At 60.7% G+C, this 57,363-nt stretch carries 50 protein-coding genes (2 of these 50 running past the window's edge); 21 read left to right on the top strand and 29 right to left on the bottom strand.

What is annotated here, in order from left to right; translation table 11 throughout:
- Both J2X71_RS01830 and J2X71_RS01835 read left to right on the top strand, forming a co-directional pair.
- Positions 1-282, top strand: the 3' portion of a protein-coding gene (locus J2X71_RS01830) for a CbiQ family ECF transporter T component (protein ID WP_310378432.1). 327 nt of this gene lie to the left of the window's left edge; only the last 282 of its 609 coding nucleotides appear in the window; its start codon lies off the left edge, out of view; it ends in the stop codon at positions 280-282.
- A 23-nt stretch (positions 283-305) separates the two neighbouring features.
- Positions 306-869, top strand: a complete 564-nt coding sequence (locus J2X71_RS01835) for a biotin transporter BioY (RefSeq protein ID WP_310378434.1) — start codon at positions 306-308, stop codon at positions 867-869.
- On the opposite strand, the gene J2X71_RS01840 is transcribed toward J2X71_RS01835, so the two are convergent.
- Positions 866-1,267, bottom strand: a complete 402-nt coding sequence (locus J2X71_RS01840; RefSeq protein ID WP_310378435.1) for an acyl-CoA thioesterase — start codon at positions 1,265-1,267, stop codon at positions 866-868. The two genes, J2X71_RS01835 and J2X71_RS01840, sit on opposite strands and share 4 nt — an antisense overlap.
- A gap of 186 nt (positions 1,268-1,453) precedes the next feature.
- On the opposite strand from J2X71_RS01840, the gene J2X71_RS01845 reads away from it, so the two are divergent.
- The 5 genes from J2X71_RS01845 (at position 1,454) to dxs (ending at position 6,532) form a co-directional block, all read left to right on the top strand.
- Entirely contained in the window at positions 1,454-2,389 is a 936-nt protein-coding gene (locus J2X71_RS01845) for a histone deacetylase family protein (protein ID WP_007817938.1), read from the top strand.
- A gap of 2 nt (positions 2,390-2,391) precedes the next feature.
- Positions 2,392-2,643: an exodeoxyribonuclease VII small subunit gene (locus J2X71_RS01850; RefSeq protein ID WP_003545921.1), complete on the top strand. Its 252-nt coding sequence runs from the start codon at positions 2,392-2,394 to the stop codon at positions 2,641-2,643.
- Between the two features lie 89 nt (positions 2,644-2,732).
- Positions 2,733-3,500 (top strand): SDR family oxidoreductase, encoded by a 768-nt coding sequence (locus J2X71_RS01855; RefSeq protein ID WP_310378438.1) that lies wholly within the window; start codon positions 2,733-2,735, stop codon positions 3,498-3,500.
- A gap of 89 nt (positions 3,501-3,589) precedes the next feature.
- Positions 3,590-4,513 carry a pirin family protein gene (locus J2X71_RS01860; protein ID WP_310378441.1) on the top strand — a complete coding sequence of 308 codons (924 nt, stop codon included), beginning with the start codon at positions 3,590-3,592 and terminating at the stop codon, positions 4,511-4,513.
- A 102-nt stretch (positions 4,514-4,615) separates the two neighbouring features.
- Positions 4,616-6,532: a 1-deoxy-D-xylulose-5-phosphate synthase gene (dxs, locus tag J2X71_RS01865; protein WP_310378443.1), complete on the top strand. Its 1,917-nt coding sequence runs from the start codon at positions 4,616-4,618 to the stop codon at positions 6,530-6,532.
- 23 nt (positions 6,533-6,555) lie between these two features.
- On the opposite strand, the gene J2X71_RS01870 is transcribed toward dxs, so the two are convergent.
- Both J2X71_RS01870 and J2X71_RS01875 read right to left on the bottom strand, forming a co-directional pair.
- Positions 6,556-6,819, bottom strand: a complete 264-nt coding sequence (locus tag J2X71_RS01870; protein WP_405049676.1) for an Atu4866 domain-containing protein — start codon at positions 6,817-6,819, stop codon at positions 6,556-6,558.
- Between the two features lie 77 nt (positions 6,820-6,896).
- A complete protein-coding gene (locus J2X71_RS01875; protein WP_310378447.1) occupies positions 6,897-7,634 on the bottom strand; it encodes an SDR family oxidoreductase in 738 nt (245 codons plus the stop codon).
- A 174-nt stretch (positions 7,635-7,808) separates the two neighbouring features.
- Between J2X71_RS01875 and J2X71_RS01880 the strand changes: the two genes are divergently transcribed.
- Positions 7,809-8,684 carry an AraC family transcriptional regulator gene (locus J2X71_RS01880; RefSeq protein WP_310378449.1) on the top strand — a complete coding sequence of 292 codons (876 nt, stop codon included), beginning with the start codon at positions 7,809-7,811 and terminating at the stop codon, positions 8,682-8,684.
- Between the two features lie 63 nt (positions 8,685-8,747).
- Here the strand turns inward: J2X71_RS01880 and J2X71_RS01885 are convergent, their stop codons facing one another.
- Positions 8,748-10,694 (bottom strand): methyl-accepting chemotaxis protein, encoded by a 1,947-nt coding sequence (locus J2X71_RS01885; RefSeq protein ID WP_310378452.1) that lies wholly within the window; start codon positions 10,692-10,694, stop codon positions 8,748-8,750.
- 313 nt (positions 10,695-11,007) lie between these two features.
- Here J2X71_RS01885 and J2X71_RS01890 point away from each other — a divergent pair, with 313 nt between their 5' ends.
- Both J2X71_RS01890 and J2X71_RS01895 read left to right on the top strand, forming a co-directional pair.
- On the top strand, positions 11,008-11,754 hold the full coding sequence (locus tag J2X71_RS01890) for a TlyA family RNA methyltransferase (RefSeq protein ID WP_310378454.1): 747 nt from the start codon (positions 11,008-11,010) through the stop codon (positions 11,752-11,754).
- Positions 11,751-13,001 carry a class I SAM-dependent RNA methyltransferase gene (locus J2X71_RS01895; RefSeq protein WP_310378456.1) on the top strand — a complete coding sequence of 417 codons (1,251 nt, stop codon included), beginning with the start codon at positions 11,751-11,753 and terminating at the stop codon, positions 12,999-13,001. Before J2X71_RS01890 ends, J2X71_RS01895 begins: the two co-directional genes overlap by 4 nt.
- Positions 13,002-13,008: 7 nt before the next feature.
- Here J2X71_RS01895 and J2X71_RS01900 read toward each other — a convergent pair whose 3' ends face one another.
- The 4 genes from J2X71_RS01900 to J2X71_RS01915 all read right to left on the bottom strand — a co-directional run bounded on the left by J2X71_RS01900 (position 13,009) and on the right by J2X71_RS01915 (position 16,686).
- Positions 13,009-13,482, bottom strand: a complete 474-nt coding sequence (locus J2X71_RS01900) for an SRPBCC family protein (protein WP_310378458.1) — start codon at positions 13,480-13,482, stop codon at positions 13,009-13,011.
- Between the two features lie 4 nt (positions 13,483-13,486).
- A complete protein-coding gene (locus J2X71_RS01905) occupies positions 13,487-13,852 on the bottom strand; it encodes a helix-turn-helix transcriptional regulator (RefSeq protein WP_113323047.1) in 366 nt (121 codons plus the stop codon).
- 292 nt (positions 13,853-14,144) lie between these two features.
- Complete coding sequence (locus tag J2X71_RS01910) at positions 14,145-14,897, bottom strand: crotonase/enoyl-CoA hydratase family protein (protein WP_310378462.1); 753 nt, start codon at positions 14,895-14,897, stop codon at positions 14,145-14,147.
- A gap of 10 nt (positions 14,898-14,907) precedes the next feature.
- Positions 14,908-16,686, bottom strand: coding sequence for an acyl-CoA dehydrogenase (locus tag J2X71_RS01915; RefSeq protein WP_310378464.1), 1,779 nt, complete (start codon positions 16,684-16,686; stop codon positions 14,908-14,910).
- Positions 16,687-16,896: 210 nt separating this feature from the next.
- On the opposite strand from J2X71_RS01915, the gene J2X71_RS01920 reads away from it, so the two are divergent.
- Entirely contained in the window at positions 16,897-17,889 is a 993-nt protein-coding gene (locus tag J2X71_RS01920; protein ID WP_310378466.1) for a transporter, read from the top strand.
- Between the two features lie 54 nt (positions 17,890-17,943).
- On the opposite strand, the gene J2X71_RS01925 is transcribed toward J2X71_RS01920, so the two are convergent.
- Positions 17,944-18,429: a BA14K family protein gene (locus tag J2X71_RS01925; RefSeq protein ID WP_310378468.1), complete on the bottom strand. Its 486-nt coding sequence runs from the start codon at positions 18,427-18,429 to the stop codon at positions 17,944-17,946.
- Between the two features lie 144 nt (positions 18,430-18,573).
- Positions 18,574-19,818, bottom strand: coding sequence for an aromatic ring-hydroxylating dioxygenase subunit alpha (locus J2X71_RS01930; RefSeq protein WP_007817910.1), 1,245 nt, complete (start codon positions 19,816-19,818; stop codon positions 18,574-18,576).
- A 392-nt stretch (positions 19,819-20,210) separates the two neighbouring features.
- Between J2X71_RS01930 and J2X71_RS01935 the strand changes: the two genes are divergently transcribed.
- The 3 genes from J2X71_RS01935 (at position 20,211) to J2X71_RS01945 (ending at position 23,334) form a co-directional block, all read left to right on the top strand.
- Positions 20,211-20,819: a DUF6656 family protein gene (locus tag J2X71_RS01935; protein WP_310378471.1), complete on the top strand. Its 609-nt coding sequence runs from the start codon at positions 20,211-20,213 to the stop codon at positions 20,817-20,819.
- Positions 20,820-20,909: 90 nt separating this feature from the next.
- The gene (locus J2X71_RS01940; protein WP_310378472.1) at positions 20,910-21,884 is read left to right on the top strand and encodes an L-threonylcarbamoyladenylate synthase; all 975 of its coding nucleotides are present in this window, start codon (positions 20,910-20,912) and stop codon (positions 21,882-21,884) included.
- 19 nt (positions 21,885-21,903) lie between these two features.
- Positions 21,904-23,334 (top strand): FAD-binding oxidoreductase, encoded by a 1,431-nt coding sequence (locus J2X71_RS01945; RefSeq protein WP_310378474.1) that lies wholly within the window; start codon positions 21,904-21,906, stop codon positions 23,332-23,334.
- Between the two features lie 35 nt (positions 23,335-23,369).
- On the opposite strand, the gene J2X71_RS01950 is transcribed toward J2X71_RS01945, so the two are convergent.
- Positions 23,370-27,113 (bottom strand): DUF1217 domain-containing protein, encoded by a 3,744-nt coding sequence (locus J2X71_RS01950; RefSeq protein WP_310378476.1) that lies wholly within the window; start codon positions 27,111-27,113, stop codon positions 23,370-23,372.
- A gap of 300 nt (positions 27,114-27,413) precedes the next feature.
- Here J2X71_RS01950 and J2X71_RS01955 point away from each other — a divergent pair, with 300 nt between their 5' ends.
- A complete protein-coding gene (locus J2X71_RS01955) occupies positions 27,414-27,980 on the top strand; it encodes a DUF6101 family protein (protein WP_007817899.1) in 567 nt (188 codons plus the stop codon).
- A gap of 77 nt (positions 27,981-28,057) precedes the next feature.
- On the opposite strand, the gene ubiA is transcribed toward J2X71_RS01955, so the two are convergent.
- A complete protein-coding gene (gene ubiA, locus J2X71_RS01960) occupies positions 28,058-29,017 on the bottom strand; it encodes a 4-hydroxybenzoate octaprenyltransferase (RefSeq protein WP_310378478.1) in 960 nt (319 codons plus the stop codon).
- Between the two features lie 149 nt (positions 29,018-29,166).
- Positions 29,167-29,871, bottom strand: a complete 705-nt coding sequence (locus tag J2X71_RS01965) for a FadR/GntR family transcriptional regulator (RefSeq protein WP_310378480.1) — start codon at positions 29,869-29,871, stop codon at positions 29,167-29,169.
- Positions 29,872-30,401: 530 nt separating this feature from the next.
- Here J2X71_RS01965 and J2X71_RS01970 point away from each other — a divergent pair.
- Together J2X71_RS01970 and J2X71_RS01975 are read left to right on the top strand one after the other, a co-directional pair.
- Positions 30,402-32,303, top strand: a complete 1,902-nt coding sequence (locus J2X71_RS01970; protein ID WP_310378482.1) for an autotransporter domain-containing protein — start codon at positions 30,402-30,404, stop codon at positions 32,301-32,303.
- Between the two features lie 160 nt (positions 32,304-32,463).
- A complete protein-coding gene (locus tag J2X71_RS01975; protein ID WP_310378484.1) occupies positions 32,464-33,255 on the top strand; it encodes an SDR family NAD(P)-dependent oxidoreductase in 792 nt (263 codons plus the stop codon).
- A 24-nt stretch (positions 33,256-33,279) separates the two neighbouring features.
- Here the strand turns inward: J2X71_RS01975 and J2X71_RS01980 are convergent, their stop codons facing one another.
- The 4 genes from J2X71_RS01980 to J2X71_RS01995 all read right to left on the bottom strand — a co-directional run bounded on the left by J2X71_RS01980 (position 33,280) and on the right by J2X71_RS01995 (position 38,539).
- Entirely contained in the window at positions 33,280-34,089 is an 810-nt protein-coding gene (locus tag J2X71_RS01980; RefSeq protein WP_310378487.1) for a MipA/OmpV family protein, read from the bottom strand.
- Positions 34,090-34,206: 117 nt separating this feature from the next.
- Positions 34,207-34,785: a histidine phosphatase family protein gene (locus J2X71_RS01985; protein ID WP_310378489.1), complete on the bottom strand. Its 579-nt coding sequence runs from the start codon at positions 34,783-34,785 to the stop codon at positions 34,207-34,209.
- A gap of 51 nt (positions 34,786-34,836) precedes the next feature.
- The gene (locus tag J2X71_RS01990; protein WP_310378491.1) at positions 34,837-36,096 is read right to left on the bottom strand and encodes a cyclopropane-fatty-acyl-phospholipid synthase family protein; all 1,260 of its coding nucleotides are present in this window, start codon (positions 36,094-36,096) and stop codon (positions 34,837-34,839) included.
- Between the two features lie 133 nt (positions 36,097-36,229).
- Positions 36,230-38,539 (bottom strand): Tex family protein, encoded by a 2,310-nt coding sequence (locus J2X71_RS01995; RefSeq protein WP_310378494.1) that lies wholly within the window; start codon positions 38,537-38,539, stop codon positions 36,230-36,232.
- A 239-nt stretch (positions 38,540-38,778) separates the two neighbouring features.
- On the opposite strand from J2X71_RS01995, the gene glyS reads away from it, so the two are divergent.
- Positions 38,779-40,956 (top strand): glycine--tRNA ligase subunit beta, encoded by a 2,178-nt coding sequence (gene glyS, locus J2X71_RS02000; RefSeq protein WP_310378496.1) that lies wholly within the window; start codon positions 38,779-38,781, stop codon positions 40,954-40,956.
- Positions 40,957-41,315: 359 nt separating this feature from the next.
- Positions 41,316-41,810, top strand: coding sequence for a DUF523 domain-containing protein (locus J2X71_RS02005; protein ID WP_310378499.1), 495 nt, complete (start codon positions 41,316-41,318; stop codon positions 41,808-41,810).
- A 72-nt stretch (positions 41,811-41,882) separates the two neighbouring features.
- On the opposite strand, the gene J2X71_RS02010 is transcribed toward J2X71_RS02005, so the two are convergent.
- The 10 genes from J2X71_RS02010 to J2X71_RS02055 all read right to left on the bottom strand — a co-directional run bounded on the left by J2X71_RS02010 (position 41,883) and on the right by J2X71_RS02055 (position 54,267).
- A complete protein-coding gene (locus tag J2X71_RS02010; RefSeq protein WP_310378501.1) occupies positions 41,883-43,706 on the bottom strand; it encodes a methyl-accepting chemotaxis protein in 1,824 nt (607 codons plus the stop codon).
- Positions 43,707-43,986: 280 nt separating this feature from the next.
- Positions 43,987-45,810, bottom strand: a complete 1,824-nt coding sequence (locus tag J2X71_RS02015) for a methyl-accepting chemotaxis protein (RefSeq protein ID WP_310378503.1) — start codon at positions 45,808-45,810, stop codon at positions 43,987-43,989.
- 349 nt (positions 45,811-46,159) lie between these two features.
- Positions 46,160-46,612: a plant virulence effector HPE1-like domain-containing protein gene (locus J2X71_RS02020; RefSeq protein WP_310378505.1), complete on the bottom strand. Its 453-nt coding sequence runs from the start codon at positions 46,610-46,612 to the stop codon at positions 46,160-46,162.
- Between the two features lie 108 nt (positions 46,613-46,720).
- Positions 46,721-47,992: a phosphoribosylamine--glycine ligase gene (gene purD, locus J2X71_RS02025; protein WP_310378507.1), complete on the bottom strand. Its 1,272-nt coding sequence runs from the start codon at positions 47,990-47,992 to the stop codon at positions 46,721-46,723.
- Positions 47,993-48,083: 91 nt separating this feature from the next.
- Positions 48,084-50,021, bottom strand: coding sequence for a DUF2207 domain-containing protein (locus tag J2X71_RS02030; protein ID WP_310378509.1), 1,938 nt, complete (start codon positions 50,019-50,021; stop codon positions 48,084-48,086).
- A gap of 45 nt (positions 50,022-50,066) precedes the next feature.
- A complete protein-coding gene (gene aroA / locus J2X71_RS02035) occupies positions 50,067-51,338 on the bottom strand; it encodes a 3-phosphoshikimate 1-carboxyvinyltransferase (protein ID WP_310378511.1) in 1,272 nt (423 codons plus the stop codon).
- A gap of 83 nt (positions 51,339-51,421) precedes the next feature.
- On the bottom strand, positions 51,422-51,973 hold the full coding sequence (locus tag J2X71_RS02040; protein ID WP_310378513.1) for a LemA family protein: 552 nt from the start codon (positions 51,971-51,973) through the stop codon (positions 51,422-51,424).
- A gap of 104 nt (positions 51,974-52,077) precedes the next feature.
- A complete protein-coding gene (locus tag J2X71_RS02045) occupies positions 52,078-53,037 on the bottom strand; it encodes a glycine--tRNA ligase subunit alpha (RefSeq protein WP_310378515.1) in 960 nt (319 codons plus the stop codon).
- Between the two features lie 159 nt (positions 53,038-53,196).
- Entirely contained in the window at positions 53,197-53,388 is a 192-nt protein-coding gene (locus J2X71_RS02050; protein ID WP_310378517.1) for a hypothetical protein, read from the bottom strand.
- A gap of 18 nt (positions 53,389-53,406) precedes the next feature.
- Complete coding sequence (locus J2X71_RS02055; RefSeq protein ID WP_310378519.1) at positions 53,407-54,267, bottom strand: S49 family peptidase; 861 nt, start codon at positions 54,265-54,267, stop codon at positions 53,407-53,409.
- A gap of 192 nt (positions 54,268-54,459) precedes the next feature.
- On the opposite strand from J2X71_RS02055, the gene J2X71_RS02060 reads away from it, so the two are divergent.
- On the top strand, positions 54,460-55,803 hold the full coding sequence (locus J2X71_RS02060) for an Nramp family divalent metal transporter (protein ID WP_310378521.1): 1,344 nt from the start codon (positions 54,460-54,462) through the stop codon (positions 55,801-55,803).
- A gap of 81 nt (positions 55,804-55,884) precedes the next feature.
- Here the strand turns inward: J2X71_RS02060 and J2X71_RS02065 are convergent, their stop codons facing one another.
- Both J2X71_RS02065 and J2X71_RS02070 read right to left on the bottom strand, forming a co-directional pair.
- Complete coding sequence (locus J2X71_RS02065) at positions 55,885-56,658, bottom strand: methyltransferase (protein WP_310378523.1); 774 nt, start codon at positions 56,656-56,658, stop codon at positions 55,885-55,887.
- 6 nt (positions 56,659-56,664) lie between these two features.
- A complete protein-coding gene (locus tag J2X71_RS02070) occupies positions 56,665-56,892 on the bottom strand; it encodes a DUF2007 domain-containing protein (protein WP_310378525.1) in 228 nt (75 codons plus the stop codon).
- A 109-nt stretch (positions 56,893-57,001) separates the two neighbouring features.
- On the opposite strand from J2X71_RS02070, the gene J2X71_RS02075 reads away from it, so the two are divergent.
- Positions 57,002-57,363: the 5' end (the start) of a polyprenyl synthetase family protein gene (locus J2X71_RS02075; protein WP_007814299.1), read on the top strand. The gene runs 655 nt beyond the window's last position; the window shows 362 of its 1,017 coding nt (coding positions 1-362); it begins with the start codon at positions 57,002-57,004; its stop codon lies beyond the right edge, outside the window.

A 57,363-nucleotide genomic window follows, 5' to 3' on the forward strand; every position in this document is an offset into this window, starting at 1 on the left:
ACGATCACGCAATTCATGGATGAGATAACGGTGCTTGCACGGCCGCTGGAACGGACCGGCTGGGTGAAGGCCGACGATATCGGGCTGGCGGTCGGTCTCGTATTGCGCTTCGTGCCCGAAATCATCGCCCGCTACCATGCGATCAGCGAAGCACATGCGGCGCGCGGACTGAAGGTACGACCGGTGACGATCCTTACCCCGCTCATCATTTTAACGCTCAGGGATGCGGATAACATTGCCGCGGCGATTGACGCGCGCGGCATTCGGCGACATGTCAGTTAACGATTTATGAATTGGAGATCACGATGAGCACGCGCGACCTCGTTCTTGCCGCTCTTTTCGCCGCGATTATCGTGGCTCTCGGCCTGCTGCCGCCTATCTATCTGGGCTTCATCCCAGTGCCGATCACCGCGCAATCGCTCGGCGTCATGATGGCAGGCGTCGTGCTGGGCGCAAGACGCGCCACGATTGCCGTGCTGATCGTGCTGGTGCTCGTAGCCATCGGCCTGCCTGTGCTTTCGGGTGGCCGCGGCGGGTTTGCCGCTTTCGTGGCTCCGACGTCAGGCTTCCTGTTCGGTTGGGTTTTTGCCGCTTTTGTTACGGGCTTCCTCAGTGAACGGCTGGTGCACGACAATCAGTCCGGCCTCGTCCAGACGGTAAGCTTCTTCCTTGCCGCCATGATCGGCGGCATCGTCGTGCTTTACGCCTTCGGGATCGCCTATCTGGCCCTTGCAGCAAATATCGGCCTGAAGCAGGCCTTTGTGGGCAGCATGGCATTCATCCCAGGTGACGTCATAAAGGCCTTCGTCGCAGCGCTCGTCGGTCGGGCCGTCATGGCCGGCTATCCACTCTTGCGGATTCGCGCTTAATCCAGGAAGCCATAGAGCCAGTCGCGCGTCTCTTCGGGAAGCGCTACAGGCGAGCCGTCGTCGCGGCTGCGCGCCTGCCAGGTGATTTCGACCTCGGCGGCACGCTCATCGTCAATCTCGGCGGCGATGAGAAAGCCGATGGAGCGCACACCGATCTTGTCGACGGCAGCGGTGAAGGTCACTGCTTCGTGATAGTGCAATGGCCGGTGAAGGATGCAGGACACCTTGGCGGGAGTATAGACAGGCTCGTCCTCCATATCAGGTCTCAATGACCAGAAACCCGCAAGTACGGATTCGGCATAGGAAATATAGGAGGCCAGAAACATCTGGCCGTTCATATCCACGTCACGAAACGGTATGCGCAATTCCACCACGTCCGGGCGGTTCGTCTTACTCATTTACAGGTCTGCCTTGCAGGTTATCACTAGGACCCTAGCATGGGGTCCGTCGATGTAAACGAAACAATTAAAATAGCGTAAACGGAGGATGCGGAGCGTTAACCGCGACGATGCAGCGTGTTGAAATCGACACGCTGCGCTCCATCTGCTGTGGATCATGACATTTGCGATCGATAGAGTGCCAGCATGAGCACCCGTCTTTACGAACATCCCATCTTTCTCGAGCACGTGACGCCGTCAGGCCATCCCGAGCGCTCCGACCGCATCCGCGCGCTCAATGTCGCGCTGGAGCATCCGAATTTCGAGCGGCTGGACCGAAAGGAAGCGCCGCAGGCGAATGAAGACGCCGTGCTGCTTGCCCATCCGGAAGAACATCTGATCGCTGTCATGCGGCAGATCCCAGAAGAGGAAGACAAAATCAACCAGCTCGAAGCCGATACCTATGCCAGCCAGAAGAGCCTGCAGGCGGCACTGACCGGCATCGGCGGGGCGATGGCCGCCGTCGACGACGTGTTCCGCGGCAAGGCCGACAATGTGTTCGTCGCGGCGCGCCCGCCGGGTCACCATGCTGAAAAGATGACGGCGATGGGCTTCTGCTTCTTCAACAATGCGGCTATCGCTGCCCGCCATGCGCAGAAGGCTCACGGCGCCGAACGCGTCGCCATCGTCGATTGGGACGTCCACCACGGCAATGGCACGCAGGATATTTTCTGGGACGATCCCTCCGTGCTTTTCTGTTCCACCCATCAGATGCCGCTTTATCCCGGCACTGGGGCCAAGGATGAAAACGGCGCGCACGGCACGATCGTCAATGCGCCGCTTTCGCCCAATGTCGGCAGCGATCATTTCCGCGAGGCGTTCAAATCGCGCGTGCTGCCGGCACTCAACGATTTCCGGCCTGATATCATCATTATCTCTGCCGGATTTGACGCCCATCACCGCGATCCGCTGGCGCAGATCAACCTGACCGGCGAGGATTTCGACTGGGCGACGGGACGTCTTCTTGAGGTTGCCGACCGCAGCGCCAATAACCGGGTCGTCAGCCTGCTGGAAGGCGGGTATGATCTGGAGGGACTCGCCGAGTCGGCGGGCATGCATATCCTCAGAATGATGAAGGGTTGAGAATGACTGACAGCGCCAAGCCGGAGGTTTCCGGTCTTTCCTTCGAAAAGGCGGTTGCCGAACTCGAAAGCATCGTTGCCCGGCTGGAACGCGGTGACGTGGCGCTGGATGAATCCATCGAGATTTACGAGCGCGGCGAAGCGCTGAAGAAGCATTGCGAAACGCTGCTTTCGGCCGCCGAAAACCGTATCGAGAAGATCCGTCTCGACCGCGCCGGCAAGCCGCAGGGCGTCGAGCCGCTCGACGGCGCTTAAAGGCGTACCGAAACTCCCTTTCAGGACCCTTGGCGACCAGCTTCCGACCGATCTATGATCCCCTTTCAAAGCAAGAAGGGGACTGACTGATGACGGACAGATTGAAGGGCAAGGTCGCTATCATATCGGGCGGCGCGACCGGCATGGGCGGCGCGGCCTCGAAGCTCTTTGCGGCCGAGGGTGCGCGTGTCGCCATCATCGACCGTAATGGCGAGGCTGCGGCGGAAACCGTCACCGAGATCCGCGCCGCCGGCGGCGAGGCCGATTACTGGACGGCCGATGTTTCGGAGGAAGCAGCCGTCAATGCCGCGGTGGCCGGCGTCGAGGAGCGCTGTGGACCGGTCACTGTCCTTTTCAATCACGCGGGTACGATCGTCATCAAGCCGTTCCTGGAGACCACGCTGCAGGAATGGGATTGGCTGCATGCGGTCAACGTCCGCTCCATGTTTCTGATGACGAAGGCGGTGCTGCCCAAGATGATCGAAGCCGGCGGCGGATCGATCGTCTGCACCTCGTCAATCTCGGCGGTCGCGGCGACGCCGATGGAAGTGCTCTACGACACGACCAAGGGCGCGGTGCATATGTTTGCGCGCGCCATCGCCGTCGAATTCCGTGACCGCAACATCCGCTGCAATGCCGTCTGCCCCGGCTTCATCCGCACGCCGCATGGCCTGCGCGAAGTGAAGGAATTGCAGGCGCACGGCGTCGATGTTTCGGATGCAGCAATTGCCGCACAGCAGGGCCGGATCGGCGAGCCCGAGGATGTCGCTCGCGCCGCACTCTATCTTGCCAGCGATGAATCGGTGTTCGTCAATGGCGCCCATCTTTTCGTCGACAATGGTTTTACGGCAATCTGACGGCTTCCCGACGATCTCGCAAACTGGCCCTTTCGCGCCGGACCCGCAGGCGCTATCTGTGGCGGAAGCCTTTGTGATTGGAGTGCGCCATGTCCTTCTTCCCCGGTAAAGATCCCCTGCCCGGTGATGCTTTCGCCTGTGATGCGATCGAGAATCTGATCATTCCGCGCACCAGCGATATCGGCGGCTTCCAGGTGCGCCGCGCCCTGCCAACGCGCCAGCGCCGGCTTGTCGGACCGTTCATCTTCTTCGACCGCATGGGACCGGCGATCCTAAAGCCGGACGAGGCGCTGGATGTGAAGCCGCATCCGCATATCGGGCTTTCGACGGTCACCTATCTCTTCGATGGCGAGATCCGTCATCTCGACAGTCTCGGAACGGAAAAGGTCATCCGCCCCGGCGATATCAACCTGATGACGGCCGGACGCGGCATCGTGCATTCGGAGCGCACGCCGGACAATCTGCGCGGCCATCCGCTTCTGATGTCCGGACTGCAAACGTGGCTGGCATTGCCTGACGACAAGGAGGAAATCGACCCCTCCTTCGCCCATACCGAAAAGGGAGAGATGCCTCTGATCGAGACCAACGGCGTGCGTGGACGCGTCGTCATCGGCTCGTTCGAGGGTCTCGCCTCGCCGGTGAAGGTGTTCACAGATACGCTTTATGTCGATCTCGACTTACAGCCGGGCGCGAAATTTCCCTTCGGCGCGGCTCACGAGGAACGCGCCGTCTATGTGCTGTCAGGCGAGGTCGTCATTGCCGGCGACAGGTTTGCGGCAGACCAGCTTCTCGTCTTCCGGCCCGGCGATGCGATCGCGCTCGAAGCCGGCACTGAGGGCTGTCATCTGATGCTGTTCGGCGGTGCCGCGCTGAATTCCAAACGCTACATATGGTGGAATTTCGTGTCCTCCTCGAAGGAGCGGATCGAGAAGGCCAAGGAGGAATGGCGCACCGGCCGCTTCGATATCGTTCCCGGCGATGAAGAAGAATTCGTGCCTTTGCCGGAGGGCTGAAGTGCTCTAAGGTGAAAAACTTGCGGCTATGCAAATGTAGTTGTTTTGCCGCAATTCAATCGAATAAAGCAAAGCCGATCAGTTAAAGAAGAGCGCCCGCCCGTGACACAATCCCCGAAGACCCCGCTGCTCGATCAGGTCACCTATCCTGCCGACCTGCGCAAGCTCGAGGATCGCGATCTGCCGCAGCTTGCACGCGAAGTCAGGGACGAAATGATCGACGCCGTCTCCCGCACCGGAGGGCATCTCGGCGCAGGTCTCGGCGTGGTGGAGCTGACGATCGCCATCCACAACGTCTTCAACACGCCTGACGACCGGCTGATCTTCGATGTCGGCCATCAATGTTATCCGCACAAGATCCTGACCGGGCGCCGCGACCGCATTCGCACGCTGCGCCAGGAAAACGGTCTCTCGGGCTTCACGCGCCGGGCCGAAAGCGAATACGACCCCTTTGGTGCTGCGCACTCCTCAACCTCGATTTCCGCCGGCCTCGGCATGGCTGTTGCTGCCGATATCGACAAGACGGACCGCCGCGTCATCGCCGTCATCGGCGATGGGGCACTGTCAGCCGGCATGGCCTATGAGGCGCTGAACAATGCCGGCGCGCTCGATGCCCGCCTGATCGTCATTCTCAACGACAACGACATGTCGATCGCCCCGCCGACCGGGGCGATGAGCGCCTATCTCGCCCGCCTTGCCTCCGGCCGCACCTATATGGGCTTCCGCGACTTCGGCAAGAAACTGACGGCCTATCTCGGCAAGAACATCGACCGGGCGATCACCCGCGCCGTCGAGCATGCCCGCGGCTACGTGACTGGCGGGACGATGTTCGAAGAGATGGGCTTCTACCATATCGGCCCGATCGACGGTCACTCCTTCGACCACCTTCTGCCCGTGCTGCGCAATGTGCGCGACAATGCCAACGGCCCGGTGCTGATCCATGTCGTGACCCAGAAGGGCAAGGGCTATGCGCCGGCGGAAGCTGCAGCCGACAAGTATCATGGCGTCAACAAGTTCGATGTCATCACCGGCACGCAGGCGAAGGTGAAGCCGAATGCACCGAGCTATACCAATGTCTTCGCTGAGACGCTGGTCCAGGAAGCAACACTCGACGACCGTGTCGTCGGCATCACTGCCGCCATGCCGACCGGCACCGGCCTCGACAAGTTCGCCGAGATTTTCCCGTCACGCTGTTTCGATGTCGGCATTGCCGAACAGCATGCCGTGACCTTCGCCGCCGGCCTTGCCGCCGAAGGTTTCAAGCCTTTCGCGGCGCTCTATTCCACTTTCCTGCAGCGCGCCTACGACCAGGTCGTGCATGACGTGGCGATCCAGGGCCTGCCCGTGCGCTTCCCCATCGACCGCGCCGGTTTCGTCGGTGCCGATGGTCCGACACATGCCGGTTCCTTCGATACGGCCTTCCTTGCCACCCTGCCCGGCTTCGTCGTCATGGCGGCCGCGGACGAGGCGGAGCTCAAGCATATGGTGCGCACGGCCGTCGCATATGATGCTGGCCCGATCTCGTTCCGCTATCCGCGTGGCGAAGGTGTCGGCGTCGACATGCCGGAGCGCGGCCAGATCCTTGAGATCGGCAAGGGCCGCATCGTCAAGGAAGGCACGAAGGTTGCGCTTCTTTCCTTCGGGACGCGGCTTGCCGACTGTCTGCTGGCGGCCGAAGACCTAGATGCCGCTGGCCTTTCGACGACGGTTGCCGATGCGCGCTTTGCAAAGCCGCTCGACCACGCGCTGATCCGCCAGCTTGCGCGCCACCACGAAATCCTCATCACGGTGGAAGAAGGCTCCGTCGGCGGCTTCGGCAGCCACGTCATGCAGTTCATGGCGATGGATGGCCTTCTCGACCGTGGTCTGAAGGTGCGCTCGCTGGTTATGCCCGATATCTGGATGGAACAGGCTAAGCCGGAAGCGATGATCGCCCATGCCGGTCTCGACCGTGCCGGCATCGTCTCGACTGTGTTCAACGCGCTCGGACGTGGTGTTGCCGTCGGCGTGGCCGGTTAAGGCGGCAGGCCGACGGGCTTTTCTCACTCAGGCTTTTTTCCATCACGGTAGAAGATCATTCCGCCGTGATGCAGTACGCCGTCGATGAAATCACCATCGGCGGTAAAACCGGTATCGTCCCAATATTCGATATGATCGCCGGTCACTTCATAGCGGCCCTGGTAGGCACTCTTTCGCGTACCCCTCGCCTCGTCATAACGGCCGTTGGACAGCAGTTCCTGCTGGATGTGGCCGTCACCGGTAATCCACATTCCGAGATAGGGGCCGAGATAGGGACGGTTCTGCATTTTCGTTTCCTCTGAAAGAGCGGATGAGGCGGCAAGCGAAAGCACCGCCCCGGCGAGAGCCCCGCGTATCCGCATGGTCACAGTCCCACGCTTGCCGTCGGGCGGACGGTGATGTCGTTGACATCGACATCCTCGGGCTGCTCGATGGCGAAACGGATCGCCCGGGCAATGGCATCGGGCTTCAGGGCGATCTCGCGGAAGGCGACCATGGCTTCGGCCGAAAAAGGTTCGGTGATCGTCTCGGCGAGTTCGGATTCGACAACGCCTGGATAGATGCAGGTCACACGCAGCTTCTTGTTTTCCTGGCGCAGACCATCGGAAATCGCCCGCACTGCGTATTTCGTGGCGCAGTAAACGGCAGCCGTCGGCACAACCGCCAAGCCGCCGACCGAGGAGACGTTGATGATCTGGCCGCGCTCCTGCGCATTCATGATCGGCAGTACGGCGGCAACGCCGTAGAGCACGCCCTTGATATTGACGTCGATCATCCGGTCCCATTCCTCGACCTTGAGCGAGGACATCAGCGACAGCGGCATGATGCCGGCATTGTTGACCAGAACATCGATGCCGCCGAAAGCCTCGACCGCTGCCCTGGCGAAAACCTCGGTATCGGCCCGGTTGGTGACGTCGAGCGCGCGGAACTCGACCGTGCCGCCACCAGCGCGGATTTCCTTTGCCAGCTCTTCCAGCCGATCGGTGCGGCGCGCGCCGATCATCAGCTTGGCGCCGGCAGCACTCAGTTCGCGTGCGGTGCCGGCGCCGATGCCACTGCTCGCGCCAGTGATGAGAACTGTCTTGCCTTTTATACCCGTCATGTTCTTTTCCTCATGCTTCAATCGGGACCGCAGCCGAATGCTGCCGATCCATGCGCATAAGATTGGCTTGGCCAGGCAGCGACCGATAGCAAGCTTTTCCGGATTTCTTGCACGATCTTCCAAAAGCCGCTTCAGGCGCTTGGCATTTGCAGCAGTAGGGTTCATGCTGCTTCCATGGAAAAGATTGCCGAACTTGCAGACTTGATCGATCGTCATACCGAGACGGATGGTAATTTCGACACGGCGCTGCCGCGGGTCGGCATCATACGATCCTCCGCCCGCACCGAGCCGATCCATACGCTCTACGAGCCTTCGCTCTGCATCGTGGCGCAGGGGCGCAAGCGCGCCGTGATCGGCGAGATCGCGCATGTCTATGATGCCGCGCATTATCTCGTGGTCGGTGTCGACCTGCCGGTGATCGGCGCCGTCGTCGAGGCGAGCGCCAACCGGCCTTATTTGTGCCTGCGGCTGCAGCTCGACCGCAACACGCTTGCCGAAATGCTGCCGGCTGTGCTGGGGCGTCTGCCGGAAAGTGCGGCGGCCGGCGTCAGTGCCACGACGCCTGAACTCATCGACGCGGCCGTGCGCCTGTTGCGCCTGCTCGACACACCCGAGGATGCGGAGGTTCTGGCGCCGCTCATCGAGCGGGAAATCCTCTACCGGCTGATCCGCGGGCCGCAGGGCGCGCTCTTGCGGCAGATCGCCAATGGCGAAAGCAGGCTCAACCAGATCGGCCGGGCGATAGATTTCGTGCGGAAGAATTTCAGCGAGCCCTTTGCCATCGAGCATCTGTCTTCGGTTGCGGGCATGAGCGCCTCATCCTTCTACGAGCATTTCAAGACGGTGATGGCGATGAGTCCGCTGCAGTTCCGGACCCAGCTTCGTCTGCAGGAGGCGCGACGGCTGATGGTGACGGAGGGGCTGAGTGCGGCAGAGGCCGGTTTCCGCGTCGGCTATGACAGCCCTTCGCAGTTCAGCCGCGATTATGTCCGCGTGCATAATATCCCGCCACGGCGGGATATCGAGCGGCTGCGCGCCTCCGCCGGTTAACTCCAAATGGAAAGGGCGGCACCGAATGCCGCCCTTTCTTTTTCATTTGCGAAGAGATCGCTCTCAGAACTCGGTCCAGTCTTCCTGGACGACGGCAGCAGCCGCGGTTGCCTGCTTGCCGCCGAAGGCCCTAGTGACCTTGCTAGCGAGCGCGCGGGCCGGAGAGGCGACCGGTCGGGACGCGGTGGTTGCTGCAGTGGTTCTCTGGACCGGAGCGGCAGCCTGAGCGCCGAGCTTGAACTGGCGCAGCAGGTCGTCGAGAGCGGATGCTTCCTGGGCGAGCGCGTGGCTCGCAGCAGTCTGCTCTTCAACCATGGCGGCGTTCTGCTGAGTGCCCTGGTCCATGTTGTTGACGGCGGTGTTGATCTCCTGCAGGCCGATCGACTGTTCGCGGGTCGCGGTGACGATTGCGCCGACATGACGATTGATTTCCTGAACCTCGGCGACGATCGCTTCCAGCGCCTTGCCGGTTTCGCCGACAAGGCCGACGCCGGAGTTGACCTGTTCGCTCGACGTGTTGATCAGCGCCTTGATTTCCTTGGCGGCATTTGCGGAACGCTGGGCGAGTTCACGCACTTCCTGTGCGACGACGGCAAAACCCTTGCCGGCTTCACCGGCACGTGCTGCTTCGACGCCGGCGTTCAGCGCCAGAAGGTTGGTCTGAAAGGCGATGTCGTCGATGACGCCGATGATGTTGGAGATCTCGCCCGAAGACTTTTCGATCTGCTGCATGGCCGAAACCGCCCTGCGGACGACTTCGCCGGACTTTTCAGCGCCGAGGCGGGTGCGCTCGACGAGGTTGCCAACGTCTTCGGCGCGCTTGGCGGAGTCGCGCACCGTGGTCGTGACTTCTTCGAGAGCAGCTGCGGTCTCTTCGACGGCAGCGGCCTGCTGTTCGGTGCGGTGGGCGAGATCGTCCGCGGCAGAGCGAATTTCACCGGCGCCGGCATTGATGGCCGAAGCGTTGCGGCCAACGGACTGCAGGGCAGCCTGCAGCTTTTCGACGGCATTGTTGAAGTCGTTGCGCAGGCTGTCGTACTGCGGCGCAAACGGCGTATGGATGCGGGATGCGACATCGCCAATGGCAAGGCCGGCAAGGCCGCCGGCCAGAGCATCGACGGCGAAGCGGATTTCGCCTTCTTCGCGGGCCTTCTGCTCGTCGCTCATCTGTCGTTGGCGCTCGGCTTCGCCGCGCATGCGGTCGGTTTCGCCAGCAAGCTGCTGCTTTTCGATGGCAGCATCCTTGAAGACCAGAACGGACTGGGCCATGCGGCCGACTTCGTCGTGACGGCCGGTTGCCGGGACTTCGATATTGTGGTCGCCGCCGGCCAGACGGTCCATGGCGGCCGTCATGCCGACGATCGGGCGAACGATGGTGCGCGACAAAGCCCAGGCGAGTGCGGCGGCGGCAAGAGCTGCGGCAATGCCACCGGCCAGAAGCGTCGTCTTGAGATCGCTATTGGCGTCCGCCTGGGCCGCGGCGAGTGCAATGGACTTGTCGCGGGCGAGAGACTTGATCTTGGCGGAAGCGGCGCGGAAGCCGTCGAGCTGGCCCTTGGTGGCGTTGACACCGATCTTGACGACCTCTGCGATCGGCGTTTCTGTTTCCTTGCGGGCCTTGGCTTGCGGCTCGGCGAGCTCGTGGAAATAAAGGTCTGCAGCCTTCTGCATGTCGTCGATCATCGAGACGAGCTCAGGCTGGGAAGCGGCGGTCTGCTTTGCAGCGGCAATCGCCTTCAGCATGCGCTCGCGGTTGGCAAAAATATCGCCATAGGTACTGTCGCTGCGGAAGAGAATGAAGCCGCGCAGGTTGACGGCCTGCTCAAGCATGGCCTGCAGCGCGTCATCGATCTGGTTGACGAGAAGCTCGGATTTTTCCTGTTCGGCGGAAGCGCTCGCCGATGTCGTTGCCTTGGAATAAACGAAAGCGGAAACGGATACGAAAATAAGGATGAGTGCTGCGAAAGTGGCCGCAAGCTTACCATTCAAGGATATGTTTCGAGCGAACATCGGTCAATTTCTCCTGGCGACATCAGGCGCGACAAGGGGCGACCACGCAAATGCGCAGCCACAAGACTTCTTGATGAGGGACATGATCGGCGGGGAGGACGCGGGAGCCTTCATGGCACGAAGCGATTCAAAAGCGAGCCGCTGCAATCAAAACGAACCTATGCGGGCAGGATTTAAAATTGTTTAAATTTGGTGCGTCGCAGCACAGGTTGATTTAGTTTATTGCGGTTCCGGCGATGTGAGCCTGCACTGGCATGCCCGCGATGCCAACAAAACGCTTGCAACCGGCGGCTTTGACGGTCATTCACAGCCGATGTCAGATCAAAACAGCCAGCGCCTCGACCAGCTTCTCGTCACCCTCGGCCTCTTTGCGAGCCGCTCGCGGGCGCGAGACGCCGTGGCACGCGGCACGGTGAAGGTCGCCGGCAAGGTGGTGACGAAGGCCGGCGCCGTCTTCGGCGCCGATGCGACAATCGAGATCGACGACCCGGCGCAGGATTATGTTTCGCGCGCGGCATTGAAGCTGGTGGCCGCACTCGACCACTTCGGGCTCGACCCGGCAGGACGGCACTGTCTCGATGTCGGCGCTTCGACCGGCGGCTTCACGGAAGTGCTGCTGGAGCGGAGTGCTGCGCATGTAACGGCTGTTGATGTCGGCCACGGGCAGATGCATCCGCGCATATCGGGCAATCCGCGCGTGACAAATGTCGAGGGGCTCAATGCCCGCAATCTGACGGCTGAGGATATTGGCCAGCCCGTGGCGTTCATCGTCTCCGACGTCTCGTTCATCTCGCTCAAGCTGGCGCTTGCTCCGGCGCTCGATATTGCGGAGCCGGGAGCGCTTGCCGCGATCCTCGTCAAGCCGCAATTCGAGGCGGGGCGCGAGGCGATCGGCAAGGGCGGGCTGCTCAAGGATCCGACTTCCGGGCCTGCCGTGGCGGCAGAACTCGAGCGATGGTTCACTGAAGACATGGGCTGGAAGAGTTTCGGGCTCATCCCCTCACCTATTTCGGGCGGAGACGGCAATCAGGAATTTCTATTGGCAGGGACAAAAGCGTGAGCACGGAAACAATCACCATCGACAGGCTCGGCGCACAGGGCGACGGTATCGCCAACGGCAAGGACGGACCTGTCTATGTGCCCTTCACGCTGCCGGGAGAGACGGTAGCGATCGCCCGCGTCAAGAGCCAGGGCACGGTCATGTCGATCGCCTCGGCCTCCGCCGACCGGCAGGAGCCGCTCTGCCGGCATTTCGGACCAGACGGCGTCAACGGCACCTGCGGCGGCTGCACGCTGCAGCATATGGCAGATGTGCCCTACCGCGCCTTCAAGCGGCAGCTCGTCATCGATGCGCTGAAGTCCAAAGGACTGACGCCTGAGGTCGGCGAGATCGTCGCCGCCCATCCGGGCGAGCGGCGGCGGGTGGTCTTTGCTGCACGCAAGACCGAAAAGGATATGCTTGTTGGTTTCAACCAGGCCGAAAGCCATCACATCGTCGCCATCGAGGAATGTCCCATCTCGTCGGCGGGGATCATTTCCCGGCTGCCGGCAATCAAGGCTGTCGGGGCGGCAGTCGCGACCAATGCGGATGCCTTCCGCATCGCGGTTCTCGAAACGCTCTCCGGCCTCGACCTTGCGGTCGAAGGCATAAAGAAGCTGTCCGACCAGCAGCGTCGCAAGGCGGTCGAGGTCATACTCGGCCTTCGCGGCATTGCCCGCGTCTCGCTTGATGGTGAAATCCTGATCGAGCCGGCCAAACCTGTCGTCGAGTTCGGCGGTATCCAGGTCTATCCGCCTGCCGGCGGCTTCACACAGGCGACGAAGCCTGCAGAAGAAGCAATGGCAAAGCTGGTGCTTGCGCATGTCGGCAAGGCGAAGCGGATCGCAGATCTCTTTGCCGGCGCCGGCACCTTTTCGCTGCAGCTTGCCCGTCTCGGCCGCGTGCATGCCGTTGAAGGCGACGGCAAGGCGATTGCGGCACTCGACTACGCGGCGCGCAATACCCAGGGCCTGAAGCCGGTGACCGTCGAAAAGCGCGATCTCTTCCGCCGCCCGCTGATGACCTCGGAGCTCAAAGTCTTCGACGCCGTCGTCTTCGATCCACCACGTGCGGGCGCGGAGTTCCAGTGCAAGGAACTGGCGCGCTCGATCGTCAAGAAGGTCGTGGCGGTGAGCTGCAATCCGCTAACGCTTGCCCGCGACCTCGCCATCCTCGTCGAGGGCGGCTACCGAATTACATCGGTCACGCCCATCGACCAGTTCCTCTGGACCTCGCATGTTGAGATCGTCGCGACGTTGGAGAAATAAGCAGCCGTCAACCGACCATTTCGCCGGCGAGATAACGGCCCAGTTGGTCGAGTTGTCCGGCGATGCCGGCCTGGCGATATTCCACCTTATCGCCGCCGTCGAGAATGGTGATCTGCTCGGTGACGACGACATGCGTGCCTTCGGCAACCGGCGTCAGGCTGATGGTCGTCAGTGACGAGGAGATGCGCCGCTCATTGTGCGACATCGTATAGGCGTAGACGATGCGGCGATCCCTGACGATGTCTTCGTAACGCGCATCGGCGACATATTCGTCACTCTTGCCGAAGCTGAACCGGCTGATATCGCGGCCGCCGACGCGGAAATCATTTTCGGTATAGGTGGTGGTGAAATCCTCGCCGATCGCCTCCCACTGTAGGCGCGCCTTCGGATCGGACCAGGCGGCAAAGACGCGCGGAGCCGGCACGTCATAGGTGCGCTCGATGGAGAAGGTGGAATGAAGGGTGCTATACTCTTCCTGCATGGTCTTACTCCTTTTCGTTCTGCTTCTCAGGTTTGTCCGGCATTTCCGGATTGGCTTCGAGATATGCGCCCAGTTTGTCGAGGCGATGCTCCCAGAGGGTGCGACGCTCATTGATCCAGGCTTCGGCGGAGCGCAGCGCCCGCGGCTCGATCCGGCAGGTGCGCACGCGGCCGTTCTTTTCCGATCGCACAAGGCCGCTCGATTCCAGCATCTGCAGATGCTGGAGAACGGAAGGCAGCGCCATGGACAATGGCTCAGCCAATTCCTTCACCGAGGCGGGGCCTTTGCAGAGCCGATCCACCATGCTGCGTCGGGCGGGGTCTGCCAGCGCCTGAAACATCAAATCGAGTGCATGTGATTGGTTAGGCATGTACCTAACTATAGATATGAGATGGGGAGAGTCAATAAATAGTTCGGCAAATACCTAACTATTCCGCAGGGGGTGCGCGACTGGGATGCGGGTCGCCCAATAGTTTCGCAGCGCGGGGGTTAAGCGCGCTGCGAACGGGCGATAGACGTTGGATGAATTCGCACAAGGGGGGTCGTACGAAACACGTCACGCGCCCGGACAGTTCGGGGGAACCATCCTCCATTCATTAGTTAGACTATGCTTAAGGGAGGCTTTAAATTCGCGTCTGACAATAACCACTGATTTCTAGGGCTCAGCGGCGCATGAAAGCCTCGAAGGCAGCGCGCGCCTCATCACTTCTCATGCGGGCGGCGAAGTGGCGGGCCTCTTCATCGATACGCGCGATGATCTCCTCCCGCGGGCCGCGAACGAGATCGCGAGCGATCTTCAACGCTTCCGGCGGTTTGGCTGCAAGCTTTGCGGCCGCAGCGATCGTCTGGCTTTCCACATCTTCCGGCGTCGTCACCTTCCAGATCAAGCCGGCTTGCTTCGCATCCTCAGCCGTAAAGGCCTCTCCGGCAACGAGCATGGCGAAGGCGCGCTGATGGCCCGTAATGCGCGGGACGATCAGGCTCGAGCCCGCCTCCGGCACCAGCGCCAGATCGACGAAAGGCGTGCGGAAATGGCTGCGGTCGGAAGCAACAGTCAGGTCGCAATGCAGGTTGAGCGTCGTGCCGATGCCGATCGCCAGGCCATCGACGCCCGAGACGAGCGGCTTTTCGGCATTGACGAGTGCATAGAGAAAATCGATCAGTTCCTGGCCCATGCTGCCGCCCATGGCCACGGCGAGAAAATCGCTGATATCATTGCCGGCCGAAAAGCAGCCCTCGGTGCCGAGGATGACCGTCGCCCGGATTTCGGCATCGGCATTGGCGGCATTCAGCGCGTCGGTCATGGTCCGATACATGGCGCGAGTGAAGGCATTCTTCTTTTCCGGCCGGTTGAAACGGATGAGCTGGACGGACGGATGTTCCGCGGATCGCTCGATGATGATGGGATCGCTCATATCAGTCTCCTCAGGCAAGGACGGTGCGGGCAGCTGCAAGGCTATTGGCCCCGTTGACGACACGGTCTTTCAGCGCCGCCGTTTCGGACAGAAGGTTTTCGGCTGCGAAACGGCAGAGCGCGATACGGCCCTCGCCTGCCCCGTCCGCCGTGCGGGCAAGGCCGCCCTTGGCGAGATAGCAGCCTGTGAGCGCAAGGCCGAACAGACGCTGATAGGGGGTTGCGCCTGACAGGACCTCAGCGGACTTGCCCTCGGCAAGGCGGGCAAGCAGCCAGTCGGTAGCCTCTGCCAGATCGGCAAGCGCTGCCTCCACCCTGTCGGCCGTCGCGCCGAAATCGTCGAGGTTTGAACTGCGGACAGCCTCAGCGATCGCCTTCAGCTCGGCAATGAAGCCCCTGACCTGCCTGCCATCAGACAAAGGCAGCTTACGGGTGACGAGGTCGATTGCCTGAATACCGTTCGTGCCCTCGTAGATCGGGGCGATGCGGGCATCACGCAAATAGCGAGCGGCACCTGTCTCCTCGATGAAGCCCATGCCACCGTGCACCTGGATGCCGAGGGAGGCGACATCGACGCCGGCATCCGTCGCGAAGGATTTGGCAATCGGCGTAAGCAGCGCAGCGCGCTCCTGCCAGTGTTGGCGTCGCTCATTGGCGCGATGCGCCATATCGATCGCATGGGCGCAAGCATAGGCGATGGCGCGTGAGCCCTGCGTCAGGGCCTTCATAGTGAGCAGCATGCGGGCGACATCGGGATGGTCGATGATCGGGCTCATGCCGGAGCCGCTCCAGCCGGGGGCTCTGCCCTGCGTGCGCTCCTTAGCATAGGCGATCGCCTTCTGCGTCGCCGCTTCACAGATCGCCACACCCTGCATGCCGACGGCAAGTCGGGCATTGTTCATCATCGTGAACATGCAGGCGAGGCCCTTGTTCTCCTCGCCGATCAACCAGCCGATCGCACCCTTCTCTTCGCCGAACCTGCCGTCGCCATAGATCATGGTGCAGGTGGGCGAGCCGTGAATGCCGAGCTTATGTTCGAGTGAATGGCAGTGAAGATCGTTGCGGGCGCCGAGCGAGCCGTCATCATTGACAAGGAATTTCGGCACGAGGAAAAGCGAGATGCCGCGAGTGCCGGCCGGCGCATCCGGCAGGCGCGCCAACACGAGATGGATGATGTTGTCGGCCGCGTCATGCTCGCCCCAGGTGATGAAGATCTTCTGGCCGAAGATGCGGTAGCTACCATCCTCACGGCGCTCGGCGCGCGCCTTCAGTACGCCGAGATCGGAGCCGGCATGGGGTTCCGTGAGGTTCATCGTGCCGGTCCATTCACCGGACACCATGCGCGCCAGATATTTTTCCTTGAGAGCGGCACTACCATGCACGTTCAGCGCCTCGAAGGCACCCATGGTGAGCGTCGGGCAGAGTGCGAAAGCCATTGAGCCGGAGTTCCACATTTCGAGGGCCGCGACATTCAGCATGTGCGGCAAAGCCTGGCCACCGAAGTCCTCCGGCGCGGTCAGGCCGTTCCAGCCGCCGGCGGCCCAATTGCGGTAGAGGTCGCGCCAGCCGTCCGGCGTTTTCACCGCGCCGTCGGCAAGCCGGGCGCCCTGGCGGTCTCCGATATCGGCGAGAGGGGCGATTTCCTCCGTGGCAAATCGTCCCGCCTCGGCAAGAATGGCATCGACGAGATCTTCGCCAAGATCGCCCAAAAGACCACTGTCGATCGCCTCAGCCATGCCGGCGACATGCTTCAGCGTGAACGCGATTTCCTCGACAGGCGCCTTATACATCTTATTTTCCTCCGCATTCAGCTCACGCATGGCAAAGCCGGGTGCACAAGCGCCTCCATTCGAAGAGCTAATTGATTTTTACGTAAACGTCAATTTGGTTTCCGTCGATAACCTCGAACGAAGGCGTCTTTTCGCTTGTGCACTTGCACAAACAAACGTCATGGAGAATCTCTAGTAGAACTGATCGTTTTCGCGAGAGGATCGGCAATAATGGATACCTTGCCCGTCAATATACCCGGCCTCGTATGGGCTTACCGTTTCTCGCCGGAAAGCAGGAAGGCCGCGCGGCTGCAAAACAGCGCGACGGCCGCGGAGCTGACCGTAGACGACGGTTTTTATTGGCTGCATCTCAACCTCGCCGATGCCCGCGTGCCCGCTCTGCTCGACACGCTCGGCGTGATGGATGACGCCAAGTCGGCGCTGACCACGCGCGACACGCACGCCATCCTGACTGTCGACGAACAGATGCTCTACGGCACGCTGGTGGACTGCCAGCGCGAATTCGATCAGGACACGGCCGATCTCGGCTGGCTGCATTTCGCCATCTCCGACCGTTTCATCATCACCACGCGCCTGCAGCCGCTGAGAAGCGTGGAGCGGACACGTGTGATGATCGAGAAGAATGCCGGCAAGTTCGCCCGTCCCGTCGACCTCTTCGAACTGCTTGTGACCGAGTTCCAGCGCACGCTGATCTCCGTCGTCATGGAGCTCACCGAGGAGCTCAACCTGATCGAGGACTTCGTCTACGACAACGCGCCGCGTGACGAACGCCGCAGGCTTGCTCCCGTCCGCCGCACGATCGTGCGCCTGCATCGCCACCTGCGCACGGTCCTTGCGCTGATGCGGCGAGCGGCAGCCTCCGACGAAGACGAAATGCCCTTCGGTTTCGACGATATTGCCGGGCGACTGACGAGCCGGTTGGAGACAGTCGACCACGATGTCTACGCGCTGCAGGACCGGGCAAGGCTGCTGCACGAAGAAATCGACTCCAAGCTTTCATCGGAGACGAACCGCCACCTCTACATCCTGTCGATCATGACGGCCTTCCTGTTGCCGCCGACACTGGTGACCGGCTTCTTCGGCATGAACACGGCCAACCTGCCCTTTGCCGTCGGAGACTACGGTACGGAATATGCCGTGGGGCTCATCCTCGCCTCCATCGCCTTGGCCTGGTGGCTCTTGAAGCGGGTGGATATTCTCTGAACGAAAGCGCCCGGCTCGATGGCCGGGCGTTCAATCTCGATCTCTGGTTTCGCCTCAGTAGTAGGGCGAGTAGCACTGCTGGCGCGGACCGTTATAGGGCTGGAACGTATTGTCGTAGGCCCTGTAGGAACGGTAGCGGTTTTCGCACCAGGCGACATGGCTCGGATTGATGCCCGAGGGAGCCGGCGCGGGCGCATAGTAGCGCGGCTGCGCCGCGATAGCGCCGCCGATGACGGCACCGGCGCCAAAGGCTGCCAGCGGATACCAGTAGCCGTCATAGTGGCGGTAGCCCGGACGATAATAGGAATAACCGCGATAGCCGCCGTACCAGCCAGGGCGATAGGCGGGGCGGTAGCCCGGATAGTAACCGGGGCGGTAACCTGGCCGATAGTAACGGCGATATTGGACGTTTTCGACAGGCGAAGATTTTTCCACCTGCGGGGCGGTCGGCATCTGGATTGCCTGCGACGGCACGAAGCTCGTAACAACGACGGCGGCGGCCATAACCGCAGTCGCGACCTTCTTACTCAGCCCAAACATTGCGTGTCTCCGATAAAGAGCGAAAAAAGCCTGCCGGATAACGGACAAAACGGAGAATTGTTCCCGAAAGACCCGAAAACGGCACCCACACTCCATCTCTACCGGAGGCGAAATGAACTGGACATTAACCGGTGACGATCGCCTTCAGGCAACGACCGAGAGCTTGGCCTGATCGCCCTGCAGCCGGTTGACCATGAAGTTCGAATACCATTCGAGGAACTGCATGACGCCACCTTCGTGGACCTGCGAATAAGGACCGGGCTCATAGGCCGGCGACCGGATGCCGAAGGCGTTCTCTTCGACGATGCGGCGGTCCTGGTCGTTGGTCTCGGTCCAAACGTGCGTCAGTTCCTCGAGGTTATAATCGACACCTTCGACAGCATCCTTGTGAACGATCCATTTGGTCGTCACCGCCGTCTCGTTGGCGCTGAGCGGCAGCACGCGGAAGGAGATGGCGTGGTCGCCGAGCAGATGGTTCCAGGTCGTCGGATAGTGGAAGAGCAGCATGGTGCCGATGTGGCTGATCTTCACGTCGTCGGACAGCGGGCGCTTGACGGCGGGCCTGCCGGACATGGTGTAGCTTTCGGCATCCTCGATCAGCGGCATGCGGGCAGTGCGGAACTGCCCGTCCGGCGAGATCTGGAACTTGCTCGGCAGACCGGCGGCCTCGCAGCGCGCCCAGTGGCCGGCAATCTCCGGATCGTCGGCGCCGCCATCAGTGCCTGTCACGCTCGGCGCTTCCGGATAGGTGCGGCAGAGCTCGGGATGGTTTGCGGCGCAGTGATAGCACTCGCGATTGTTTTCCCAGACAAGCTTCCAGTTGCCCTTCTCGATGATGGTGCTCTGGAAGGCGATCTTGGCCTCGCTGATGTGGTGGGGCGCCATATAGGGTTCGACCTTGTCGCGCACGGTCTGGAAGTCCGGCGCGACATTGGCGAGGCAGATGAAGACGTAACCGGCGACGATTTCGCAATGGACCGGTTTCAGTCCGTAGCCGCTCTTGTCGAAATCATCGCCCATGTGGCGCGCGAAGGCGAGCTTGCCGTCGAGATCGTAGGTCCACTGATGATAGGGGCAGACGAGCCGTACCGACGAGCCGTGCTCCTTGGTGCAGACGCGTGAGCCGCGATGGCGACAGCTATTGTGGAAGGCGCGAATGACATTGTCGCGTCCGCGCACGATGACGACAGGATACTCGCCGATCTGGACGGTAAAGTAGGCGCCTGGCTTCGGCAGTTCGCAATCATGGCCGATGAACAGCCAGTCGCGATAGTAGATCATTTCCATATCCAGACGGAAATAATCCTCGTCAATGTAGAAGGGCTGTTCGAGACTGAAACCCTCGCGGCGGCTCTTGAGCTGGCGCAAAACGTTGCTGCGAATATCCATCTGCCTATCCTCGTGCATGTGGCTGCTACTCTTTTCGAGCACGGCAGCGGAAGCGCGCCCGCTTCCTTCTCCCTCCGGAGAACTGGTCATGGCGTTATTTAAGCACCGAGCATGCCGGTCGCTTGGTTGTAAAGCGACATCCGCTTCGAAATTGACGACAGGGAGCCGGGTCGTCCTCGGAAACCTTCACTCGCCTTTGATCACCGTCAATTGCGACATTTGATGACTCGTCAGACACAAGCGAATCCAATGTGGCCGGCGAGGCACTGTCGCATTTGCGACATGCCGCTCGCAAACCCAGCTCTCGCGCCTTCTTCGCGCTGTTTTAACAGCGTGTTAAGCACGAAATCCTATCCTTGCCGACAACCCACACAGCGAAGACTGCGAAAGCCATGGCCAAACTTCGATATTTCGACACGCGGGAAGAAATCAAGCCTACAGAACCGCGGCTTTTCGCCAAGCACTCTGAATTCCTGCGCACCGGCCGCATCAGCCGCCGTCGCGAAGACTGGCTCCCGGACGAGCGCCGCTATCTCACCCATGAGGAAGTGGCTGAAAAGACCGCACGCAAGCTGCAGGCGGCCGGCGAAAAGACCCACCAGAACATCAACGGCTTCCACCGCGCGATCCAGTTTCCGAAGATGATCTTCCACCGGACGCTGGCCGATAGCCCGCATCTCGGCTACTGCCACGTCACGGCCGCACGCACCAAATTCGCTCGCTACGACGAAGTGGCATGGGCCTTCTACATCGCCAACTTCTATTCCGACATCGGCGACAACGACAATTTCTTCGACAATATCGCGGTGCAGAATTCCCGGATGTATTTCGCCGTGGCGATCAAGCCGGGTGAAAGCACGCCGGAGAGGATGGTGGTCGACCGCTCGGTGCGGGGCAACGGCCTGCTCTTCCGCACCAACGATTCGCAGATCGCCATCCGCAACATCCTCCTGCTCGGCGCCCGCAACGAGCAGCTTCGCCAGATCATCCGCCAACTGTAGGTTCGCCGACAGTTGATCTACAAGCTTCGGGCGGGATTGATCGCGCCGCAAGGAAAGCCTAATGACTGCCGCAGTAAAACCGGGCAGGACATGGCAAGAATAATCGACATCAAGGCGGACAGGCAGACGGCACTCGAAGCCGGCTGCGCGGCGCTCGGCGAAGGCTTTGCGATCGCCATTCCGACCGAGACCGTCTACGGCCTTGCCGCCGACGCCACCAATCCGGCGGCGATCACCCGCATCTATGAGACCAAGGGGCGGCCACGCTTCAATCCGCTGATCTGCCACATGGCGGATCTTGCGATGGCAGAGACCTATGCCGAATTCGATCCGGTCTCCCGCGCTTTGGCAGAAGCCTTCTGGCCTGGCCCGCTGACGTTGGTACTGCCGTTGAGGACCGGCACCGCGATCCATGCGCTGGCGACCGCGGGCCTCGACAGCGTCGGCATCCGCATACCGAAAGGTTTTACCGGCGATCTGATCCGGGGCTTCGGGCGGCCGCTTGCGGCTCCGAGCGCCAATACATCCGGCAAGGTGAGTGCCACAAGCGCTGCCCATGTCGAGGCTGATCTGGGGGCAAAGATACCTCTCATCCTTGACGCAGGCGCGAGTACCGTTGGCGTGGAATCGACGATCGTGAAGGTCGAAAACGGCGAACTGCGACTGCTGCGGCCCGGCGGCCTGCCGGCCAAGGAGATCGAGCGGGTGGCAGGCAAGCGTTTGCTGCGTTCGAAGAAGGCAACCGCAGCGATCGAAGCGCCGGGCATGCTCGCTTCACATTACGCGCCGGGCGCGGCCGTCCGGCTCGAAGCCACGGCACTGGAACCCGGTGAAGCGTTGATTGCTTTCGGTCCGGACAGAGTGGCAGGGGCCGAGCAAGCGGCGATGGTGCTGAACCTCAGCCCGCGCGGCGATCTCTCGGAAGCGGCCGCCAATCTTTTCGACTACATGAAGAAGGCTGACGCCAGCGGCGCGGCCGTGATCGCCTTTTCGCCGATCCCTGACGAAGGGCTAGGAGAGGCAATCAACGACCGGCTGCGGCGAGCGGCAGCACCACGCGAGTGAGGAAGAGGGACCGGGCTCCATGAGCAGCACAAGCATTTCTCCAGAGATCATCGAACGTTTTACCGCTATCGTCGGCGAGAGATATGCGCTGCGCAGCGAAGCTGATCTCGCGCCGCACCTCATTGAAAACCGCGGCCTCTATCACGGCTCCTCCCCTCTCCTGCTGAAACCCGGTACGGTCGAGGAAGTCTCCGCGATCATGAAGCTTGCCACCGAAACCGGTACGGCCATCGTGCCGCAAACCGGCAATACCGGCCTCGTCGGCGGGCAGACGCCGCGCGCGGGCAAGGCCGATGTCATCCTTTCGCTCGAACGCATGAACAAGATCCGCGATGTCGATCCGGTCGCAAACGTGCTGGTCGCCGACGGCGGCGCGATCCTGGCCGAGGTGCAGAAAGCGGCCGAGGCACATGGCCGCCTGTTTCCGCTCTCGCTTGGCTCGGAAGGCTCCTGCCGCATCGGCGGCAACCTTTCCACCAATGCCGGCGGCACGGCGGTTCTCGCTTATGGCAACATGCGCCAGCTCTGCCTCGGCCTCGAAGTCGTGCTGCCGACCGGCGAGATCTGGGACGGACTGCGCCGCCTGAAGAAAGACAATACCGGCTATGACCTGCGCGATCTCTTCATCGGCGCGGAAGGCACGCTCGGGATCATTACCGGCGCGGTCCTGAAACTCTTCCCGCAGCCGCTCGGCCATCAGGTGGCCTTTGCCGGGCTATCCTCGGTCGAGGATGCGCTTACCTTCTTCAACCTCGCTTCCAGCCTCTGCGGCGCCTCGCTCACCGGCTTCGAGCTGATGCCGCGCTTCGGTGTCGAGATCACCGCGCGCAATATCGATGGCGTGCGCGATCCGCTGGAAACGCCGCATGACTGGTATGTGCTGATCGACATCTCCACCTCCGATTCCGCCGAAACGGCCGAGCGGATGATGAATGCCGTTCTGGAGCAGGGTTTCGAAGCGGGACTTGTTCAGGATGCGGCAATCGCCTCCTCGGTCGCGCAGCAGAAGGCGCTCTGGCACATGCGCGAGAGCATGTCGGACGCCCAGAAGCCGGAGGGCGGCTCGATCAAGCACGATGTTTCCGTGCCGGTTTCGAAGATACCGCACTTCATGAACGAAGCTGTAGAGGCGGTGATGGCGGCAATGCCCGGCGCGCGCATCTGCGCCTTCGGCCACATGGGCGACGGCAACATCCATTACAACATCTCGCAGCCGGTTGGTGTCGACAAGGATGCCTTCATCGCCCGCTGGCACGAGATGAACCATATCGTGCACGGGCTGGTGCTTGCCCATGGCGGTTCGATTTCCGCCGAGCATGGTATCGGTCAGCTGAAGCGTGACGAACTGGCGTCGATTCGGCCGGAAATCGAGATGGAACTGATGCGCCGCATCAAGCGCGCCTTCGATCCGGCCGGCATCATGAACCCAGACAAGGTGGTGAGCCCCTAGAACCTTTCCTGGGCTCTAGGAGGCTCACACTATTATTAAAGCAACGATGACGCCTGGCCGGTGCCGCCGGTCAGAAGCTGAAGCGCCGGCGACTGCTGCGTGTTGTTCTGGATGTCATACATGGCCGTGAAGCGCTTGACGAGCTTGTCGACCTTCTTGGGATCCTGCAGGTCCTCTAGCTTCACGAAACGGCCGAGGAGATCGACCTGCTTGGCGACATCCATCGACGAAATCTGCGCCGGCAGGCTATAGGTCGTCTGGACGACCTGATAGAGCGCCTTGTCGCCGAGGATCTGGTAGAGCGAGGTGACGTCACCGGCCTTGCGCTTGAAATAGAGCGCCAGGCGAACGCCATCATTCTTTTCGCCCTCCTGGGTTTCCAGGGTCATCTGCACATACTGCTGCTGCGTATTCGCCTCGGCCTGCTTGTCCTGGATCGTACCCATCTTGGCGCGTGTCAGGTTGCCGTCCTTGTCGAAATTGAAGGAAGCGACGATCTCCTTAAAGCGCGCGTCAGCCGTGGTGTTGAGATAGCTCTTCTTGTCATCAGGATCGGAGGTGAAGATCTTCTTCAGCGTATCCTTGTCGTACTTCTTCGGATCGAGGCCATTTGCTTTCAGCACGAGATCCGTCAGGCGCTTGTCGGCCAGGAAATCGTCGAGCGAGGTTATGCCTGGAATGGTCTTGCCGAAATAATCCACTTCCTTGGTGGCATCCTTGGAAGCGCGGTCCTTTGCAGGGCCGTCTTTCATGAGCATGGTCACGTGCGACTTATAATCGGTCGCATATTTCGCCAAGGTGGCGGCAGACAGAGCCGACAGGGGCTCGGCAGCCTTACCATCGGGACCGAAGTTGAAAGCGCGCACCATCTTGGTGATACGGTCGTCCTTGAAGGATGCTACATATCCCTTCGGATCATAGGGGTCGCTGACGAGCAGTTTGCGCATGGTGGAGCGCGAGACATCGTTCGTCGTCAGACCGTAAGCCTGCAGCGACATCTGATAAAGATCCGGATAGGAGTTGTTACCGAGAAGCGTATCGGCGGTGGCGTTGGTCTTCATGAAATCGTTGACATTCTTTACGCCATCGGCGTCGTCCATTCGCGACTTGTAGTTCGCGATGATGCGGTCAATGAGATCGTCGCCCTGACTGTTGACGCGAGCGCCGTAATTGTCCGACGTGTTCGTCGTCTGCTCACCGGTCTGGGCGGTCGTCGAGGTCGGCAGCGAGCCATCCGCGGCGAAATTGAAAGCGGCGTTGAGATCGCCCTGGCCGACGGAAGCAGCGTGAGCCGGATCGGTGAGGATATTCTTCAGCTCGGCGTTGCTCGTGTCGTAGGCCAGGCCGTAGGCCATTTTCAGATAGTCCGTCAGGGACGAGTCAGCGAGCAGCTGATCGACATCATTGACGTCGCCCATCCGGTCAAGAATGCCTTGCTCCCGCATGGAAGCGGCCGAATTCACAGAAGCTATCTGTGCGGAGGTTTGTGCGGGACTGGAAGTGACAGTGCCGTCCGCCGCGAAATTGAACGCCGCCTTCACCTTGGCATAGGGGTCGGTGTCGCTCTGATCGGTGAGAATGTTGCGCAGATCGGTATCCGAAACGCTCGTCGGAATACTGAAGGCATAACGGATGTAGCTGTTGAGATTCGGGTTAGCCAGCAACTGATCGACGCTGGAGATCGAAAGTATCGTGCTGCCGTAATAGGTGGCGGCGTCGTCTGCCTTCTTAGTCATCGCTGCCACCTGGCCGGCGCTCTGCGACAGGGTGTTTTGGGCGACCGTTCCGTCCTGACGGAAATTGAAGAGCTTATAGACGTCGCTGTAGCCCTGGGCAGCCGCAACCGTCGGATCGGTGAGAATGCCGCGAAGCGTGGTGTCGCTGATGTCGTTGCCGATCTGCATGCTGGTGCGCAGGAAGCTGACCAGCTTACTGTCGGCGAGGAACATGTCGACTGCCGAGGTCGAACCGTTGTTGGAAAGGTCGCTGAGCTTGACCTGATAATACGAAGAGTTGTTGGCGACGAGCTGATTGATGCCCTGGAGCTGGAGAGGATTTTGGGCGCCGACAACACTGCCATCCGGCTGCGTCTGGAAGGTGACCGAGCCATCCGCGTTGAAATTGAAGGCATCATGGATGTTCTGATGGCCCGCGGTATCGGCATAGGCGGAATCCGTGAGGATGTTCCTCAGTTCGGCATTGCTGAAATCCTGACCGAGGCCGTAGGCATCCTTGATGTAAGAAGTTAGCATCTTGTCGGAAAGCAGTTCGTCGACGTTGTCGATCGGGCTGACGCCACCCGGCGGTTTCATCATGTTCGAGAAGTAGCTCGAGACGTTCGTCGCGCCATTCACTATGCCCGTCAACTGGTCATAGGACTGCGCGCGCTCCGTCGGAGAGACCGTACCGTCGGCCTTGAAATTGAAGGCCTCGTAGGCATCTCCCAAATCGACCGAACGGGCATAGGCAGGATCGGTCAGGACGTTTTTCAGCTGCGTAAAGCCCGGATCCATGCCGAACGCGGAGCGAACATAATCTGCAAGCCGCTTGTCGTTGACCAATTGATCGACATTGGTGATCGTGCCGATCTTGGACAGATAGTAGCTCTTGTTGAGATCGGACATCACCGGGCTGGTATAGTACACATCGCTGGCCGTGCCGTCGCGGTCGACGATCTGCGTTGCAGTCTTGATGTTATACTGTTCGATGACGTTGTTCTTCTGCGTCGCGGTCTGGGCGGCGCCGACCACGGGAGCGCGGAAGGCGTATAGCTCCGCGACCGTGTCGGTCTGGCCGGAATTCTGCGCCGAACCATTGACCGAGCCATCAGCGTTGAAGCTGAAATAAGAACGAAGTTCCTTGTATTTGTCGCCGACATAGTTGAGCGACGGATCGGGGTTGCTGAGTGGCGTGTCGCCGCCAAGCGTGGCCGGATCGCTTGTCAGCACCATCTTGATGAAAGCGTTATCGGCGGTTGCCGGATCGATGCCGACGGACTGCAGCGCCACCGTGCGCAGGCGCGGATCGGCTAGAAGGTCGTCAACCGACTGCACCGAACCGATATTGTCGCGGAAGTACTGGGTGTCGCCGTTATCAGGCTTGAAGTTGAATTGCTGCGCGAGCGCATAGAGCTTGTCACCGACATATGTCTTGGTCGGATCGTAAGCCGGATCGCTCGTATCAGGCGCATTGCCGCCAAGCTTGCTGATGTCAGTGGTCAGGACACTGGCGATGTAGTCCTTCGACATGTAGGTCGGGTCGATGCCGACGCTCTTCAACGCGTAGTTCAGGAGGCGGGAATTGCCGACGAAGTCCTGGACGGTCTTCACGTCATCCATCTGCGCGCTGTAATATTTCGTTTCGGTGGCAGTCTGTTGTGCCGCGTCGGCAAAGGACTGCTTGTAGAGGCCAATCAGATCGTCTTCCTGTGCGTCGGTCTGAATATCCTTGGGCGGCGCATTGAAGTTGAAGGCGGCAGCGAATTCCTTGTAACGCGTGTCGGAAAGCTTGTTGGCGAAACTGTTCGCATCCGTGAGATCGCTCTCCAGAACCTTCTTCATGAAGGCCTTGGCATAGATCATGTCATCAAGGCCATAGGCTTTCATGGCGTAGCTATAGAGCTTGTAGTCGCCAAGGAAATCGTCGACGTCCTTCACCTTGTTGATGTGGTCGGCATAATACTGGGCGTCTTTTTTGACCTGCGCCTGATTGGCGACGCGGTCCAGACTCTTAGGCATATCGCGAGACAGAATGACGTATGCCAGGGATGCCGTGATCATAAATGCGCCCTTTTCAGCAAAGTCTTTAAAGAATGACGGACCATTGGTGCGAACATTTTGCCACGCAAAGCTTACCCGAGACTTACCTGAAGCTGTCCCGCTTTAAGACACGGGCGCGTTCACCATCCGGAAACCCTGCCATATTCAGTTTTGCTAACCATTCCGGGAGGCAGGATTTCTTTAACCGCAATTTTTAAGCTGTACGGAACGGGAGCCGCCTATTGTCGGACCACAGAGGACGAAAAGTCCCGAGGAGAAGACCGGAAACCGGCTCTCAGGTAAGACAAGGGTAGAAATGAAATGAAGAATACCGTTCTGAAGCCCGTCTGGGCTGGCACGACATTGCGTCTTGATCCGTCTCGCTTTCCGCAGCAGGTAAGCTACGCCATCCACGACCATGCCAGTGACGTCAGCATAACGATCGACGAACGCGGCGCGGTCCTGCGCAAAATTCTCCCCTCCAGCGGCCTGCCGCTCTCCATCGCCTTGCCGCGGCGCGTCTTCAAAGGCGTTGCAGCGCGCGCCATCGACCATGGCAATGGTGAAGTCACCGTGACGCTCGAGCTGCATCACGAAGATCCGGAACTCTGCATTCCGCTGCTCGTCGCCCACGATCTCGGCGATATCGCGGCCGACTGGCGCAGCTGGTCGGAAGCCTTCGGCATTCCTATGCTGATGGTGGAAGCCGACGGTGTCGCCCGCCCTCTCGAAGAACATCTTGGCGGACTGCGCACCAGCGAAATGAAGCCGCGCCGTCGTCACTCCTATTTCGCAAACCGCCGCCCGCGCTTCCTCGTGCGCCGCACGACCGGCAAGCTCGGCGTCATCATGAAGATCGAAGGCAAGGAAATCATCGCCCGCAGCTGAGCGATACGTTCTGAACCGATTTCAAAACCCGGCCATCGCGCCGGGTTTTTCATTTCGGGGTCATTTTTCACTTCAGATCAGGGAATGGCAAAAAGCAGCGAGACGAACAGGCCGAGAAAGATGATCAATCCGACTCGGGTGTTCGATTTGAAGAGCGCGAGGCACTGCGCGCCGTCGTTGATATCGAGCGCCCTGATCTGCCAGGCGAACATTCCGGCGGCAATCAACAGACCGACAAAAGCCAGAAGGCCGACACCAGCAAGCGCAAAGGACAGGAACATCAGCACCAGCGTCAGTCCGTAGAGGCCGACAAGCGCCAGACGCGTGCGCTCGCCGAACAGGCGCGCGGTGGAGCGAACGCCGATCAGCTCGTCATCCTCCTTGTCCTGATGGGCATAAATCGTGTCGTAGCCGATCGTCCAGACGACCGAGGCTAGATAAAGCAGGAAGGCAGAGAAGGAGAGGCTGCCGAAAATCCCTGCCCAGCCCATGAGCGCGCCCCAGGAAAAGGCAAGACCGAGGAAGAATTGCGGCCAGTCGGTAAAGCGCTTGGCGAAGGGATAGAGGGCGACGACCCCGAGCGACAGCACGCCGAGAAGCACGGCAAACCAATTGAACTGTAACAGCACGAACAGACCGACCAGCGCCTGTAGCCCGATGAAAATCTTCGCCTGCCGGCGCGTCACACGACCTGAAGGCAGCGGACGCGAGCGGGTGCGCGCCACCTGCATGTCGATCTCGTGGTCGACAAGGTCATTATAGGTGCAGCCTGCGCCGCGCATGGCGACGGAGCCGATAAAATACAGGAACAGATGATAGAGCAGCAGGGCGCCGGAGAAGACGCGCGGCTCGATAGCCGCATTGGCGGCAAGGGTCGCCGACCAGAAGCACGGCCACATGAGGAGTTGCCAGCCGATCGGCCGGTCCCAGCGCGCAAGCTGCGCATAGGGCCACAGCCAGGGCGGCAGGATGCGATAAACCCAATTATCCGAGGGCGCATCGGCAACGCGCCCGTTGAGACCGTCAATCTGTTGCATACGGTCATCTAGCGATGGGCAGCGCCCACGGTCAAGACTCCATCGCCGGCGAGCTCCACCATCTGCTGCCCGATCGTATCCGCTTCATGCCGCAAGGCTCCTGTCCCGCGGCGCGAAGGAGAGCATCATCGGATCACCGGCCGGCATATCTATCGCTGACGCGCGGCCAGGGCACGCCTCACATCTTCCTCGGCCCCGTCCAGCAAAGAAACCAGGGCCTTGCTCGCGCCGGTGGAATCGCGATTTGCCATACTCTCCACGACCTGCTGATGCAGCGGCAGCGAATGGCTCTGGCCCTGCGGATTGTCGTCGGAAAGCCGGAAACTGATCACCAGCGCAGTCTCGATCAGCGCCGCCAACGAACCGATCAATTCATTGCCGGACATGCGTAGGATCGCCTGATGGAAAGCAAGATCCGGCACGGCAAAACGCGCTCCGTCATCGCCCGCCCGTTCCATCTCGGCGAGCAGACCACGCAAATGCTCGATCTCTGCCGCGGTGGCGCGTTCGGCCGCCAGCGCACCGGCCGTCGGCTCGATCGCACGGCGCAACTCGAAAAGCGAACGGGCGTCCTCGGCGGTGGTTCTGCCGCCGTAGCGCCACAGGAGCACATCCGGATCGAGAAAATTCCAGTCCCTGCGCGGACGCACGCGGGTGCCGATTTTCGGACGCGATTCCACCATGCCCTTGCCGGCCAGAACCTTGATCACTTCACGCAATACGGTGCGGCTTACCCCATGCGCGGCACTCCAGTCATCCGCATTCGGCAACGGATCGCCGGGCAAAAGATCACCGCGCACGATGCTCTGGCCGATCTCATTGAGCACCCTCGTGTGAAGGCTGCTGCCGACCATCCCCTCCATGCGCAACGGCGCCGCGAGAGCCAGACGGGCTTTCGCATTCTTCCTATTCTTCATACTATTCATACTATTGTCATATCGCTCCCCTATTACCGCTCTCATAGAACAGTCTCTTTAGTGACGTCAACTCGCAATACATGAATAAACTTGGATAAACGTGTTTAAGTAGAATCAGAGTCCCAGAAATGGAAGATTTATGATGGATTTACTAACAAAATTTCGAGCTTAGATCCCGATCTTATTCTATATTTCTGTGTCTATATTTTCAGCATTTGAAAATGACGCGATTTATAACTCGAATATCGCAAATGTATAATCGCATTTTCGATCGGTTCGACTACGCGCGCTGAACCAGCACGCACCCCACTCTCCATGAAAGCATCACGACCGACCGGCCTTCGAGGCCTGTCAGCGGATCACTGCGCTTTCATCACGCCGCCTTCACCGCCGCCGCCTGCCATCAGGTCGGCGGTCCCTCTCGGCTGCGACCAAGCAGCCTTTGCCCTACGAAAAGGAGACTTGAAATGCCATTCATGACCAGAGGTCCCTCAACCAGGGCGCCCAGGGCGCAAGCGGCAAGACCGCTCATCCTGACTGCTCTCCTCTGCGCGACGGCCATGCCTGCTTATGCCGTCGAGCCCTGGATCATGGTCGAGAAGTTTACATTCACCGACGATCCCATCACCTATCGCGGCCAGGGCGTGACGACGGACGGCAAGAACTGGTACTTTTCCGGCACGAACGCGCTGGACAAGGCGGACGGCAACTTCACCACGATAACGCGCGACAACAGCGCGATCGATCCGGCCCTCGCAAACCCGTTTGCCGGTGCGCCCAGAGGCCTCAATCATATCGGCGACATCGATTACGCCGACGGATACCTCTACATCTCGCTGGATACCAGCACCCGCGATCCGATCACTGGCGAGAAATACAACACGCCGGTCTTTGCGATCTATAACGCGAGCGACATGACCTATACGGGCAAGTATTTCGCCCTGACCCCTCCGCATGGCAAGCATGACGTCGCGAGCTGGGTGGCCGTGGATGCCAAGAAGGGCCTCCTCTATGGCATGGCCTATGACAACTCCACGGAGATCGCGGTCTACAATCTCTCCGACGGCTCCTTCAAGCAGTACATTCCCCTTTCGAGGACGATCGACCAGGCGCAGGGCGGCAAGATCCTTGATGGCTGGATGTATTTCTCCACCGAAAGCGATACAAAATCGCTCTATCGCGCCAATCTGACGACAGGCGAAGTGGAAGAGATCGGCCAGCTCGACACTCCCGGCGACCAGGAAGTCGAGGGGCTCTCCTTCGGCTGGACCAAGGATGGCTGGTCGCTTTATGTCATCAACCGCGAACAGCCCGATCCGTTGATCGACGAGTCCATCGGCTTCTATCGTTATCTGCGGCCCTACGGCAATGCGCTCTCCGGCGAGATCCATTCCAGTGTCAAGGGCGCCTTCATCCAGGACAGCCTCTATCTCGACGATGCGGTCGGCCAGCGCCTCCGCTCGGCGTTCAGCGCAGTGGGCATGCCCATGTCGGAGGTCACTTCCTATGACGAGAACGGTTTGACAGGCGCGATCAGCAACACCGAAGGCCTCGCCATCTGGAGCCAGGCGATCGGCGCCAAGAGCACGACCGAGGGAGCGGGCTACGCGGCCGATTTCGATCACTCGACCGGTGGCATCGTCTTCGGCGCCGATGCGGCCGTCGGGACATGGCGCTTCGGCGCAATGGCCGGCTACAGCAATACCAGTTTTGATGTCGATGCCCGCACCTCATCCGGCTCGAGCGATAACGTCCATCTCGGTATCTATGGCGGCACGCAATGGGGTGCGCTGGGCTTCCGCACCGGCGTCTTCTATACCTCGCACGATATCAGCACTAAGCGCCATGTCGTCTTCCCGGCCTTCAACGAGACCCTGTCGGCCGACTACGACGCCCGCACCACCCAGGCCTTCGCGGAACTGGCCTACCGGATGGATTTTGAAGATACCGCTTTCGAGCCCTTCGCCAACCTCGCCTATGCTCGCCTGAAGAGCGATGCCTTCTCGGAAGAAGGCGGCACGATCGCAGCGCTGTCAACCGGATCGTCCAGCATGGACACCGCTTTCACCACGTTCGGCATTCGCGCCTCCACCGATATCGATCTGCAGGATACCAAGGCGACCGTGCGCGGCATGCTTGGCTGGCGGCACGCCTATGGCGATGTCACGCCGAGCTCCAAACTCGCCTTCAATACCGGCGCAAGCTTCGATTCCGTCGGCGCCCCGATTGCCGAGAATGCACTGACCATGGAAGCCGGCCTGGATTTCAACCTGGCGAAAAACGCAACGATCGGCGCATCCTACGCCGGTCAGATTGCGGGCGATACCCAGGACCATGCGGTCAAGATCAATTTCAACGTGAGCTTCTGAACCGGGCCCGAAGTCCGCCGCAAGTCCCGGTTCTGAACACCGTTAAAAAAAGACGCTGCAGCGCTTCCCGGGTGCCTGCGGCGTCTTCCGTTTGATACAGTCGGGCGCCACATTCGCGCACGACCCACCAGCCTTTACGACCTTCTTTCCGGAGTTCCCGATGAGCCGAGATGCCAGCGACAACCTTGTGACCTACGCCAGCTATCCGAGCCTCAGAGGCCGAAGTGTGTTCATCACCGGCGGGGCGAGCGGCATCGGCGAAAGCCTTGTGCGGCACTTCTGCGCCCAGGGCAGCCGGGTCGCTTTCGTCGATATCGCCGAGGAGAGTGGCCGTGAGCTTGCCGCTGCAATAGACGCTGATGGTCACACTGCGCCGCTCTTCATTCCCTGCGATCTGCGCGATATCGAGGCGCTGAAGCACGCGATCGGTGAAGCGGTTGCGCAGAACGGCCCGCTTCAGGTGCTCTGCAACAATGCCGGCAACGACGACCGGCACCAGACGGAGGACGTGACCGTCGCCTATTGGGACGACCGCATGGCGATCAACCTGCGTCATCAGTTCTTCGCTGCGCAGGCTGTTCGGCCCCATATGACGGCGCTTGGCGGCGGCTCGATCATCAATTTTGGCTCGATCACCTGGATGGTCGGCGATCCGGATTGCCCGGCCTATGTGACGGCGAAAGCGGCGATCTACGGGATGACACGGGCGCTTGCACGGGAGTTGGGGCCCGAGCGCATCCGCGTCAACTGCATGGTGCCCGGCTGGGTGATGACCGAACGGCAGATGCGCCTCTGGCTGACGGAAGCCGGCGAACGGCAGATCGCCGAGCGCCAGTGTCTCCCGGACAGGCTGCAGCCCTCCGACATCGCCCGCATGGCGCTGTTTCTGGCCGCCGACGACAGCGCCATGTGCACGAGCCAGCAGTTCATCGTCGACGGCGGCTGGGTATGATCTGGGCGCGTTCAGGCAGCCGGATCAGTTCAGCGTGAAATTGAACTTGTAGCTCGCAGACAAGCCGATCAGGAACTGGTTCTTCGAACCTTTCTCGCGCACAAGGCTGCTGTCGGCCGCCGGACCGGCAAGGCGCTTATATTCCGCGAAGGCGCTCGTCGACAGGTTCTCCGTCGCGTTCCAGGTTAGCGCCGTGCCGGCACCATAGGACTGGATGCCGCCCGAGGGATCATAAGGCTTCAGCCCGCTTGCGGCTGACTGCGCTTCGTTGACGCCATAGTAGGAATGGAAGTAGCCGCTCGTCGCAAAGGTGGCACGCGGGCCGCCGGAGAGCTGCAGATCGGGCGCGATATCGGTGAAGGCGTCAAGCGCCACGTCGGCCACGAGGCCATCATGGGAGCGGATACCCTGGCGGACTTCGGCGCGGGCGCGCAGCCAGTCGGTCGGATAAACCTCGGCAAAACCACCGATTTCCGCGCCCCACTTGACCTTCTTCAGGCCGTGCAGATCGCTGTCGTCGTCTTGGTCACGCTCAGGCACATAGCGACCGACGATACCGGCGCGGAAGCCGCTGTTATCGACGAGCGCGAAGGATGGATTGTCGTTGCGCGAGGAAAAGCGCGGACCGGCGCCCTGACGACCGACCGAAATCAGCGGGCTGAACTTGAATTCGTTGCTTGAGGCGCCTTCGAACTTCGGCGCGGAAAAGCCTGATACGCCGACTTTCAGATACCAGTCGCCGGACCACCAATGGCCGCCTTCCTGGGCGGAGGCGGTGCCGAAAGAGGAAAGAGCAATAGCTAAAGAGATCGATACGACAGATCGATTAAACACATCCGCACTCCAGGAAACGCAATACAAGAACGGCCGCGGACGGCGGCGATCGGTACATTTATAGCGAGGGTGTTACCTCTATCTTAACCAAGGCGGAAAGATCGAAGGGATGGGAAATTACTTCTGGTTCCAGCGGCGGATGACCGGTTCGGTCAAATCGTGCTCATAGCCGAGAACGCTGATGCTCGTCGTATCCAGAATGAAACGGGAGCCGTCTTCCGGGGGCAGGCCGAGCCAGCGGGCGCCGAGCACACGCAGGAAATGCGAGCTCGAAAAGATCAGGACCGGGGCATTGGCCTGCCGCAATTCGGCAATGATGCGATCGGCACGAGCGCCGATATCGGCGACGGCTTCACCATCCGGACAGCCGTCGCGGAAGAGCTGCCAGCCGGGACGTTTCAACAGGATTTCCTTGGTGGTGATACCTTCATAGGCACCGTAATCCCATTCGGCGAGATCAGGCTTAATGACGGCCCCCTCCCCGAAACCTGCGAGCGCGCAGGTGTTGCGCGCCCGCTGCGAGGGGCTGGACCAGACAGCGGAGACGGAAAGACCTGCGAGCCGCGGAGCGAGCGCGCGGGCTGCAGCCTCGCCATTGGCGGTAAGCGGAATATCGCTGCGGCCAGTGTGCTGGCCGGATAGCGACCATGCCGTCTCGCCGTGGCGTACAAGAGTGATTTCGGGAAATGCGCTCATATCCGTCTCTCCAAAAAAGAAAAAAGCGCGGGCCAGGCCGCGCTTTCGATATCAGAAGGTAAACTTTTCCAATGGCGGACGCGTCGCCTCGAATTCCCTAAGCTTTGCCTCGTTCTCCGGGATATAATTCCGGTTATCGGGCGTCGCGAACTGGTTCCTGGTGATCTGGATCTGCTCGATGAAGAGTTCGTCCCAGCGGAAGCCCATTTCGGAGCCGGCCAGATAGAATTCCCACATACGGAAGAACTTCTCGTCGTAAAGCGCCACGGCTTCTGCCTTGCGGGCAACGAAGCGCTCACGCCAGTGGCGCAGCGTATAGGCGTAATGCAGCGGGAGCACTTCGACGTCGCGCGTCAGCAGGCCCGCCTTTTCGAGCGGCACCAGTGTTTCGGCGATCGAGGGAATGTAGCCCTGCGGGAAGATGTATTTCTCGATGAAGGCGTTGGTGGCGAAGCTCGGCTTCGGACGCGCGATCGAATGCAGAAGCATGATGCCGTTGTCATCCAGGAGCTCGTGCACCTTCTTGAAAAAGTTGCCGTAATTGCCGATGCCGACATGTTCGAACATGCCGACCGAGACAATGCGGTCGAACTTCCTGCCGTTCATGTAACGATAATCCTGCAGCTCGAAGCGGACGCGATCGGCAAGACCGCGTTTCTCTGCCCGTTCGCGGGAAATTTTCAGCTGCTCTTGGCTGAGCGTAATGCCAGTGACGTCTAGGCCGGGCGTCGATTCCGCCAGATACATGGCCATGCCGCCCCAGCCGGAGCCGATCTCCAGCACGCGCTGGTTCGGCTGCGGCATGAGCTTTGCCGCGATGTGGCGCTTCTTGGCGACCTGCGCTTCTTCCAGACTGATACCGGGCGGATCAAAATAGGCGCAGGAATATTGCCAGTCCTCGTCGAGGAAGAGTTCGAAGAGCTTTTCGGAGAGGTCGTAATGGTGGGCGACATTACGCTTGTTGTGGTTGATCGGCATGCGGCTCTTGAGTTGCTGCATGGCAATGCGGCCGATCAGCAGGGCGGCCATCTTGAAATCGAAGATTTCGTTGGTGGTGTTCTGCTTCACCAGAGCGAGGAAGTCGTAGATGTCGCCCTGTTCGAGAATGAACCGGCCTTCCATATACATTTCGCCGAGCTTCAGCGTCGGATCGCGACGGATCGCATCCTCGGCTTCCTGATCGGCAAGACGAACGGCAACCAGTTCCCCGGTGCCGTCGCCAATCGTGTGGGTTTCGCCGTTGGCAAGAGTAAGGGCCAAAGAACCCTTTCGGACAATTTTTTGGACAATCGATAAGAATGCCGACGCCATGGACGCCTCGCAAATGTGACAGGATGGTCACATCAACTTAATAGCTCTCTTCTGCCTTACAAGCGCCGGATTTAGCACTCCGCAGATTCAATTGCCAAAGTGTGACATTTTTGCAATTTCGGCGCCTAAGCCCTTATTTTCGCTTCATCGCTTCGGCCAGCGCCGCACCGAAGGCGCCCTGGCTCTGCGGCTTTGCCGGCGTGGGCTTGCGATCCTGCTGCGGGCGCTGGCCGGTATTGCCACGCGACTCACCACGCGGAGAGCCGGCCGGAACGCCGTCATCCTTGCGCATAGAAAGGCCGATGCGCTTACGCTTCACATCCACCTCGACAACGCGCACCTTGACGACGTCGCCGGCCTTCACAATTTCGTGAGGATCCTTGATGAAACGGTCGGCAAGCTGGGAGACGTGGACCAGACCATCCTGATGCACGCCGATATCGACGAAGGCGCCGAAGGCAGCGACATTGGTGACGGTGCCTTCCAGCACCATACCTGGCTTCAGGTCACTGATTTCATCGATGCCTTCCGCAAAAGTCGCAGTCTTAAAGCTGGGGCGCGGGTCGCGTCCGGGCTTATCCAACTCGGCGATGATATCCTTGACTGTCGGCAGGCCGAACTTCTCGTCGATGAACTTGCGCGGGTCGAGCGCCTTCAGGGTGACGCTGTCGCCCATCAGAGAGCGCAGATCGCGGCCGCAGGCGGCGACGATCTTCTTTGCCACGCCATAGGCTTCCGGATGCACGGAAGACGCATCGAGCGGCTCCTTACCGTCAGGGATGCGCAGGAAGCCGGCCGCCTGTTCGAAGGTGCGCTGGCCAAGGCGGGCAACCTTCAACAGGTCCTTGCGGCTTTCGAAAGCGCCATTCTGGTCTCGGTGCAGCACGATCGCATCGGCAATCGAACGACCAAGGCCGGACACGCGGGACAGAAGCGGCGCGGACGCCGTATTGAGATCGACGCCGACGGCATTCACAGCATCTTCCACGACCGCGTCGAGCGAGCGGGAGAGCTTCGTCTGATCGACATCGTGCTGATACTGGCCGACGCCGATCGACTTCGGCTCGATCTTGACGAGTTCGGCGAGCGGGTCCTGCAGGCGCCGCGCGATGGAGACGGCGCCGCGGAGCGAAACGTCGAGTTGCGGGAATTCGGCGGCCGCGGTTTCGGAAGCTGAATAGACGGAGGCGCCGGCTTCAGAGACGATGACCTTGGTGGGCTTTGGCGCAGGAAGTGCGGCCAGCATATCGGCCACGAGCTTTTCCGTCTCGCGGCTGCCCGTGCCGTTGCCGATCGCGATCAGTTCGACATTGTGCTTGCGGATGAGGGAGGCAAGCTCTGCCTGCGTGCCGCGCACGTCGTTCTTCGGCGGGAAAGGATAGACCGTCGTTGTGTCGAGCAGCTTGCCGGTGCCGTCGATGATCGCAACCTTGACGCCGGTGCGGATGCCCGGATCGAGACCCATCGTGGCCCGCGAGCCGGCAGGCGCCGCGAGCAGCAGGTCCTTGAGGTTGCGAGCGAAAACGTGGATCGCCTCCTCTTCCGCCCTTTCGCGCAACTCGCGCATCAGGTCGAGCGAAAGCGACATGGACAGCTTCACGCGCCAGGTCCAGCTTATGACGTCCATCAGCCAGCGATCGCCTGGACGGCTTGCGCCGATCTCGTAAGCAGCGGCGATCATGCGCTCGACCGGCTTGTTCGGCGAGGCAACCTCGGCATCGGCCTCGATTGTCAGCGTCAGCACTTCCTCGTTCCAGCCGCGCAGCATGGCAAGCGCACGGTGGCCGGGGGCGGTTGCCCAGCGTTCGGAATGATCGAAATAATCGGAGAATTTTTCGCCGGTCGCCTGCTTGCCGTCTACGACCTTGGCCTTCAGAAGGGCGGCATTGCGCATATGGGCGCGCAGCCTGCCGAGCAGATCGGCATTTTCGGCAAAACCTTCGGCGACGATATCGCGGCCCCCTTCGAGGGCAGTCTTCACGTCAGGCACATCGACCGTGATATAGGCCTCCGCCAGCGCGGCCGGATCCTTGCCACGATCGGCGAGGATCGCTTCGGCAAGCGGGCCAAGGCCGCGCTCGCGGGCAATCTCGGCGCGGGTGCGGCGCTTCGGCTTGTAGGGCAGGTAGAGGTCTTCCAGCTCGGCCTTGGTGGCGGCCCCCGAGAGCTTCGCCATCAGCTCGTCACTCATCTTGCCCTGGCTGGTGACGGATTCGATGATCGTATCGCGGCGGGCTTCAAGCTCGCGCAGATAGACAAGCCGCTCGGCCAGCGTACGCAGCTGCGTATCATCCAGCCCGCCCGTCACTTCCTTGCGGTATCGGGCGATGAACGGCACCGTTGCACCCTCGTCCAGCAGCTCGATCGCCGCCTTGGCCTGATCGGGCCGGGCGTTGATTTCGGCGGAGATACTTGCTGCGAGCGAACGAAGGTCAGCGGCCATGAGATTTCCTGCAGTTTATTAGGGGTTGGCGGACCATAGCGGCGAAAAGCAGCAAGGCAATGCCTACCGCCGCTTTCCACAGCGGAAGGGAACGCTCCTGTCGGTTTAAGCCATATATCTGAGGCGCAATTGAGCCTTTCGCCTCCTGTTTTTGCGGTTGTGCAGATGCGGCATTCTTTGGTAGCAGAGGCGACCATTTTTGATTGCCCCTGCCCTGCAGGCGCCAGGAAAAGAGTACCATGCCGAACCTGCTTCTCGAACTTCGCTCCGAAGAGATCCCCGCCCGCATGCAGCGCAAGGCCGCCGGTGACCTCAAGAAGCTCCTCACCGATGCCCTGGTGGAAGCAGGATTGACCTATGAGGGTGCGCGCGAATACTGGACGCCGCGTCGCCTGACGCTCGACATTCACGGGCTGACGGCCCGCTCCGCCGATATCCGAGAGGAGCGCAAGGGGCCGCGCACCGACGCCAACGAAAAGGCGATCGAGGGCTTCCTGCGCGGCGCCGGCCTTTCTTCAGTTTCCGAGGCACAGGTCGTCAGCGATCCGAAGAAGGGCGATTTCTACGTCGCCGTCATCTCCAAGCCGGGCCGCGGCGCCGAAGAGATCATCGCCGAAGTCATGCCCGGCATTATCAAGGATTTCCCCTGGCCGAAGTCGATGCGCTGGGGCAAGGCGTCCTCGCAGCCCGGCTCGCTGCGCTGGGTGCGCCCGCTGCAGTCGATCGTCTGCACCTTCGGCACCGAGCATGAAGAAACGGTCGTCATCCCCTTCGAGATCGACGGCCTCGTCGCCTCCAACGTGACCTACGGCCACCGCTTCCACGCACCTGAGGCCATTACCGTCAAGCGCTTCGACGATTACGTCGCGAGCCTCGAAAAGGCGAAGGTCATTCTCGATGCGGAGCGGCGCAAGGACATCATCCTGCATGATGCCCGCGACATCGCCTTTGCGAGCGGGCTGGAACTGGTCGAGGACGAGGGCCTGCTGGAAGAAGTCTCCGGCCTCGTCGAATGGCCGCAGGTGCTGATGGGTTCCTTCGAGGAGGACTACCTTTCGATCCCGTCAGAAATCATCCGCCTGACCATCAAGACCAACCAGAAATGCTTCGTCACCCGCAAACAGGGTGGAGAGACGCTTTCGAACAAGTTCATTCTCGTGTCGAACATCCAGGCGAAGGATGGCGGCAAGGAAATCGTTCACGGCAACGGTAAGGTCGTGCGTGCGCGCCTATCGGACGCGCTGCATTTCTGGAAGCGCGACCAGGGCAACCTGCCAGACCTCGAGACGCTGGAAGCTTCCGCCAAGAAATTCGGCCTCGACCTCGCCAAGCCGCTCGACCAGCGAATGGCCAAGCTCGATGCTCTCAACGTGACCTTCCATGCCAAGCTCGGCACACAGGGCGATCGCGTCGAACGCATCCGAGCGATGGCCGCCAAGATCGCCATGCCCGTCGGCGCCGATTACAAGGTGGTGGACCGCGCCGCGGTTCTCTGCAAGGCGGACCTGCGTACCGAAGCCGTTGGCGAATTCCCGGAACTGCAGGGCGTCATGGGCCGCAAATATGCGACGCTGCAGGGCGAAGACACCTCCGTTTCGACCGCGATCGAAGACCATTACAAGCCGCAAGGCCCGTCCGACCGTGTGCCCGACGACAAGGTGGCGATATCAGTGGCGCTGGCAGACAAGCTCGATACGCTCATCGGTTTCTGGGCGATAGACGAGAAGCCGACCGGCTCGAAGGATCCGTTTGCGCTTCGCCGTGCGGCACTCGGCATCATCCGCATCCTGCTCGAAAAGCGCGGCCGCGTGACGCTCTTGCCGCGCATCACCTCGCATATGCAACGCATCGACATGGATATTGGCGCCAGCGTCGATACCGACGACCTGACGCGGCAGTTCGATCTGCTCTCCTTCTTCCACGACCGCCTCAAGGTCTATCTGCGCGAACAGGGTGCTCGACACGACCTCATCGATGCCGTGCTGACACCTGAATCCGACGACCTCCTGATGGTCGCCCGCCGCGTCGAGGCGCTGACGGCGTTCATCACCTCGGAAGACGGCATCAATCTGCTTGCCGGCACCAAGCGCGCCACGCAGCTTCTCGCAGCCGAGGAAAAGAAGGGGACCGTGGTTGCCGATGGCGTTTCGGAAGCGCTTTTGAAGCTTGATGCCGAGAAGGAACTGTTTGCGGCCATCAGCAAGGCTTCGTCGGAAGCTGCGGGCGCCGTTGCGCATGAAGATTTCCGCTCGGCCATGGAAGCGTTGTCGAAGCTGCGCGCGCCGGTCGATCGCTTCTTTACCGATGTGCTCGTTAATGACGAGGATGCGGCGATCCGCGCCAACCGCCTTGCGCTGCTGCGGATGATTCGCGCCGCGACTGGAACGGTGGCGGATTTCTCGAAGATTGCCGGCTGAGAGATAGACGATAAACAAATCGGGCCTTTCGTCCCCTCAGTTCGTTCCGTCATGCTCGGGCTTGTCCCGAGCATCTACTGTGGGTTGATGCGTAGCAGATCCTCGGGACAAGCCCGAGGATGACGTCGAGTGAAGGCAATTTCGTCAGAAGACGGATAGAACTCTTCGTGTTTCTTTACCCTTGTCGCCCCTTCTGCATCTTGGCGATGGTCAGCGTTTCGCCGGCGTCCCCTTCGTCCTGTCATGGCACAGGCGCAATGATGCGCACCCGGCGCAATGCTGGTTGCGAAATTGCATTGAGGAAGCTGCATCGCGGATGGAACGATGACGCCGGCGTGAATATGCAGTAAAGCTCATTCATGGTGTCGAAAATCCTCGTCAGTGCCTGTCTCATGGGCCACGCCGTCCGCTATGACGGACGCGCGAAGCCGCTTGTCCATCCGGCAATCGAACGCTGGATGCAGGAAGGCCTGCTGGTCACGATCTGCCCGGAAATGTCGGCCGGAATGCCGGTACCACGGCCGCCTGCCGAGATCACGGATGCGGCAACGGGCGAGGATGTGCTGACAGGTACCGCCCGTGTCGTGGAGCTGACAGGCGGCGATGTGACCGATGAATTCCTGCAGGCGGCGGAAAATGCCGTGCGGCTCGCGACCGATAGCGGCTGCCGCTATGCGCTGCTGATCGATGGCAGCCCGTCCTGCGGTTCCGGCTTCATCTATGACGGTTCCTTTTCAGGCAACCGGCACGCCGGCAACGGCGTTACTGCGGCTGCCCTCAAGCAGGCGGGTATCGAGGTCTTTTCGGACCGCGACATCGACCGCCTCATCGAGCGGATCGGCCATGCCGGCTAACGACACGGCTGCCGGGGAAACCGGCAGCCGCTAATTTCTTTGGTGATGAAATTGCTTTTAGTCACCCCGTCTTTAAGCGGCGCGGCGCCCCTGATGCGTGGCGGGAGCTGCGGCAGCATTGCCGACGCGGAAGCCCCTGATAAGGCCGAGCAGTTCATCGGTGTCGGCAGCCAGCGTTTCGGCCGATGCCGTGGTCTCTTCGGCCATGGCGGCGTTCTGCTGGGTGGCGGCATCGAGCTGGTTCATCGAGGACGAGATCGAACGTAGCGTCGTATCCTGTTCGGAAGCGCTGTGGGCGATCTTGGCGACGATCTCATTGGCAGCCTTGATCTGGTCGGAGATGCGCTTCAGCGCTTCGCCTGCCTCGCCGACGAGGCGGACACCATGGTCGACCTGGCTAGACGAGCGGGCGATCTGATCCTTGATCTCCTTGGCGGCAGCAGCCGAGCGCTGGGCCAGTTCACGTACTTCCTGAGCGACGACGGCAAAGCCCTTGCCGCTTTCGCCGGCACGGGCTGCCTCGACACCGGCATTGAGCGCCAGGAGGTTCGTCTGGAAGGCGATCTCGTCGATGACGCCGATGATCTTGGTGATTTCCGACGAGGACTTCTCGATGCCGCTCATGGCTTCGATCGCCTGGGTGACGATCGCATCGCTGTGGGTTGCTTCGGTCGAGACCGAGTGAACCCGCTTGCTGGCTTCATGGGCACCATCGGCCGTCTGGCGGACGGCAACGGTCAGCTCGTCGAGAGCAGCCGAGGTTTCCTCCAGGCTTGCGGCCTGACGCTCGGTGCGCTGCGAAAGCTCGTTGGAGGCGCGGCGGATCTCTTCCTTGGCGACACCGATATCACCGCCCTTGGCGCTGACCTGGGCCATGGCGGCCTCGAGATGCGAAAGCGCATCGTTGAAGTTGTCGCGCAGGGCCGCGTATTTCTGGCCGATGTCGGCGCAACGCACCGTCAGGTCGCCGTGGGCGATCTGCTCCAGCGCCTGACCGATGGTGCTGACGACGCGAGCCTGCAGCGAGGCTTCATCCTGCTGATGGCGCAGGTTGCTTTCGCGCTCGCTTTCGAGAGCCAGCTGCTGGGCAGCCTCGCGATCGGACATCGCGTGACGTTCCCTGATCTTTTCCTGCAGCGACTGCGTCGCCTTCGCCATCATGCCGACTTCGTTGTTCATGCCGGTATGCGGGATCTTCAGGGAAACATCTTCCTCGGCAACCGCCTGCAGGGCGTTGTGCACGTCCTTCAGAGGGTTCGAAATACCGCGGATGACCAGATAGGCGGCGACAAGGGCGAAGAAGAACAGGACGATGCTGCCAGAAAGCGCAGACAGAATCTTGTCGTTCACCTGGGCATCGAGATCGTCCATGTAGACGCCGGTGACGACGACGACCTTCCAGGGATCGAAGGCCAGTGCATAGGCCGTCTTGCGATAATCGCCAACGGGCTGGCCCGGTTTGGCTGTGGAATAATATTCGACGAGACCACCGCCCTGCTGCCCGACCTTGACCAGCTCTTCGCGATAGAGCTTGCCCTTGCTGTCCGGTTGCCCCTTGTTGGTCTGGCCGATTTTCGAGGCGTCATAGTGGAACATCATCTGGATGTCGTAGCTATAGCCGAAGAAATAACCATCAGGGTCGTATTTCATGGCGTTGAGCGTGGTGTAGGCCTGCTTCTGGGCGTCTTCCAGCTTCATTTCGCCTGAAGTCACCTTTGCCTGATAGAGCTTGAGAACGGAGACCGCGGACTGGACCTCCGAACGCAGCATGTCATAGCGTTCCTTGTAGATCGCATTGACCGAGGAGCGGACCTGGAGGGTGGTTGCGATCGCAAACGCTACCATCAGGCCGATGACCAGCAAGATAAGCTGCTTCGATATTTTCAAATTTTTCATGATGCCTCGCAACGGGAATGAGTGGCTGCATTCCGGTGCGGTTTTCTACCGCCTGTGCGAGCGCGCCAGATAAAGGCGACGCATCTACCGCTGCTAAAGGAACATGCTGCGACCGGTTGGTTACGATTGGCATTCATCCTATAATAAAGCTTTAATTTTATTAGATTTTGGACAAAATTTCCCTACAAATCTGGGGGGGCACCGAAAGCAAAACCGCCGGATCTTCATCCGGCGGCCGCTAATTTCTTTGGTGATGAAATTGCTTTTAGTCACCCCGTCTTTAAGCGGCGCGGCGCCCCTGATGCGTGGCGGGAGCTGCGGCAGCATTGCCGACGCGGAAGCCCCTGATAAGGCCGAGCAGTTCATCGGTGTCGGCAGCCAGCGTTTCGGCCGATGCCGTGGTCTCTTCGGCCATGGCGGCGTTCTGCTGGGTGGCGGCATCGAGCTGGTTCATCGAGGACGAGATCGAACGTAGCGTCGTATCCTGTTCGGAAGCGCTGTGGGCGATCTTGGCGACGATCTCATTGGCAGCCTTGATCTGGTCGGAGATGCGCTTCAGCGCTTCGCCTGCCTCGCCGACGAGGCGGACACCATGGTCGACCTGGCTAGACGAGCGGGCGATCTGATCCTTGATCTCCTTGGCGGCAGCAGCCGAGCGCTGGGCCAGTTCACGTACTTCCTGAGCGACGACGGCAAAGCCCTTGCCGCTTTCGCCGGCACGGGCTGCCTCGACACCGGCATTGAGCGCCAGGAGGTTCGTCTGGAAGGCGATCTCGTCGATGACGCCGATGATCTTGGTGATTTCCGACGAGGACTTCTCGATGCCGCTCATGGCTTCGATCGCCTGGGTGACGATCGCATCGCTGTGGGTTGCTTCGGTCGAGACCGAGTGAACCCGCTTGCTGGCTTCATGGGCACCATCGGCCGTCTGGCGGACGGCAACGGTCAGCTCGTCGAGAGCAGCCGAGGTTTCCTCCAGGCTTGCGGCCTGACGCTCGGTGCGCTGCGAAAGCTCGTTGGAGGCGCGGCGGATCTCTTCCTTGGCGACACCGATATCACCGCCCTTGGCGCTGACCTGGGCCATGGCGGCCTCGAGATGCGAAAGCGCATCGTTGAAGTTGTCGCGCAGGGCCGCGTATTTCTGGCCGATGTCGGCGCAACGCACCGTCAGGTCGCCGTGGGCGATCTGCTCCAGCGCCTGACCGATGGTGCTGACGACGCGAGCCTGCAGCGAGGCTTCATCCTGCTGATGGCGCAGGTTGCTTTCGCGCTCGCTTTCGAGAGCCAGCTGCTGGGCAGCCTCGCGATCGGACATCGCGTGACGTTCCCTGATCTTTTCCTGCAGCGACTGCGTCGCCTTCGCCATCATGCCGACTTCGTTGTTCATGCCGGTATGCGGGATCTTCAGGGAAACATCTTCCTCGGCAACCGCCTGCAGGGCGTTGTGCACGTCCTTCAGAGGACTGGAGATGCCACGGATAAAATAGGCCGCAGCGGCGATGCCGCCGACAAAGACGATCAGCGAGGCGGTCAGCGCCTTCCAGATCGTCGCATTGACCTTCTGCTGCAGGTCATCGAGATAGACGCCGGTACCGACGACGATCTTCCAGGGTTCGAAAGCCTTGGAATAGGCGCCCTTGAGGAAGACCTGGTCTTCCGGCTGGCCGGGCTTACCCCAGTAGTAGAAGGTACGGCCGCCGCCGGCCTTGCCGTGGTCGACGAGCGCCTGGCTGAATTTCGTGCCCGTCTTGTCTACCTGACCGCTCATGTCCTTACCGATATTGGTCGGATTCGGATGAAAGAGCTGGACGACATTGTAGTCCATGCCGAAGAGATATCCTGATGGCTGGAAGGTCACGCGCTTCAGGATGTCGAAGGCTTCGGTCTGGGCAGCCTCATGCGTCATCTGGCCGGCCTTCTCGCGTTCGTAGAAGGTGTTGAGGACGGAGATGCCTGATTCGACCTGCGTGCGCAGCATGTCGAAACGCTCATCATAGATTGCCTGCTCGGATGTGCGGATTTCAAAATAGGTTGCGACTGCAAATGCAGCCATCAAAACACCGACCAGCGCAAAAAGCTGATGAGCAATCTTGAGTTTCTTCATGATTGGCCTCACGGAAAAGGTGAAATGCAGTCTCCCGGATCGGTCAACTCCCGACCTGCGCGCGAGAAATCGCGCGCTCAGCTAGCGCAATCATGCGTCCTCCGGCCCTCGGTAAGTAAAATTAATGTGAATGATTAAATTATCTTTTAACAAAGGCAGGGCTTCTAGTCGGGCGGCCTAGTAAAATTGATGGGTATCTTCTTACAGACTTGTCTAAGTTGCACCCCCTCATGAATGCAATCACGTAAATTAGAATATACATACTTTAAATAGACAAAACGCACCCTGCTTCTCTTCAGAGTGCGTTCGCGATGATCGAAACTTTGATCCGAGTGGCAAAGAGATCCGATTAGAAACGGAGCTCAAACGCGGAAGCGTCGAGAGGCGTGGCTCCACTCATGCCGGCCGCTACCGGCTTCGCCTCACCGCCGACCACGGCAGCCGTCGCCTCATTGTCGATACCCTCGCTGGGCACCGGTGGAGCCAGCGCAAGCATCTGCTCAGGCGTTGCCTTGCTCACAAAGAGGACGGGGGAACCACCCATCCAGTTTTCGGTGCGATAGATCTTTTTTTCTCCATCAACATCACGGACCTCGGCGTGCTGGAAAGCGCCGGGACGCAGTTCCGGCACGGAATAATCCCTCTTGGAGGCTTCCGTCTGAAGCGGCGGGCAATGGTCGCAGGTCTCGGTAATGATGCTGCCGGCTTCCCTCGGCTTGCTCGGCCCGACCACTTCGATCGAGGCGGCCATGGCGGAACCAGCCGCCAGCAGAAATACTGCACTGAGGAAAATCTGACGCATCAACACTACTCCGTCTCACATTAAGAGCCAGATTAGCGCAGCTTTGTTTCCATCCCGTCAGAAGAAAGGGTAAAAATTTAGCGAAACGGGCCGTTGTCTGCCCGGTACTTATGCCTTTTCGCGTTCGACCGCGCGCCAGCCGATATCGCGGCGGCAGAAGCCGTTTTCCCATTTCACCCCGTCGAGCAGGGCATAGGCGCGGTCCTTTGCCTCACCGACCGTGCGGCCCGTCGCTGTCACGTTCAGGACGCGGCCGCCGGTGGCCACCAGAGCACCATCCTTCAGCGATGTGCCGGCATGAAACACCTTCTCGCCATCGCCGGCTGCCGGCAGTGCGAGGATCGGGGTGTTCTTCTTATAGGAGCCGGGATAGCCTTTCGAGGCCATGACGACGGTCAGCGCAGGGTCGTCGGTCCATTCGGCCTCGACCTGGTCCAGCGTACCATGAGCGCAGGCAAGCAGCAGCGGCAGGAGATCGCTCTTAAGCCGCATCATCAGCACCTGGCATTCCGGATCACCGAAGCGGACATTGTATTCGATGAGTTCCGGCCCCTTGGCGGTCATCATCAGGCCTGCGAAGAAGACACCACTGAAGGGATGGCCACTTTCTGCCATGCCGTGAATGGTCGGCTCGATGATCTCCTTCATCGTACGCTCGATCATCGCGGCCGTCATGACGGGTGCGGGCGAATAGGCACCCATGCCGCCGGTATTGGGACCGGTATCGCCCTCGCCGGCACGTTTATGGTCCTGCGCCGTCGCGAGAGGAAGGGCGGTCTTTCCATCGCAGAGGCAGAAGAAGCTTGCTTCCTCGCCATCGAGATAGGCTTCGACGACGACTTCGGCCCCGGCCTCGCCGAAAGCGCCTTCGAAACAATCGTCCACCGCGGCCAGTGCCTCGTCCAGGGTCATGGCGACCGTCACACCCTTGCCGGCGGCGAGGCCATCGGCCTTGACGACGATCGGCGCACCCTGCTCACGGATATAGGCCTTGGCCTTTGGCGCGTTGTTGAAACGCTGATAAGCGCCGGTCGGGATATTGTAGCGGGCGCAGATGTCCTTGGTGAAACCCTTGGAACCCTCGAGCTGGGCAGCCGCAGCAGACGGGCCGAAGACCGCAAAGCCTGCGGCACGCAGCGCATCGGCGATGCCGGCAACCAACGGGGCTTCCGGTCCAACGACGACGAAATCGATCGCCTTTTGCCGGCAGAAGGCGACGACCGCATCGTGGTCGTCGACATCAAGCGTGACCAGTGTCGCATGTTCTGCGATGCCGGGATTGCCGGGGGCAGCGTAGAATTCCGTCATCAGCGGCGATTGCGCCAGCTTCCAGGCGAGTGCGTGCTCGCGTCCGCCCGATCCGATCAACAGAACCTTCATGCCTGATCCCTTTGCTGCTGGTCTGGCCTATTAGCCTAGCCTGTTGGTCTGGCGGTTAAGCGGGAAGGCCCGAAAGGTCAAGCGGGAAAGCTCACCAACCTCCGCCTCCGCCGCCTCCGCCACCTCCGCCGGACGAACCGCCGCCGGAGAAACCCGAGGACGAACTGGAGGGCGGCGGTGAAGGAATAGTGGACGCGATGGTCGAGGCCATCGACGAAGAGAAGCCGCCGATACGATCGGAAAAGCTGCCACTGTTGAAATTGCCGGAATACCAAGCGGGGCTATAGGCAGCCGCGGCGGCTCCGGCTGCAGCAGCCGCCAGCCAAATTTCGAACGTGCGCGACCATGGCTTTTCGACACCGAGCGCCACCGCATAGGGCAGCAAGGTCTCGAAATGTTGCGGCGACATTTGCGGCGCGCCGGCCATGTTCATCCGGTCCTTTTCGGCGAGCGTCAGATATTGCCGCAGGCCATCGACACCAGCCGTCATCTTGGCACCGAGCGGCGTCGGTGCGCCCATGATGAAGAAATAGAGGATGTTGAAGAGCACGATGCCGCCGACCGCAAAGAGCATGGGCGTTTCGTGGAATTCCATTAGCGAAGAGCCGAGCGCCAGCACAACGGCCGAGAGAATGCTCAAGCCCACAAAAACGGCGATAGCGATGGCGATGACCGCGAAAATCTTGCCGACGAGCGAACGGCCGCGATGCAGCGCCTTCACAAAACCTGCCACGAAGACAGACAGGAAGACGGAAATGCCGATGGGGATGATCATCAGCGCGATCGTATCCGGCTCCAGCGAGCCGAAGACGAAGAGCGCCACCAGGGCCGCAGCGCTTAAAATCACGCCGCCGGTGATATAGCCGGCATTGGAATTGTAATATTTGCCGCGGTGTTCCCGTTCGATCGACGAGCGGAAGCTCTGGCCGACCGATTTGACCTTTTCGCCGTTGGCCTTGTCGATGGTGAGCGTATCACCAGCTCTGCCGACCGCCTTCAGGAGCTCGGCCTCGCCGGCCTGGAGCTTCTCCTTGCCGAGCGGCTTGTCGGTGCGACGGATGACGATCGAGTCCTTGAGATCTTCCAGCGTGACATAGCCGCGCACGGCAAGATCCAGCGCGGTTGCCGAAAGCGCCGTCCAGCCCTGGCCGGAAAAGCCTTTATTATCGATGTAATTGACAAGCGCGGGCGAAATACCAGAAGGCGGATCCCAGCGCGGCACAACGATCTCGCGCGCCGGATCACGGCCAACCTTCAGCCAGGAGCGCGTGTAATAGAGGAAGACGAGGATGAGGCCGCCGAAACCGATGAGATAGTCACGGTTATCGCTTAACCACCAGCTGCTCTCCTGATCGGCGCTCGGCGGATCGATCGCACCCTTCGGCAGTTTCGCGGCAAAGGTCAGCCCCTCCTCCGCGCCGAGGGGCGCGGTGGTCGCAACCACCAGTCGGCCGTCGTCTACGCTCGCTCGAGCATTCTTACCTGTGGCACCGACGGGACCAGTGAAGAAGGTGACATCTTCGGGCACAACGCCCTGCGGAAAGGTGACCGTCGCCACCGCAGAGCGGATCGGAAAAATCCAACCGTTACCGGTAACGTTCCAATAGAGCTCGTCATGATCGTCGAAGTAACGGATCTGACGGTTCGTTTTGTAGGTGAAAACATATTCGTGGCGGCCGGGAGAGATCGTCACGTCTTCGGAGCCGGCATAGATGCGGATGCCGCCGGTGATGGATTCCGTATGCCAGGGTTCGTCCCTGCCGTCGCGCTTGACCGAGACGACGCTGAAATCGACGGTGCGGCGTCGGCCGCTCGCATCCCTGAAGGTCAGCGGAAAATCGCGAAAGATGCCTCGCCGGATGCGGTCGCCTTCGGCATTGACGGTGATCGTTTCCGCCACCGTCATCGCTCCGCTCTTTTCCAGCTGGATGGCGGAATCGAAGGAGGCGATGAATTCCTCAGCCGTTGCTGCTCGTGCAGACAGCACCAGCAGCAATGCGAAACAAATGCCGAAAAACCGCCGGATCATATCCCCTCCCCCGGTTGCGGTTCAGCCCAATGCGTGTCGCAATCCTTAGGCTTCGTCCTGATAGGCAACCCCCAGCCCCGCAAGCGTCCGCCAGTAAGCCGGGAAAGTCTTGCCGACACAATCAGGGTCGAGAATGGTGATGCCGTCGATCTTCAGGCCGGCAAGCGCAAAGCTCATGGCGATGCGATGGTCGGCAAAGGTATCGATCTCAGCCGGCAGCGTCTGGCCGGCGAGCGCAGGATCGGAATGGACGATCAGATCGTCACCCTCCTCGACTGCCAGACCTTCACGGATATTGTTGAGCCCCGTGGACAGGGCGCGGATGCGATCGCATTCCTTCACCCGCAGGTTGGCGATGCCAACGAAGCGGACCGGCGTCTCGTTGAAAGCGGCGAGAACGGCGATCGTCGGGATGGCATCCTGCATCTGCGAGCCGTCGATTTCGGCCGGCAGGTGCGGGAACTTGGCGATCGTTTCATAGGCCTTGGCGTCCGGCTGGGTGAAGGCATCGTTCGGCACGCCAAGGTCGATCTTACCGCCGCTCAACACTTCAGCGGCCCAGAGGTATGTTGCCGCCGACGCATCCGGCTCGATGACGAAATCGGTTGCGGTGTAGCCGGTCGGCTCGACGCGCCAGGTCGCGGCATCGAGCTGCTCCACCTTGGCGCCGAAGGCCTCCATGGCGGCAAGTGTGAGATCGACATAACCGCGGGCACCGATATCGGTACCGGCAAGCGCAATCGTGACAGGCGCGTTGGCGCCCTGCTTGGCGAGCGGTGCTGCCATCAGAAGGGCCGACACATATTGGCTGGACAGACCGGCATCGATTTCGACACGGCCGGAAGCGAAATGTCCGTTGCCGCGCACCGTCACCGGGGGGCAGCCGGTTGGCGCCTCGGCGTCCAGTCCCAGCGACTTCAGGGCAGCGACCAGCGGGCCGATCGGCCGCTTGCGCATATGCTCGTCGCCGTCCACCACGACCGTGCCCTCGACGGAAGCAACCGCAGCCGTCAGGAAGCGCGTCGCCGTGCCGGCATTGCCGAGGAAGAGCGGAGCTTTCGGCTGATGAAGCTTGCCGCTGCCGGTCACCACAAAGGTCGTCTCGTCGGGCTCGTCGATCTGTACGCCCATGGCCCGCAGCGCCTCGGCCATATATTTCGTGTCGTCGCTCTTCAAAGCGCCGGTCAGCCGGCTCGTGCCCTTGGCAAGGCCCGCGAGCAGCAGGGCGCGGTTGGTGATCGACTTCGAGCCTGGCGGCACGGCACGACCGGCCAGCGGCTTGCCCGGCGGGATGATGGTGAGCTTGGCTTTATTCATTGCGCTTGTCTCTTCTGTCTATTGCAGCGGCCGCAGACGGCCTTATCGGACTGCTCATAGCAGTTTTTGTGCAAAGACAAAGATCAGAACTTGACGGTCGGTACGGCGCGGTCGGCCTCGTTGGCGATTTCGAAATATTCGCGCTTGGAGAATCCGAACTGGCCGGCAACGAGGTTCGAGGGGAAGCTCTCGACCTTGACGTTCAGATCACGGGCAGCGCCATTATAATAGCGTCGCGCCATCTGGATTTCGCTTTCCATCGTTTCCAGCGAAGCCTGTAGCTCGGAGAAATTCTGGTTGGCCTTGAGATCGGGATAGGCTTCGGCGAGCGCCAACACACGGCCGAGCGCCTGGCCGAGCAAGCCTTCCGCCTGCGCCCTGCCGGCCACATCGCCAGCGGGAACGGCCTGCGCCTTGTTCCTGAGTTCTACGACCTCTTCGAGCGTAGTTTTTTCGTGGGCGGCGTAGCCTTTAACCGTCTCGATCAGGTTCGGGATCAGGTCCGCACGGCGCTTCAGCTGCACATCGATGCCGGACCAGGCCTCTTCGGCCATCTGCCGGGAACGGACGAGGCCGTTATAGATGAAGATGACGTAGAGTGCGATCAGAACGATGACGCCAAGAGCGATATACATCGCGAATCCCCCCGGAAAGCCAAGCCTTGCGGGAGACTACGCAGGTTTCGCAGATATCGTCAAACAGTCAAAGCGGCGCGATCTTCGCTCGCGCCGCGGCAGGCTCAGGCGGCTGCGTTCACCAGATCGAACCCACCCGCATCCGTCAGCAGGAATGCTTCGCCGCAGGCCTTGGCGAGCGTACGTACGCGCAGGATGTAGCTCTGGCGCTCCGTGACGGAAATCACGCCGCGGGCGTCGAGCAGGTTGAAGACATGGCTGGCCTTGATGCACTGGTCGTAGGCCGGGAAGACGCATTTGTGCAGGCGCTGCTTGGCGTTATCACCAGGTGCGCCGGCGGCGAGCAGCGCCTGGCATTCCTTCTCGGCATCGATGAAGTGGCGATGCAGCATTTCGGTATTGGCGAATTCGAAGTTGTGGCGGGAATACTCCTGCTCGGCCTGCAGGAAGACATCGCCGTAGCTGATCTTCTCGTCGCCTTCGCGGCCGTTGAAGTTCAGGTCGTAGACGTTATCGACGCCTTGCACATACATGGCGAGGCGCTCCAGGCCATAGGTCAGCTCGCCGGCAACCGGCGAGCATTCAATGCCGCAGATCTGCTGGAAATAGGTGAATTGCGAGACTTCCATGCCGTCGCACCAGCATTCCCAGCCGAGGCCCCAGGCGCCGAGCGTCGGGCTTTCCCAGTCATCCTCGACGAAGCGGATATCGTGCAGCAAAGGATCGAGGCCGATGGCAGCGAGCGAGCCGAGGTAAAGTTCCTGCAGGTTCGGCGGGTTGGGCTTCAGGATGACCTGATACTGGTAATAATGCTGCAGGCGGTTCGGGTTTTCGCCGTAACGGCCGTCGGAGGGGCGGCGGGACGGTTGCACATAGGCGGCCTTCCACGGCTTGGGCCCAAGCGCGCGCAGCGTGGTGGCCGGATGGAAGGTACCCGCACCCACTTCCATGTCATAGGGCTGCAGAACCGCACAACCCTTGTCCGCCCAGTAGTTATGCAGGGTCAGGATCAGCGCCTGGAAAGAGCGCTTCGGGTTCATATGGTCAGGAATGGCAGCAGACATGGAAGGGCACCGATTGCTTGGAATATGAGCGCGACAGGTGCCACGCAGCGCCGCAGGGGTCAAGACTTTTGCACCGCGTCCCGACAAACCTCACAAACGGCCAGCCGGTCAGCGATCTCGATCGCCGATCGGCAACGCTCAACACACACACGCTTCGGCCTATTCGTCTTCCCGTTTCAGGCGATATTCACCCGTCGCCGGATCCTTCACCAGTGTACCGATAGCCCCCGTCTGGCGCTCCTTCTCGGCGCGGCGGGATTTTTCAGCAAGCCTCTGCGCATCAGAAACAAAGCGACGGTAGAGCCACCAGCCCGCGCAGACGAGGATCAATAACGCGATAAGCTGTGCCATGTCCCCTCGTACCTCCCATCAAAGCCCGTAGCGGCTCCACAATGCCCTCTCCTCTGCCGCTTCGACAAGCCCCGACGCAAGACCGGACGCCGCACCTTCAAGCGAGACCGGTGAGACACCGGGAATGCGGCGGCCGAGCAGCCCGCGGGTGGCCGTGACGAGCTGCAGCTTCGTTTTCTGGCCGTAGCGTTTCTTCAGTTCCTGGCGCATGTCGCCGAGCCCGTCAATCAGGCCGAGCTCCAGGCCGCGCGTGCCGCTCCAGAAGAGACCGGAGAAAACAGCCGCATCGTCCGTCAGCTTGCCGGCACGGCGCTCGCGCACCATCGAGATGAAGACCTGATGGATCTCCAACTGCAGGCTCTTCAGATATTCGATGTCCTTTTCCTTCTCGGGCTGGAAGGGATCGAGGATCACCTTGTTTTCGCCTGCCGTATAGACGCGACGCTCGACACCGATCTTCTTCAGGAGTTCCGGAAAACCGAAACCACCCGAGACGACGCCGATCGAACCGACGATGGATGTCGGGTCGGCGATGATTTCATCGCCCGCCAGCGCGATCATGTAGCCGCCGGAGGCTGCCACATCCTCCACGAAGATCAGCACCTTCTTCTGCTTTTCACGCGCAAGCTCGCGGATACGCGTGAAGATAAGGCGGGACTGGACGGGCGAGCCGCCCGGCGAATTGATAGAGATGGCAACAGCCGGTGTATCCTTCATAGAGAAGGCCTTTTCCAGCACCGGCGCAACATTGGCGAGATTGAGGGTCGGGCGGAACTGACCGCCGCCGCTGATGATCGCGCCCTGCAGCCTGACGACGGGGATGACGAGCCCATCCTTACGAAACCGCTTCGGCATCAGCTTTCTCAAAAATCCAGCCATTTCTCTTCCTCAACATGATCGGCGGCGCCAGCATGCATGTGCACATTACAAGGGCATTGCATGTATGCGCTGCAACGACAAACGCAATGGCTACGTTCCCAAAACATGGCCTTCCATTTTCTTGTTGCGAATGACTTGCATTATCATTCTAATCAGGCATAGTGCCGGCATGCGTAATCAGGTGAAAGTGGCATGGACATCATAAATCCGAATGCAAAGGGCGGCTGGCGGACCGAGCGCGGCGAGGCTTCGCTCTCCGACGTCTACCGTACAGTTGGTACGGGGCGGCACAGCTCCACGTGGCGGCGGGCGGCGGCCTTCCTCGGCCCCGGCTACATGGTGGCGGTCGGCTACATGGACCCTGGCAACTGGGCGACCTCGCTCGCCGGCGGATCGAAGTTCGGCTATGCGCTGCTGACCGTCGCACTGCTTTCGAACATCATGGCAATCGTGCTGCAATCGCTTTGCGCGCGTCTTGCGATCGGCTCAGGCCGCGACCTGGCGCAGGCCTGTCGCGATGCCTATCCGAGCTATGTTGCAGTGCCGCTCTGGGCCTTTGCGGAAATCGCCATCATCGCCACCGATATTGCCGAAGTGATCGGCACGGCGATCGGCCTCAATCTGCTTTTCGGAATTCCGCTTGAAATCGGCGTGCTAATCACCGCGCTCGACGTCTTCGTCATCCTTCTGCTGCAGAGGCTTGGCTTCCGCTGGATGGAGGCCTTCATCATCACGCTGCTCGGCGTAATCGCGGTCTGCTTTGCGATCCAGATTTTCCTTGCCGACCCGCAATGGGGTGCCGTCATCAGGGGCTTCCTGCCTACGCCTGAGGTCGTCACCAACCCGGAAATGCTCTACCTGGCGCTCGGTATTCTCGGCGCGACCGTAATGCCGCACAATCTCTACCTTCACTCCGGCATCGTGCAGACGCGCTCCTACGGCCATACCGTGCCGGAGAAGAAGGAAGCGCTGACCTTTGCGACCCTCGACTCCACCGTGGCGCTCTGCTTCGCGCTCCTGATCAACGCCTCGATCCTGATCCTTGCCGCGGCTGCCTTCAATGCCAACGGCAAGACCGATGTGGTGGAACTTGGTGAGGCGCATTCGCTGCTGTCGCCGCTGCTCGGCCTTGCCATTGCGCCTACGCTCTTCGGCATTGCGCTGCTCTGCTGCGGCCTGAATTCGACGGTCACCGCCACGCTTGCCGGGCAGATCGTCATGGAAGGCTTCCTGAAAATCAAGCTGAAGCCTTGGGTACGCCGCCTGATCACCCGCGCCATCGCCATCGTTCCCGCGGCTTTCGTGACGATCTGGTACGGCGATCAGGGCACGGCGGAGCTGCTGATCTTGACCCAGGTGGTGCTCAGCCTGCAGCTTTCCTTTGCCGTCTTCCCGCTCGTGATGTTCACGGCCAGCAAGGCGAAGATGGGCGAGCTGGTGGCACCGAAGTGGCTGAGCGCCATCGCGTATGTGGTCGCTATCGTGATCGCCGGCCTGAACGTGAAGCTGCTCTTCGACTTCATGACCGGAGGCTAGAATTTGTTCTCAGGCAATTCCGGAATTGATTTTTCTCGCAATTCCAATCGGAAAACCGCTGCAAGCTTTCCTGGAATTGCTTCAGAGCCTGCCATAAGCCGCACGGCCATTGTTGAAATCATCGACGAGAGGGGAGAACTTGTGGCTCCCCTCTTCGTGCATGATGAGGGGCGCACGCAGTGACAGTCTTGCCCGCGAACCCTTGATTGCCGTCACCAGAATACGGACGGCATTTTCCCCTGCACGCGGATGAATGGCGGTGATCTCGATGCCGCCGAAGCGCCTGCCGCAGCCATCAATGATCTCGGCGATCGATTGCGGCCTCGCGATCAGCGACAATTGTCCGCCCGGCATCATGATGGCGCCGGCCGTGCGGATCCAGCTCTCGAAAAGGCCATGGGTCATGGCATGCGCCTCCGCCTTCAGCGCATCCGGCGTCCTGCGGTCGCCGGCATCGTTGAAAGGCGGGTTCATAATAACGTGATCGAAGCTTTCGTCGATCAAGCCTGCGTCGTTGCGTGCCTTGGCGGTCAGCGTGACATCGGCCTCAACGACCGAGACGCGGCCCGCCATATGGGCATTGTCCGAGAGTGCCGTACTGCGGCGAGCGTAGTTGGCCATCTCTGCCGAGCGCTCGAAAAGCACGACCTCGGCCCTCGGAAGACGGGAGGCGACGGCAAGGCCGGCTGCACCCGCTCCGGCGCCGAGATCGGCCACTCTTATGGGGCGATCATCGGCAACGAGGGCCGCCAGTAGCATGGCATCCATGCCGGCGCGATGCCCCCTGCCCTTCGGCTGAACGATATGGAAGAGGCCGCGATGAAAGGCGTCTATGGTGTCCGTCACCGCCTGCATATCTTTTCACTTCCGCTCGCGCAATTCGCCGCCGAGACCCGCATCGGTAAGGATGCGACGGGCTTGATCGGCCATCGCCTCATCGACCAACAGGCGGCGCGGCAGCATGCCGAGCGAGCCCTCCAGCACGCTCATCCCCTGGTCGGCGATGAAGCACGAAATTCCCGCATCCTTCATGAGGCTCTCCGCAAATGAGAGCAGAACGGGGTCGTTTGCGCGGATAAGCTCATGCATTTGCCGTCATTTTCCCTTCCGAATTTGCTGGCAGCGACAATTCACCCCTTGCCGCCTCCATCGCCCCTTTCTATTGTCAAAGGTAACGAATGAACAGGAGTCCGGGTCGTTGGGCGTGGTCATACCGCTTGAAGAAAACAAAAACAAACTGGCTTCCATCAAGCCGCTGGTGGACCTCACCAAGGCTGACATGGAGCGGGTGAACCAGCTTATCCTTTCCAAGGCCGGCTCCGATGTCCAGATGATCCCGGAGGTGGCGAACCATCTCATCTCCTCCGGCGGCAAGCGCCTGCGGCCGATGTTGACGCTCGCTGCGGCCTCGCTCTTCGGCTACAGGGGCGAGAACCACATCAAGCTCGCCACATCAGTCGAGTTCATGCACACGGCAACGCTGTTGCATGACGACGTGGTGGATGAAAGCGACCTGCGCCGCGGCAAGTCGACGGCGCGGACGATCTGGGGCAACCAGGC

The organism is Rhizobium sp. 1399 (assembly GCF_031455475.1).
Taxonomy (GTDB): Bacteria; Pseudomonadota; Alphaproteobacteria; order Rhizobiales; family Rhizobiaceae; genus Rhizobium.

Coding starts and splice junctions, on each gene's coding strand:
- J2X71_RS02055 (WP_310378519.1), bottom strand. CDS start 54,267: ATGGCTGGATTTTTGAGAAAGCTGATGCCGAAGCGGTTTCGTAAGGAT.
- J2X71_RS01875 (WP_310378447.1), bottom strand. CDS start 7,634: ATGACGGGTATAAAAGGCAAGACAGTTCTCATCACTGGCGCGAGCAGT.
- J2X71_RS01915 (WP_310378464.1), bottom strand. CDS start 16,686: ATGTATAAGGCGCCTGTCGAGGAAATCGCGTTCACGCTGAAGCATGTC.
- J2X71_RS01855 (WP_310378438.1), top strand. CDS start 2,733: ATGACGGACAGATTGAAGGGCAAGGTCGCTATCATATCGGGCGGCGCG.
- J2X71_RS01970 (WP_310378482.1), top strand. CDS start 30,402: ATGCCATTCATGACCAGAGGTCCCTCAACCAGGGCGCCCAGGGCGCAA.
- J2X71_RS01860 (WP_310378441.1), top strand. CDS start 3,590: ATGTCCTTCTTCCCCGGTAAAGATCCCCTGCCCGGTGATGCTTTCGCC.
- J2X71_RS01905 (WP_113323047.1), bottom strand. CDS start 13,852: ATGCCTAACCAATCACATGCACTCGATTTGATGTTTCAGGCGCTGGCA.
- J2X71_RS01930 (WP_007817910.1), bottom strand. CDS start 19,818: ATGGATATTCGCAGCAACGTTTTGCGCCAGCTCAAGAGCCGCCGCGAG.
- J2X71_RS02005 (WP_310378499.1), top strand. CDS start 41,316: ATGGTGTCGAAAATCCTCGTCAGTGCCTGTCTCATGGGCCACGCCGTC.
- J2X71_RS02030 (WP_310378509.1), bottom strand. CDS start 50,021: ATGATCCGGCGGTTTTTCGGCATTTGTTTCGCATTGCTGCTGGTGCTG.
- J2X71_RS01975 (WP_310378484.1), top strand. CDS start 32,464: ATGAGCCGAGATGCCAGCGACAACCTTGTGACCTACGCCAGCTATCCG.
- J2X71_RS01870 (WP_405049676.1), bottom strand. CDS start 6,819: ATGCAGAACCGTCCCTATCTCGGCCCCTATCTCGGAATGTGGATTACC.
- J2X71_RS01935 (WP_310378471.1), top strand. CDS start 20,211: ATGGCCAAACTTCGATATTTCGACACGCGGGAAGAAATCAAGCCTACA.
- ubiA (WP_310378478.1), bottom strand. CDS start 29,017: ATGCAACAGATTGACGGTCTCAACGGGCGCGTTGCCGATGCGCCCTCG.
- J2X71_RS01950 (WP_310378476.1), bottom strand. CDS start 27,113: ATGATCACGGCATCCCTGGCATACGTCATTCTGTCTCGCGATATGCCT.
- J2X71_RS02045 (WP_310378515.1), bottom strand. CDS start 53,037: ATGTCTGCTGCCATTCCTGACCATATGAACCCGAAGCGCTCTTTCCAG.
- J2X71_RS01945 (WP_310378474.1), top strand. CDS start 21,904: ATGAGCAGCACAAGCATTTCTCCAGAGATCATCGAACGTTTTACCGCT.
- J2X71_RS01850 (WP_003545921.1), top strand. CDS start 2,392: ATGACTGACAGCGCCAAGCCGGAGGTTTCCGGTCTTTCCTTCGAAAAG.
- J2X71_RS01955 (WP_007817899.1), top strand. CDS start 27,414: ATGAAGAATACCGTTCTGAAGCCCGTCTGGGCTGGCACGACATTGCGT.
- glyS (WP_310378496.1), top strand. CDS start 38,779: ATGCCGAACCTGCTTCTCGAACTTCGCTCCGAAGAGATCCCCGCCCGC.
- J2X71_RS01985 (WP_310378489.1), bottom strand. CDS start 34,785: ATGAGCGCATTTCCCGAAATCACTCTTGTACGCCACGGCGAGACGGCA.
- J2X71_RS02020 (WP_310378505.1), bottom strand. CDS start 46,612: ATGCGTCAGATTTTCCTCAGTGCAGTATTTCTGCTGGCGGCTGGTTCC.
- J2X71_RS02050 (WP_310378517.1), bottom strand. CDS start 53,388: ATGGCACAGCTTATCGCGTTATTGATCCTCGTCTGCGCGGGCTGGTGG.
- J2X71_RS01835 (WP_310378434.1), top strand. CDS start 306: ATGAGCACGCGCGACCTCGTTCTTGCCGCTCTTTTCGCCGCGATTATC.
- J2X71_RS01940 (WP_310378472.1), top strand. CDS start 20,910: ATGGCAAGAATAATCGACATCAAGGCGGACAGGCAGACGGCACTCGAA.
- J2X71_RS01845 (WP_007817938.1), top strand. CDS start 1,454: ATGAGCACCCGTCTTTACGAACATCCCATCTTTCTCGAGCACGTGACG.
- purD (WP_310378507.1), bottom strand. CDS start 47,992: ATGAAGGTTCTGTTGATCGGATCGGGCGGACGCGAGCACGCACTCGCC.
- J2X71_RS01885 (WP_310378452.1), bottom strand. CDS start 10,694: ATGTTCGCTCGAAACATATCCTTGAATGGTAAGCTTGCGGCCACTTTC.
- J2X71_RS02065 (WP_310378523.1), bottom strand. CDS start 56,658: ATGCAGGCGGTGACGGACACCATAGACGCCTTTCATCGCGGCCTCTTC.
- J2X71_RS01900 (WP_310378458.1), bottom strand. CDS start 13,482: ATGCAGGAAGAGTATAGCACCCTTCATTCCACCTTCTCCATCGAGCGC.
- J2X71_RS01995 (WP_310378494.1), bottom strand. CDS start 38,539: ATGGCCGCTGACCTTCGTTCGCTCGCAGCAAGTATCTCCGCCGAAATC.
- J2X71_RS01965 (WP_310378480.1), bottom strand. CDS start 29,871: ATGGTCGGCAGCAGCCTTCACACGAGGGTGCTCAATGAGATCGGCCAG.
- J2X71_RS02015 (WP_310378503.1), bottom strand. CDS start 45,810: ATGAAGAAACTCAAGATTGCTCATCAGCTTTTTGCGCTGGTCGGTGTT.
- J2X71_RS01990 (WP_310378491.1), bottom strand. CDS start 36,096: ATGGCGTCGGCATTCTTATCGATTGTCCAAAAAATTGTCCGAAAGGGT.
- J2X71_RS01840 (WP_310378435.1), bottom strand. CDS start 1,267: ATGAGTAAGACGAACCGCCCGGACGTGGTGGAATTGCGCATACCGTTT.
- J2X71_RS02010 (WP_310378501.1), bottom strand. CDS start 43,706: ATGAAAAATTTGAAAATATCGAAGCAGCTTATCTTGCTGGTCATCGGC.
- J2X71_RS01925 (WP_310378468.1), bottom strand. CDS start 18,429: ATGTTTGGGCTGAGTAAGAAGGTCGCGACTGCGGTTATGGCCGCCGCC.
- J2X71_RS01920 (WP_310378466.1), top strand. CDS start 16,897: ATGGATACCTTGCCCGTCAATATACCCGGCCTCGTATGGGCTTACCGT.
- J2X71_RS01880 (WP_310378449.1), top strand. CDS start 7,809: ATGGAAAAGATTGCCGAACTTGCAGACTTGATCGATCGTCATACCGAG.
- J2X71_RS01910 (WP_310378462.1), bottom strand. CDS start 14,897: ATGAGCGATCCCATCATCATCGAGCGATCCGCGGAACATCCGTCCGTC.
- J2X71_RS02060 (WP_310378521.1), top strand. CDS start 54,460: ATGGACATCATAAATCCGAATGCAAAGGGCGGCTGGCGGACCGAGCGC.
- J2X71_RS02040 (WP_310378513.1), bottom strand. CDS start 51,973: ATGTATATCGCTCTTGGCGTCATCGTTCTGATCGCACTCTACGTCATC.
- aroA (WP_310378511.1), bottom strand. CDS start 51,338: ATGAATAAAGCCAAGCTCACCATCATCCCGCCGGGCAAGCCGCTGGCC.
- J2X71_RS01890 (WP_310378454.1), top strand. CDS start 11,008: ATGTCAGATCAAAACAGCCAGCGCCTCGACCAGCTTCTCGTCACCCTC.
- J2X71_RS02070 (WP_310378525.1), bottom strand. CDS start 56,892: ATGCATGAGCTTATCCGCGCAAACGACCCCGTTCTGCTCTCATTTGCG.